Origin of the sequence: Chryseobacterium sp. Leaf201 (assembly GCF_001421435.1) — a bacterium.
Lineage (GTDB): Bacteria > Bacteroidota > Bacteroidia > Flavobacteriales > Weeksellaceae > Chryseobacterium.
In genome coordinates this window covers 1-55439 of record NZ_LMKA01000055.1, presented here as the reverse complement: position 1 = coordinate 55439, position 55439 = coordinate 1, and the positions used below count along the sequence as shown (strand labels likewise).

At 40.5% G+C, this 55439-nt stretch carries 47 protein-coding genes; 28 read left to right on the top strand and 19 right to left on the bottom strand.

Going from position 1 to position 55439, the window contains the following annotated elements:
* Positions 1–273 precede the first annotated feature (273 nt).
* Positions 274–1107: a glycosyltransferase family 2 protein gene (locus ASE55_RS05485; RefSeq protein ID WP_056216421.1), complete on the top strand. Its 834-nt coding sequence runs from the start codon at positions 274–276 to the stop codon at positions 1105–1107.
* A 95-nt stretch (positions 1108–1202) separates the two neighbouring features.
* Here ASE55_RS05485 and ASE55_RS20045 read toward each other — a convergent pair whose 3' ends face one another.
* Together ASE55_RS20045 and ASE55_RS05475 are read right to left on the bottom strand one after the other, a co-directional pair.
* Positions 1203–1616 (bottom strand): hypothetical protein, encoded by a 414-nt coding sequence (locus ASE55_RS20045; RefSeq protein ID WP_056216419.1) that lies wholly within the window; start codon positions 1614–1616, stop codon positions 1203–1205.
* 202 nt (positions 1617–1818) lie between these two features.
* Complete coding sequence (locus ASE55_RS05475) at positions 1819–2262, bottom strand: hypothetical protein (protein WP_056216418.1); 444 nt, start codon at positions 2260–2262, stop codon at positions 1819–1821.
* A 277-nt stretch (positions 2263–2539) separates the two neighbouring features.
* Here ASE55_RS05475 and ASE55_RS05470 point away from each other — a divergent pair, with 277 nt between their 5' ends.
* The 8 genes from ASE55_RS05470 to ASE55_RS05435 all read left to right on the top strand — a co-directional run bounded on the left by ASE55_RS05470 (position 2540) and on the right by ASE55_RS05435 (position 11890).
* Positions 2540–3082, top strand: coding sequence for a YMGG-like glycine zipper-containing protein (locus ASE55_RS05470; RefSeq protein WP_056216416.1), 543 nt, complete (start codon positions 2540–2542; stop codon positions 3080–3082).
* 57 nt (positions 3083–3139) lie between these two features.
* The gene (locus ASE55_RS05465; protein ID WP_056216413.1) at positions 3140–4774 is read left to right on the top strand and encodes an LIC_10190 family membrane protein; all 1635 of its coding nucleotides are present in this window, start codon (positions 3140–3142) and stop codon (positions 4772–4774) included.
* A 50-nt stretch (positions 4775–4824) separates the two neighbouring features.
* Positions 4825–5895, top strand: coding sequence for a chorismate synthase (gene aroC, locus ASE55_RS05460; RefSeq protein ID WP_056216412.1), 1071 nt, complete (start codon positions 4825–4827; stop codon positions 5893–5895).
* 17 nt (positions 5896–5912) lie between these two features.
* A complete protein-coding gene (locus ASE55_RS05455; protein WP_056216410.1) occupies positions 5913–6476 on the top strand; it encodes a thioredoxin family protein in 564 nt (187 codons plus the stop codon).
* A 17-nt stretch (positions 6477–6493) separates the two neighbouring features.
* On the top strand, positions 6494–7033 hold the full coding sequence (locus ASE55_RS05450; RefSeq protein ID WP_056216407.1) for a TlpA family protein disulfide reductase: 540 nt from the start codon (positions 6494–6496) through the stop codon (positions 7031–7033).
* Positions 7034–7117: 84 nt separating this feature from the next.
* Positions 7118–7465 (top strand): YkvA family protein, encoded by a 348-nt coding sequence (locus ASE55_RS05445; RefSeq protein ID WP_056216406.1) that lies wholly within the window; start codon positions 7118–7120, stop codon positions 7463–7465.
* 174 nt (positions 7466–7639) lie between these two features.
* Positions 7640–9019, top strand: a complete 1380-nt coding sequence (pyrF, locus tag ASE55_RS05440; protein WP_056216403.1) for an orotidine-5'-phosphate decarboxylase — start codon at positions 7640–7642, stop codon at positions 9017–9019.
* Positions 9020–9100: 81 nt separating this feature from the next.
* Positions 9101–11890: an aminopeptidase gene (locus ASE55_RS05435; protein ID WP_128414503.1), complete on the top strand. Its 2790-nt coding sequence runs from the start codon at positions 9101–9103 to the stop codon at positions 11888–11890.
* Between the two features lie 8 nt (positions 11891–11898).
* On the opposite strand, the gene ASE55_RS05430 is transcribed toward ASE55_RS05435, so the two are convergent.
* Positions 11899–12780 carry a lamin tail domain-containing protein gene (locus ASE55_RS05430; protein WP_056216401.1) on the bottom strand — a complete coding sequence of 294 codons (882 nt, stop codon included), beginning with the start codon at positions 12778–12780 and terminating at the stop codon, positions 11899–11901.
* Between the two features lie 154 nt (positions 12781–12934).
* Positions 12935–13873, bottom strand: coding sequence for a T9SS type A sorting domain-containing protein (locus ASE55_RS05425; RefSeq protein WP_056216399.1), 939 nt, complete (start codon positions 13871–13873; stop codon positions 12935–12937).
* A gap of 187 nt (positions 13874–14060) precedes the next feature.
* Here ASE55_RS05425 and ASE55_RS05420 point away from each other — a divergent pair, with 187 nt between their 5' ends.
* A complete protein-coding gene (locus ASE55_RS05420; protein WP_056216427.1) occupies positions 14061–17273 on the top strand; it encodes a hypothetical protein in 3213 nt (1070 codons plus the stop codon).
* A 97-nt stretch (positions 17274–17370) separates the two neighbouring features.
* Entirely contained in the window at positions 17371–18372 is a 1002-nt protein-coding gene (gene dusB, locus ASE55_RS05415; protein ID WP_056216397.1) for a tRNA dihydrouridine synthase DusB, read from the top strand.
* Between the two features lie 42 nt (positions 18373–18414).
* On the opposite strand, the gene deoC is transcribed toward dusB, so the two are convergent.
* From deoC to ASE55_RS05390, 5 genes are all read right to left on the bottom strand, one after another.
* Entirely contained in the window at positions 18415–19158 is a 744-nt protein-coding gene (gene deoC, locus ASE55_RS05410) for a deoxyribose-phosphate aldolase (protein WP_056216396.1), read from the bottom strand.
* 8 nt (positions 19159–19166) lie between these two features.
* Positions 19167–19637 carry an Lrp/AsnC ligand binding domain-containing protein gene (locus ASE55_RS05405; RefSeq protein WP_027387909.1) on the bottom strand — a complete coding sequence of 157 codons (471 nt, stop codon included), beginning with the start codon at positions 19635–19637 and terminating at the stop codon, positions 19167–19169.
* Positions 19638–19664: 27 nt separating this feature from the next.
* Positions 19665–20600: an endonuclease gene (locus tag ASE55_RS05400; RefSeq protein WP_056216394.1), complete on the bottom strand. Its 936-nt coding sequence runs from the start codon at positions 20598–20600 to the stop codon at positions 19665–19667.
* 379 nt (positions 20601–20979) lie between these two features.
* The gene (gene trmD, locus ASE55_RS05395) at positions 20980–21651 is read right to left on the bottom strand and encodes a tRNA (guanosine(37)-N1)-methyltransferase TrmD (protein WP_056216392.1); all 672 of its coding nucleotides are present in this window, start codon (positions 21649–21651) and stop codon (positions 20980–20982) included.
* Complete coding sequence (locus tag ASE55_RS05390; protein WP_056216390.1) at positions 21648–22910, bottom strand: NAD(P)/FAD-dependent oxidoreductase; 1263 nt, start codon at positions 22908–22910, stop codon at positions 21648–21650. The genes trmD and ASE55_RS05390 overlap by 4 nt, the downstream gene beginning before the upstream one ends.
* Positions 22911–22975: 65 nt before the next feature.
* Between ASE55_RS05390 and ASE55_RS05385 the strand changes: the two genes are divergently transcribed.
* On the top strand, positions 22976–23839 hold the full coding sequence (locus ASE55_RS05385) for a glycoside hydrolase family 25 protein (protein WP_056216388.1): 864 nt from the start codon (positions 22976–22978) through the stop codon (positions 23837–23839).
* 34 nt (positions 23840–23873) lie between these two features.
* Here the strand turns inward: ASE55_RS05385 and ASE55_RS05380 are convergent, their stop codons facing one another.
* Positions 23874–24944: a peptidogalycan biosysnthesis protein gene (locus ASE55_RS05380; RefSeq protein WP_185116278.1), complete on the bottom strand. Its 1071-nt coding sequence runs from the start codon at positions 24942–24944 to the stop codon at positions 23874–23876.
* A 208-nt stretch (positions 24945–25152) separates the two neighbouring features.
* On the opposite strand from ASE55_RS05380, the gene ASE55_RS05375 reads away from it, so the two are divergent.
* Positions 25153–27048 (top strand): ABC-F family ATP-binding cassette domain-containing protein, encoded by a 1896-nt coding sequence (locus tag ASE55_RS05375; protein WP_056216384.1) that lies wholly within the window; start codon positions 25153–25155, stop codon positions 27046–27048.
* Positions 27049–27129: 81 nt separating this feature from the next.
* Here the strand turns inward: ASE55_RS05375 and ASE55_RS05370 are convergent, their stop codons facing one another.
* On the bottom strand, positions 27130–28194 hold the full coding sequence (locus ASE55_RS05370) for a Gfo/Idh/MocA family oxidoreductase (RefSeq protein ID WP_056216382.1): 1065 nt from the start codon (positions 28192–28194) through the stop codon (positions 27130–27132).
* Between the two features lie 170 nt (positions 28195–28364).
* Between ASE55_RS05370 and ASE55_RS05365 the strand changes: the two genes are divergently transcribed.
* The 3 genes from ASE55_RS05365 to ASE55_RS05355 all read left to right on the top strand — a co-directional run bounded on the left by ASE55_RS05365 (position 28365) and on the right by ASE55_RS05355 (position 32012).
* Complete coding sequence (locus ASE55_RS05365) at positions 28365–30656, top strand: TonB-dependent siderophore receptor (RefSeq protein ID WP_056216380.1); 2292 nt, start codon at positions 28365–28367, stop codon at positions 30654–30656.
* Positions 30657–30749: 93 nt separating this feature from the next.
* Positions 30750–31265: a PepSY domain-containing protein gene (locus tag ASE55_RS05360; protein WP_056216379.1), complete on the top strand. Its 516-nt coding sequence runs from the start codon at positions 30750–30752 to the stop codon at positions 31263–31265.
* Positions 31266–31418: 153 nt separating this feature from the next.
* A complete protein-coding gene (locus ASE55_RS05355) occupies positions 31419–32012 on the top strand; it encodes a hypothetical protein (protein WP_056216377.1) in 594 nt (197 codons plus the stop codon).
* A 102-nt stretch (positions 32013–32114) separates the two neighbouring features.
* Here ASE55_RS05355 and ASE55_RS05350 read toward each other — a convergent pair whose 3' ends face one another.
* The gene (locus ASE55_RS05350) at positions 32115–32750 is read right to left on the bottom strand and encodes a peroxiredoxin (RefSeq protein ID WP_056216375.1); all 636 of its coding nucleotides are present in this window, start codon (positions 32748–32750) and stop codon (positions 32115–32117) included.
* A gap of 97 nt (positions 32751–32847) precedes the next feature.
* On the opposite strand from ASE55_RS05350, the gene ASE55_RS05345 reads away from it, so the two are divergent.
* Positions 32848–33735, top strand: a complete 888-nt coding sequence (locus ASE55_RS05345; RefSeq protein ID WP_056216373.1) for a mechanosensitive ion channel family protein — start codon at positions 32848–32850, stop codon at positions 33733–33735.
* A gap of 54 nt (positions 33736–33789) precedes the next feature.
* On the opposite strand, the gene ASE55_RS05340 is transcribed toward ASE55_RS05345, so the two are convergent.
* The 4 genes from ASE55_RS05340 to sucC all read right to left on the bottom strand — a co-directional run bounded on the left by ASE55_RS05340 (position 33790) and on the right by sucC (position 38427).
* Complete coding sequence (locus ASE55_RS05340; protein ID WP_082474352.1) at positions 33790–35994, bottom strand: reprolysin-like metallopeptidase; 2205 nt, start codon at positions 35992–35994, stop codon at positions 33790–33792.
* A gap of 17 nt (positions 35995–36011) precedes the next feature.
* On the bottom strand, positions 36012–36389 hold the full coding sequence (locus tag ASE55_RS05335) for a hypothetical protein (protein ID WP_128414502.1): 378 nt from the start codon (positions 36387–36389) through the stop codon (positions 36012–36014).
* Between the two features lie 162 nt (positions 36390–36551).
* Complete coding sequence (locus ASE55_RS05330) at positions 36552–37010, bottom strand: hypothetical protein (RefSeq protein WP_056216368.1); 459 nt, start codon at positions 37008–37010, stop codon at positions 36552–36554.
* Positions 37011–37236: 226 nt separating this feature from the next.
* Positions 37237–38427: an ADP-forming succinate--CoA ligase subunit beta gene (sucC, locus tag ASE55_RS05325; protein ID WP_056216366.1), complete on the bottom strand. Its 1191-nt coding sequence runs from the start codon at positions 38425–38427 to the stop codon at positions 37237–37239.
* Between the two features lie 378 nt (positions 38428–38805).
* Between sucC and ASE55_RS05320 the strand changes: the two genes are divergently transcribed.
* Genes ASE55_RS05320 through ASE55_RS05310 form a run of 3 tightly spaced genes read left to right on the top strand, consistent with a single transcriptional unit; the run spans position 38806 to position 43198 of the window.
* Positions 38806–40479, top strand: coding sequence for a peptidase domain-containing ABC transporter (locus ASE55_RS05320; protein ID WP_056216364.1), 1674 nt, complete (start codon positions 38806–38808; stop codon positions 40477–40479).
* 12 nt (positions 40480–40491) lie between these two features.
* A complete protein-coding gene (locus ASE55_RS05315) occupies positions 40492–41811 on the top strand; it encodes an HlyD family secretion protein (RefSeq protein ID WP_238584998.1) in 1320 nt (439 codons plus the stop codon).
* Complete coding sequence (locus tag ASE55_RS05310) at positions 41777–43198, top strand: TolC family protein (protein WP_056216362.1); 1422 nt, start codon at positions 41777–41779, stop codon at positions 43196–43198. Before ASE55_RS05315 ends, ASE55_RS05310 begins: the two co-directional genes overlap by 35 nt.
* Before the next feature lie 150 nt (positions 43199–43348).
* On the opposite strand, the gene ASE55_RS05305 is transcribed toward ASE55_RS05310, so the two are convergent.
* The 3 genes from ASE55_RS05305 to ASE55_RS05295 all read right to left on the bottom strand — a co-directional run bounded on the left by ASE55_RS05305 (position 43349) and on the right by ASE55_RS05295 (position 46613).
* Positions 43349–44626 (bottom strand): chloride channel protein, encoded by a 1278-nt coding sequence (locus tag ASE55_RS05305; protein WP_056216361.1) that lies wholly within the window; start codon positions 44624–44626, stop codon positions 43349–43351.
* A gap of 79 nt (positions 44627–44705) precedes the next feature.
* On the bottom strand, positions 44706–45092 hold the full coding sequence (locus ASE55_RS05300) for a DUF423 domain-containing protein (protein WP_056216359.1): 387 nt from the start codon (positions 45090–45092) through the stop codon (positions 44706–44708).
* A 192-nt stretch (positions 45093–45284) separates the two neighbouring features.
* Positions 45285–46613: a hydroxymethylglutaryl-CoA reductase, degradative gene (locus tag ASE55_RS05295; RefSeq protein WP_056216358.1), complete on the bottom strand. Its 1329-nt coding sequence runs from the start codon at positions 46611–46613 to the stop codon at positions 45285–45287.
* Positions 46614–46760: 147 nt separating this feature from the next.
* On the opposite strand from ASE55_RS05295, the gene ASE55_RS05290 reads away from it, so the two are divergent.
* The 8 genes from ASE55_RS05290 (at position 46761) to recA (ending at position 55203) form a co-directional block, all read left to right on the top strand.
* On the top strand, positions 46761–48020 hold the full coding sequence (locus ASE55_RS05290) for a putative DNA modification/repair radical SAM protein (RefSeq protein ID WP_056216356.1): 1260 nt from the start codon (positions 46761–46763) through the stop codon (positions 48018–48020).
* A gap of 128 nt (positions 48021–48148) precedes the next feature.
* Entirely contained in the window at positions 48149–48907 is a 759-nt protein-coding gene (locus tag ASE55_RS05285) for a TIGR03915 family putative DNA repair protein (protein ID WP_056216354.1), read from the top strand.
* Between the two features lie 151 nt (positions 48908–49058).
* A complete protein-coding gene (locus ASE55_RS05275) occupies positions 49059–49937 on the top strand; it encodes a DUF4846 domain-containing protein (protein WP_056216350.1) in 879 nt (292 codons plus the stop codon).
* 83 nt (positions 49938–50020) lie between these two features.
* Positions 50021–51007 (top strand): 6-phosphofructokinase, encoded by a 987-nt coding sequence (gene pfkA, locus ASE55_RS05270; protein ID WP_056216348.1) that lies wholly within the window; start codon positions 50021–50023, stop codon positions 51005–51007.
* Between the two features lie 31 nt (positions 51008–51038).
* Positions 51039–52052: a type I glyceraldehyde-3-phosphate dehydrogenase gene (gene gap / locus ASE55_RS05265; protein WP_056216346.1), complete on the top strand. Its 1014-nt coding sequence runs from the start codon at positions 51039–51041 to the stop codon at positions 52050–52052.
* An 84-nt stretch (positions 52053–52136) separates the two neighbouring features.
* The gene (locus ASE55_RS05260) at positions 52137–52601 is read left to right on the top strand and encodes a hypothetical protein (protein WP_128414501.1); all 465 of its coding nucleotides are present in this window, start codon (positions 52137–52139) and stop codon (positions 52599–52601) included.
* 129 nt (positions 52602–52730) lie between these two features.
* On the top strand, positions 52731–53927 hold the full coding sequence (locus ASE55_RS05255; protein WP_238584997.1) for an oxygenase MpaB family protein: 1197 nt from the start codon (positions 52731–52733) through the stop codon (positions 53925–53927).
* 268 nt (positions 53928–54195) lie between these two features.
* Complete coding sequence (gene recA / locus ASE55_RS05250) at positions 54196–55203, top strand: recombinase RecA (RefSeq protein WP_056216342.1); 1008 nt, start codon at positions 54196–54198, stop codon at positions 55201–55203.
* The last annotated feature ends 236 nt before the right edge of the window (positions 55204–55439 follow it).

Here is a 55439-nt window from a genome sequence, read left to right as displayed (position 1 = left end):
AAAAAGAAACAGCGTTACATGGCATATGAGCGGATGAACACTTCTGTAGCAATTAATAAAGTATTTATTGCTAAATTATTACTTTATTTTTAACATGAGCTTAAAACTCTTGTTATTAGTCATTTAATTGAATAAATCTTCTCCCAACGGTTATTTTATAACATCGAAATAGTTCGATAATATACGGAATTAATTCTTAAAACAAAATGATCTGAATCATAAATTTTATTCATTAGTTTGCATAACTTTGTTAACTAATTAAATCAATAAAAGGTGAGTAAAATATCTATTCTGATTGCAAATTATAACAACGGAAAGTATTTTAGCGAGTGTTATGATTCAATTATATCACAGAGCTATGAAGATTGGGAGGTAATTATTGTAGATGACTGCTCAACAGACGATTCCACAGAAATTATTACCGGGCTCATAAAAGATGATTCCCGTTTCAGATTCTATCAGAACAACACAAACAAAGGCTGCGGATATACCAAAGGAAAATGTATAGATCTTGCTACAGGAGATCTCTGCGCATTCCTGGATCCGGATGATGCCTTATATCCTTATGCACTTGAGCGCTCAGCAGACGAATTTAAAAAATCCAGGAATAACATTATTGCTGTTTATTCACAACTGATATTCTGTGATGAAAAACTTAACCCGAGAGAAGTTTTCACAAAGATAAAACAGGTACACAACCATAAACTTTTCTTTAACGCCCCTATCCAGATGTCAGCATTTTTTATGTTTAAAAGAGAGGCCTATCTTAAGACATCCGGTATTAACCCCGCTCTTAAAAATGCGGTAGACCAGGATCTTTACCTTAAGCTTTTGGAAACCGGCGACGCCAGATTTATCAATGAGGTTCTGTACAAATACAGACTCCACAGCAACGGGATTTCCCAGCAGACATCCAAACAAAGTGCTAAAGAATCCTTTGCAAGGGTCATCCATGAAGCAATGAAAAGGAGAAAGATCACGGTGATCCAGAATTTACCGGTTCCGGAAACCTTTACAACATCAGAAGAAATTTACAGCCTGCTGAACTATCAGACAAAAATACCGTACCGGCTGATGAATAAAATAAGGACCAGCCTTCATATTTAATCTAATTTATATTACATATTTTACAAAAGCAAAACTCCTCATTTCTGAGGAGTTTTTTAAAAAGGGTATAGGGGTCTAAAAAAGTGTTCTTGTTTTTATCTGGTGGTATTGTTTCCTGTACCTGTTGTACCTGTACCGGTCGTATTATTACCCGTACCTGTAGTCCCTGTACCTGAATTACCTCCAGTAGTACCAGTTGTTCCCGTTCCCGTAGTTCCGGTTCCTGAAGAATTCTGTGTACCTCCTCCGGTAGTGGATCCGCTGGTGTTCGGACTTGTCTGATTAGTCGTTCCGGTTCCCGTTCCTGTAGTACCGGTTCCCTGATTCATTGCACTGTCACGAACACTTGCTGTAGTGTCCATTTCCGTTCCTGTACCAGACATATCACCAGACATAGTGCCTGTGGAAGCAGAATCACTCATTGTGTCATTTGCATTTTGCGTTTCCTGTTTTTTACAGCTTACAGCAAAAAGGCTTAATCCTAGCATTAATAGCATTACTTTTTTCATATAAAAATTTTTGATGGTCTTATTATTTCCAAAATTAGAGAGTTAGAATAAAAAATTATATGAGCCGGATCATAAAAGGCAAAAATAATTTTTTAAAATAAAAAGCCTCTGAAAAAGAGGCTGTAAAATGTGAATCCGGAAGATCCGGCTAAACTTTCGTAAAATAAATTAACCTGTTTTTGTTATCCTTAAACCGGATAAATTATTCTTCCCACGCAATAGGAACATAAACAGTCACATAGCCGTCCTGATCTATCTGCGCATCAGAAACTACTCCGGTTACAGAACCGTATCCTACCCAGCCGCCCTGGCCCTGCATAGCGGTAAATGTATAAGTACCGGCAGGAATCCCTTCACTGTATTGTGGCAGCGATTGCAATCCGCTTCCTGCATAGGTCTCAAAAGTTTCTCCGGTAACCGTATTTGTCGCCACAAAACTGCCGATGTCATAACTGCCGGAAAGTGCTTTTGTCCCGTTTTGGGATAGAAGCCCATAACGAATGGTATACGTTTTTGATTTTGAAGCTTCTTTTGCTGCGGCCTGGTTTGGAGTATCAGTGTTCAGCATATCTTCATTGGATGAACATCCGGTAAGAATACCCGTCAGTCCTGCAACAAGCAGGACCGTAAAAATTGAATTTTTCATAATGATGTAATTTGGTATTCCGAAGTTAAATAATTTATGTTAACCTAACAAAAAGAATAGATTAAGTAAAAGTTACGTCTTGCCATACATAATCTGTATTATTTATGATAACAGTAGTTATAACAATGAATTGAAGCTTATTAAAAACCCATTTTTAATATCAATTACACAAGTATTTTTGACATTTAACATTACTTAACTGAATTTGGCTTCATTATTGGAAGAATATGGTATCAAAGTTATGCTTTTAGCATCTTATTAAATTAAAATTTGAATTATGAAAAGTATAGTGGTGACAGGTCTATTGTCAGTTTTTTTACTGACTGCCTGTAAAAAAGATGATCAGATTGCCGAAAAGTCCCTGGAACAGCAGAAAGTGGAATTCCAGATGAGGCAGCTTGAAATTGAGAAGCAGAAATTAGCTATAGAAAAAGAGAAAATGGCCTATGAAGCTCAGAAAAAATCAGACAGCATTACTCAGGTTCAGCAGGCAAGAACAGCAGCAGCCAATGCAAAACCGCAGGTAATCCGGGAAACGCGTACCGTATACAGAGACAGACCGAGCTCAAGCAGCAATAACGGGACGTATGCAAATAACGGAACCAGTTCTTCCCAGGGTACAACAACTCAGAAAAAAGGAATGAGTAAAGCGGCAAAAGGTACCATCATCGGTACAGTAGGTGGTGCAGCGGCCGGAGCTATTATTTCTAAGAAAAACAGAGGTCTTGGAGCAGTAATCGGTGGTGTTGTAGGAGGTGCTACAGGATATACCATCGGTAGAGCGGGTGACAGAAAAGACGGCAGGGTACAGCCGAGATAAAAAATATAAATTTAACGTTAACATAGAAAGATTGCTTATTTTTAGGCAATCTTTTTTATGGTTTTAATTCTGCTTTCTTCCGTATTGATTCTCCCGGTCCTGATGGGCTGGGGTGATCTGTTTCAGAAACTTACAGGCGTATTCATCAAGGGAGCTTCCGGAAATATTTTTTTGGGAATCATGGGAATCAGCATGGTCTGGACAATTCTTGCTTTTTTTATGCCTCTGAATAGCTATGCAGAAATCCCTGTTGTGTTGGCAGGACTGTTCTTTTTTTTCAGGAACAAAGTATTTCAGGAGCTGCATGGATTTAAGGGCAAAGACTGGCAGTTGCTGGTATTCCTTGTGTTAGTTATTTCATTTTGCGGTTCATTCTATCCCTATATATTAGACCATTTCGGGTATTATGTACCGACGATAAAATGGCTGACGGAATTCGGACTTGTCAAAGGAATTTCAAATATAGACCTTACTTTGGGGCAGATGTCGATATGGCATATTTTCCAGTCCGGGTTTTCTAATTTTTCAGATCCGCTTCTGAGGATAAATTCAGTATTGCTTATTGCTTATGCCTTATACATCACAGAAAATAAAACGTGGATTCACCTGTGTTTCATTCCGGTCCTGCTGTTATTCTCCCAGTCGCCGAGCCCGGATTTGCCGGTAATTATCTTTTCACTGATCATTTTGAATGAAATTTTAATCCAGAATAAAAAAACGGCCGTTCTCTTTGCTTTTTCGGTTTTCGTTTTTACCATAAAGCCTACCATGATATGGCTTCCCATCCTGAGCCTGCTATACTCTATTTTTCTTATCAGATCAGGTTTAAAAACATTAATTCCGGGAGTTTTAATCGGATTACTGTTTTTTATTAAAAACGTCTATACTTTCGGGTATCCTGTTTTTCCGGTGGCTATCGGAGATTTGGGAATAAGCTGGCAACCCGCGGACGAAGTCCTGAAAACATCTTCCCAATATGCGATTCAGAAGACTTATGATATGCAGTATTCCTATCGGGAAATTCAGTCTTTTTCTTTTTGGGACTATATCAGAAACTGGCTGTTTTTAGATGGGATCAAATCTAAAATCAACATTTTTTTCATCATAAGCCTCGGAGCATTTACCGTTTATTCACTTAAAAAAAAGAAAAAGATTTATACTTTTATTTTGGTTTCCATCCTCATTAAAAGTGCTTTTGTCCTGCTGTTTTCTGCCCAGTACCGGTTTTTTATTGATGTATTTTTCGTGATCTTTTTTATCTTTTTCATTGATTATTTTAACCGGAAAAAATCAATTGCCGTATTTTCTGTTCTAAGTTTGGTTTTTATTGCATGCCTCATTGCCCCCACGATCCTTCAGACCTATGTGCCCAGTTTTAAGCTCGGTAACTTTATGGGTAAATTTGAAAAAGAACAGCTGTACAGGCCTTCCACCTATCAATACAATTCATTTCAGTCATACAAAATAGGAAACTTCAAATTCAATGTTTCCAGAAAATATCCTTACAGTTTTGACACACGGCTGCCGGCCGTTTCAGAAAGCTATCTGTTCGAACATATTAAAGCCGGGATTTTTCCGCAGATGATCAACAAGGAAGATCTCAGCAAAGGATTTATCTGGAAAAAACTGAATGCACAGGAAAAAAGAGAAGCGGAACAGGTAATCCGTTCTGTTAAAAATTCATACCGATAGAACAGATCAGGCATACTTTACATCTGAAGAAAAAGCCGTAAATTTACCTCATGTTAAATACCTTAGGCAATTTATTAAGCCTTACAACATTCGGAGAAAGCCACGGCCTGGCATATGGCGGAATTATCAATAATTTCCCGGCAGGCCTTACCGTTGATCTCGAAGCTGTCCAGAATGAACTGGACCGCCGCAAACCCGGGCAGTCTGCTATTGTAACTCAGAGAAAAGAAAGCGATACGGTAAAATTTCTTTCAGGCATTTTTGAAGGAAAAACAACCGGGACGCCCATTGGTTTTATAATAGAAAATGAAAACCAGAAATCCGGGGATTACGACCATATTGCAGAATCATACCGCCCGAGCCATGCCGATTTTACCTATGACCGGAAATTCGGGATAAGGGATTACCGGGGCGGCGGCAAATCTTCAGCCAGGGAAACCATCAACTGGGTGGTAGCAGGAGCTTTGGCAAAACAGCTGTTATCAGCTATAGAAATCAATGCTTATGTATCTTCCGTAGGAGAAATTTTCTGCGAAAAACCTTATCAGGCACTTGATTTCTCAAAAACCGAAAGCAATGAAGTGCGTTGCCCGGATGCGGAAACTGCTGAAAAAATGATCGCCAGAATCAAAGAGATCAAAAAAGAAGGAAATACCATCGGCGGAACCATTACCTGTGTGATTAAAAATGTACCTGCAGGAATCGGTGAGCCTGTTTTCTCAAAACTTCAGGCAGAACTGGGCAAAGCGATGCTAAACATCAACGCAGCAAAAGGCTTTGAATACGGAAGCGGTTTCTGCGGAGCAAAAATGACCGGAAAGGAACATAATGATCTCTTCAATGAAGATTTTACTACGAAATCCAATCTTTCAGGAGGAATCCAGGGCGGCATTTCAAACGGAATGGATATTTATTTCCGGGTAGCTTTTAAGCCTGTGGCAACAGTTCTGAGGCCTCAGGAAAGCGTAGACAAATATGGAAATCCTGTTATTGTGGAAGGAAAAGGACGCCATGATCCCTGTGTACTTCCGAGAGCAGTGCCGGTTGTAGAAAGCCTCGCCGCTTTTGTGCTGGCAGATTTATTCCTGATCAACAAAACTAGAAATATCAATAATTTTTAAATATAAATATTTTAGAAATGAAAAACTACTGGGAAAAAAGCATCTCTTTCGAGGCGTATGTGGAAACCGGAAAACAGAGACTGGCCTATCCTGCAACACAGCAGGAAACCGATTATAAACAGTATTATGAACTGGGACTCCAGAGAATTGACAGGACCTTAAAGAAATATATTCCGGATGCAGATCAGCTGAAAGAACTTGAAGCCAAAGGTTTTGACGGGAAAATCCTGATTGTTTCCGAGGTATGGTGCGGCGATGCGAGTGCAACCGTTCCGGCCCTGGTTAAGTTTTTTGAAGGTAAGAACGAAGTCAGGATCTTTCTCAGGGACAGTGACAAAAGCTTGATCAGTCAGTTTTTAACCAACGGAACAGAATCCATCCCGAAAGTGATTATCCTGGATAACGATTTTAATGTGAAAAATTCCTGGGGGCCGCGTCCTCAGTATGGAAAGGAACTGCTGATGAAACACAAGGCAGACCCTGAAAATTATCCTAAAGATCTTTTTTATAATGATCTGCAGATGTATTATGCCAAAAACAGAGGTAAAGATGCTGTTCAGGAAATCCTGGAACTGCTGTAATTTTTATTAAAAGTAAAATGAAAAAAAACATTATTTATCTTGTACTGATTGCCATTATCGGAGTGATTGCTTTTGTTCCGGGAGTGAAAGAAAAATTACAGGATGCCTTCTTTCCAATTGCCACCATTGAAAATGCCGTTCATGTAGGCGATGAAGATTACGATATTGAACTTCAGGGAATCAACACACCCAGTACCAATCTTAAAAATTTTAAGAACCGGGCTGTCTTCCTGAATTTCTGGGGAACCTGGTGTCCACCGTGCAGAAAAGAGTGGCCGTCTATCCAGAAATTATATGAGACAAGGAAAGACCATGTGGATTTTGTTTTAATCGCGATGAATGATGAAGAGGCAGCCGTGAGAAAATTCCTTAAGGAAAACAACTATGATGTCCCGGTGTATATCGCCCAAAGCCCGATCTCCGAAAAAATTCTGCCAAAGGTTTTTCCTACCACTTATCTGCTGGATAAGAACGGCAGGATCATTATTAAAGAAGATGCTTCAAGAGACTGGAATACAGAATCCGTACATCAGTTTATCGATAATATTATTAAATAATCTTTTAACTAACATTATAATAAGTTGGTACAGAATTTGAGAAATATACAGTTCTAAAGAAAATTATTTAATCAAACACCAAAAATGAAGTATTCAAAACTGAATCTGGCGAAAGAAGCGATCAGCCACAGGGGGTTTGTCAAAAAGATCCCTGACATTTTCAGGATGGTAAGGATGTGGAGAAAAGGGGAATACCCGATGAGATCCATTGATATCATTCTGCCTCTGTTAGGAATGCTGTATGTCATCTCCCCTATTGATATCCTTCCGGATTTTGCCTTACCGGTTTTAGGAATTATGGATGACCTTGCCGTATTGTCTCTGGCCATCCCGAAGCTGGTAAAAGAAGTGGATAAGTTCCTGATGTGGGAAACCGAGAGAAAGTACAGTTCAGCCGGTGCCAAAGTAATCGACGCTGAAATCGTAAAATAGTGAAACCATCCTCCGGGATGGTTTTTTTGTGGATAGAGAGTACATAAACTGACTTTTTTAATGAAATATCTGTTTTATTTCACTATTTACCTGTAAAGTAAATCCACAATTGACCCCTGAATCTTTCAGTCTTCATATCAAATCCTTAAATTTGCAACATCTAATAAAAAATTAATGGAAAGTAAAAAAGAATTTTTCCTGGAATGCTATAAGCTGGGCATTATTAAATTCGGAAGATTTACCCTGAAAAGCGGCATTGAAAGTCCGTTTTACGTAGACCTAAGGCCTTTGGCATCAGACCCTAAAATCCTGAAAAACCTGGCTAATTATTTACTGGAAATGCTTCCTCTGGATAATTTTGACCTGATCTGCGGGGTTCCTTATGCGGCCCTTCCGATGGCTACAGCCATGTCTCTGGAAAGCTATATTCCGTTAATTATTAAAAGAAAAGAAGCTAAAAACTACGGCACTAAAAAACTGATTGAAGGCATCTACCAGAAGGGGCAGAACTGCTTATTGGTGGAAGATGTGATCACGTCAGGGAAATCCCTGATTGAAACCATTGCCGAAGTGGAACAGGAAGATCTTAAAGTAGCCGATATCGTAGTGGTTTTAGACAGGGAACAGGGCGGCAAACAGCTTCTTGAAAGCAAAGGATACCGCGTTCATACCCTTTTCAACATTTCGGAAGTCTGCGGAATCCTTAAGGAAACCGGCGAACTGTCTGATGATGAAGTAAAGAGAATCCAGGATTTTTTACAGGGGAACCATATCAATTTTGAAGAAAAGACAAGATGTTCCTATGAACAGAAACTGAACACTGCACAGCATTCCGTTTCTAAAAAACTGCTGGAAATTGCTTTAGCTAAACAATCCAACCTGATTGCTTCCGCAGATGTAACCACTACCCAGGAACTGCTGGATTTAGCTGAAAAAGTAGGACCTCATGTTATTGCCCTGAAAACCCATATTGATATCATCTCTGATTTTGATTACGAAAAAACCATTACGCCGTTAAAAGCCCTGTCTGCAAAACACAATTTCCTTCTGATGGAAGACCGCAAGTTCGCAGACATCGGAAATACCCAGGAACTTCAGTTTACAAGCGGAATTTTCAACATTACGGACTGGGCAGATTTCGTGACTTCCCAGGTGATCGGAGGTTTTGAATCTTTGGACTGCTTCAGGAATGTAGGCGTGGTAGCCATTATCGGGATGTCTTCAAAAGGAGCATTAACCACTTCCAGCTACCGTGAAGAAGCATTGAAAGTGGCTTCATCCCATCCTAATGTAATCGGAGGCGTTTCCCAGAACCCGCTTCCTGAAGAAATGCTTTTGTTTACTCCCGGAGTGAATTTAGCAGATTCAGGTGACGGAAAAGGGCAGCAATACAATACCCCTGAACATGTTTTTAAGATGCTCCATACAGATTTTATCATCGTGGGAAGAGGAATCTATAAATCTGAAAACCCGGCTGAAGCTGCAGTTACGTACAAAAATGAAGGCTGGAAAGCATATCTGAATTCTTTAGAAAAAAAATCAATTCAAAACTAAATGCCGGATTAAATCTCTCAAAAATAAGTTATATTTGATGCTTTATCAGGAATATTGAAAAAGATTAGCATTTGTCTTATTTTGTTTGTAGGTGTTGCAGAAGTTTCTGCACAGAAAGACAGCATTTATATTGAAGCCAGACTGTCTTCAGATAAAAAAATGCTGGATGTAAGTGAAGAACTGGTCTATCACAACCATTCCGGAAAGGATTTACAGACGGTAAAACTGCTGAACTGGGTATCTGCCTACAACAGAAGAGGGACTTCGCTGGTCTACAGGAAACTGGAAGACCGGAATACGAATCTCCATTTTGCAGAACCGCATGAGCTTGGAAAGTTAATAAGCTTACAGGTAAAAAATGCTGATCAGGAAATACCTGTTCATGAGATTTCTGATGAAAACCTCCTGCTCCCTTTAAAAGAAGCGCTGGCACCCGGAGAAAAAATAAAACTTCAGCTGCACTATCAGATCCAGCTTCCGGACCGGAAATTTACCGGCTACGGAACCTCTGATACCCAAGTGGCCTTAAAATACTTCTTTATTGTTCCGGATCACTTTGATCCGGACAATATTTCCCCGAGAAAATATGTGGATATTGAGGAATCGGTAAACTTCAATACGTTCTGGACGGTAAATTTTGACCTTCCGGTTAATTATTTTATTGAAAGCAACCTGCAGCAGACCCAGATGAATTCCTTTAAGGGCTATCTTGATTCAGATCCGGAATTCCTGATTTCCCAGAATGAATACCCTTCCATAAAGGTCAGTACCGACGGTATGAATACCGAAATAAAATTCGGGTACAACCTGAAACCGGAGGAAAAACAGAACCTTGAATTTTACCTGCCTTTACAGTTAAAATTTATTAAAGAAAAAACCGGTCTCGTTCCGGAAATGCTTTTTATTACTGAAAAGTTCAGGTCTAAAGAAGATTTTTTCGGGAATAATGATATTTCTTTCTGGAAGTTCAGGTTTAAACTCTTTACGGATGCAGAGAAAGCAGATCTGGATTATTTCGGGATTATCACCAAGAAAATTCTGGATGAAAGCATCATTACAGACAAACAGGACAACCACTGGTTTAAAAACGGCTTAAAGTCTTACCTTGAAATCCAGTATTTAAAAAAATTCTATCCGGATACCAAACTGCTGGGTGCCCTGCCTGAAAGCCAGATTTTCGGGATAAAGCCCCTAAAGCTTTTTCATGCCTCGAATGTAAAACTTACCGAGCGTTACGGACTGGCTTACCAGTATATCATGTCTCAGAACTTAGATCAGAAAATCGATGAGAAATATGCTGTCCTGAGCAACTTCAATGATATGGCAATCAGTCATTTTGAAACCGGGACTTTATTCAGCTATGCTGCCGATAAAATGGGCTACGAAAATTTCGATTACCTGGTGCAGGATTTTATTTCTAAAAATACAGATAAACAGATTGATCCGAGGGACTTTTTAAAAGAGCTGGCTGAAAAAGATAAACGGAATACCTATCTCCAGGATTTTATACAACATAAAAACAGGGTCAATTTCAAGCTTAAAAGATTTAAAAAAGAAGGAGATTCCCTAAACATTAAAATCAGTAAAAATACACCGGATGAAATTCCTGTGAAATTGCAGACAGAAACAAGAGACGGCGTAAAAAAAGAATACTGGATTGATACTGCCGGTGAGGATAAAACAAAAACCGTTTCCATTCCTGCCCTGGATGTTTATAAGATCACCCTGAATGATGATTATATCTTTCCGGAAGCCAATTACAGGGATAATTTCCTGTACGCAAAAGGTTTGTTTTCGAACATGAGGAAGATCAAGCTCAAACTCATCAAAGACATCCCGAATCCTGAATTCAATGAAATCTATGTAAACCCCAGAATACGTTTCAGTAATACCTATGACAAATTCCTGATCGGGTTCAACTTTAAGAACCAGTCGCTTTTTGATCAGAAATTCCTGTACTCCGTTACGCCTACTTACAGTACCGGAACAGGGAAACTGGTAGGTTCAGGAGCGGTAGCCTATTCTTTTCTGCCCGCAGAGAGCATGATCAGAAGCTTGACCTTCGGCATTTCAGGCTCCCAGTTCCATTATGATTATGACCTGGCCTATAAGAAAGCCTCCATCTATTCCAATATCAGTTTCAGGAAAAACCCGAGGAGTACCGTAAGCCGCGGCGTCAGTATTTCCTACAATTATTTTGAGCGTGACCTGAATGCCGAAATGATCCTCAGAAACGATTATGACCGGTACAATCTGTGGAGTTTAGGATATGGATATTCTGATAACCAGAGTATCCATGAAAAAAGCTTAAGTGTAAATACCCAGCTCATGAAAGATTTCAACAAAGTAACAGCTGAAGGTTTCTACCGTTGGGAATTTGCCCCGAGACAGAAATTGAGCGTACGGCTTTTTGCAGGGTATTTCATCAAAAACAATACACGGAATAATACCTTCAACTATGGAATTTCCAGGGTTTCAGATTATTCTTTCTCCTATAATCTTTTAGGGCAGAGTGCTACAGGCGGTATCTTGTCTCAGCAGTATGTTCTGGCGGACGGAGGCTTTAAATCATTGATCCCCGGAACTGTAAATAAGTGGATCACTTCCGTTAACGTAGACACAAGTGTCTGGAAAATTTTTCACATTTATGCAGATGCAGGCGTGTATCAGAACAGCAACCGGCCTACCCAATTTATCTGGGACAGTGGCGTAAAAGTAAGGGTAATCTCGGACTTCCTTGAAATCTATTTTCCGGTACAGTCTTCTCTCGGTTTCGAGCCCGGCTTTAAAGATTATGCAAGACGCATCAGGTATACCCTTATTCTTAATCTGAGTTCGATTATTAACGCAGCCAGAAGAGGCTGGTATTAAAAATCAACTCAGTCCCTGACAATCCTTTGTGAAACCGGTGAATTATTGATCATTCCGGTTACGGTATATTTCCCTTTCGGCAATTCGGTAAGATTAAGTCCGTATGAAGTTTTCGTTGGCGACTGCATGACCACCTGCCCGAACTCATCATATATTTTTACGTTCTGTACTTCACCGCCAAAAACGATTTCATTGTTATCTTTCACAAAAGGATTAACGACAAAATTAAATTTTGAATAGTTGAAATCCACATCAGCAAGTGCCTGGGTTCCGGCTGTGGAATTAACGGGATTTACAGGGGCTATGATAAAATCACCAACATTGGTATTGGTTCCGGCTGTATTATCAAGTACCCTTTTGAATGCCGTAGCTGCTGTGGGAGAAAGGCCGGCTGTTGTTCCTGCAAACTGAACAGATGTTCCGTAGGTGACAAAATCTATTACGTTAGCATCATCAGCATTATTAACCTGCAGTGTATTTCCGGCCAGTACCACTTTTCCTGAAGCCATATTAAGATTCAGTCCTGCAGAAGTTGTCTGATTTTGTAAACCGTTAAAATATAAAATGTTACCTGCTATAAAATCAGGAGCCGGAAGGTTAGTTGTTCCTCCTCCACCCGATCCTTCCTGAATGAGATAACTTTGCCCTGAAGACAACGTAATATCCGGCAGCATATGATATGGGTTGAAATTTCCATATGCATCAGCATACTGCAAAGTCGCACCGCGTAAAGAAACCGTTTCAGAACCGGTGTTTTTCAGAATGACATAATCATTTATTAAGGTAGATCCGGCATCACCGCCACCACCGTAGATTTCACTGATGACAATCTGTGCATGAGCCACTGCTGCTATTGAAAGGATACCTATAAGAGTAAATATTTTTTTCATAATGGTTTGTATTTGTATTCATTAAAAATTACAAAAACGATACCACGTTGGCAAAATACCTAAAGCGTATAATTTAAAACCACCTAACTTTCAGGCAAATAAAAACAGCCACTTCAAAGAAATGGCTGTTATGTATGATATTTGAAAACTTAAATTAGTCTTTCAAAATTTTCTGAGAAACAGGTTTGTTGTTTACTACACCGGTTACGATGTAGTTCCCTTTTTGTAATTCAGCAACGTTAAGTGATTCGTTTTCTCTTACGGAAGCTGTTTTTACAATCTGTCCTGTCATGTTATACACTTTTACATCTTTAGCCTCTGCTCCGAAAGTAATTTCGTTGGTTTTAACGAAAGTGTTTTTAACAAAAGTTCCTTTTGCTTTTGATAAATCGGTAACTGCTAAAGATCCTGTAGAATATGTTCTTACCACTACATTATCAACACTGATATTTCCTGTACCTGAAGAAGCACTTCCAGCTTGTCTTATAGCTACAGAAGATAATGCAGTAGGAGCTGCTCCCGTACCTGTAGAGTTAGATAATAATTGCTGAGAATTAATTTGTAATGTTGCAACATTAGTGGAAGCAGCATTATCAATTGTATAAGTAACAGTGATGTTGGCAGCAGTACCATAAGGAATTTCTGCTCCATAAGTTGGAGTAACAGGATTTCCACTATTATTCAACACACCCAATGTATAACCTGTACTGGTTCCTTTAATATATAACCTTGCATAGAAAAAGGTTACAGACGAGCCTGCCGTTGAAGAAAGCATCATAAAATACTCTCCTGCAGTACTAAGACCTGTAGCACTTGCTACGTTAATAGTTGCTGAATAATCAACTTTATTAATTGCTCCGGCAGTAATAGTATAAGGTAAAGAGAAAGCTAAATTAGCATCTTCTGAATTACCTGCCACTAGATTAGCCACAGAACCGTTAGCAGTAAGCTGTCCTGCAGTTCCGCTATGAGATGACCATCCGTTTGAGGTTAATGCTCCATTATAGTTAAAACCTTCAGATACAACAGTAGTCTGAGCCATAAAACTTGCTACTACACCAACGGTAGCAATAAAAGAATAAATCTTCTTCATAATGTAAAAATTTTAATTATTAATAATTTGTAGGGCAAAATTAAGTCATTTTTTCAATACAAGACAATAAAGAGATTAATTTTTTGTTAATAATACTAAAACCCTTTCCGTTAAGTATTTTTAGTTATTTTTACGGATTATTTTAAGAGGCTTGCGAAATTGTATCCTGATATTCGTTTTGTTTTTTATAGGCATCTTTTCAGGTAATGCCCAGGTATTTACGTGGAAAAATCCCAACCTTCCGCAGGACAGCCTTAAGCAGGATACGATTCATCAGGACAGTATTCTCGCCGCCAGGTTTGAGCAGGATATTTTCGCAAAAGACACCCTCGACTTTGTAAAAAACAGCAATAAAATTATTGTTGATGAAGCGGTTCTTGCCAGAAATGATAAAAAAAGATTTTTAGGGGAGCTCAATTCCAAAGGATCAATCATCCGGGGAATTACTTTCGGTAACAACCAGGGGCAGTCGGTACAGAGTTCAATGGATCTGCAGATTTCCGGAAGGCTTTCAAAAGACGTTACCATCCTGGCCAGTATTTCAGACCACAACCTGCCGATCCAGGCAGACGGCTACACCCAGACGCTGGAAGAATTCGACAAAATCTACATGCAGCTTAATATTAAGGATAAATCAATCCTCAGGGCAGGGCATCTGGATCTGATTGAAGCCAAAAACTATTTTGCCAAATACCAGAGGCGGAGCATGGGACTTGAATTCCAGACAGAATTCGGGAAAGAAAACAAGACTTTTGTAGATGTTTCAATGGGTGTGGCGCGAAGTGAATTCCACAGGATCCGTTTCCAGGGCGTGGAAGGCAACCAGGGGCCTTACCGTTTAACGGGTAAAAACGGCGAACAGTTTATCACGCTGATTTCCGGTTCCGAGCAGGTTTTTATTGACGGAATCTTAATGAAACGCGGGGAAAACCAGGATTACATTATTAATTACAATACGGGTGAAGTGACTTTTACCAGTTTCCGCCCGATTTTCCAGCAGAATTTCATTACCATTTCCTATAATTATACCAACAGGAATTACTCCAGATACCTGTTTACCGGAAAACTTGAGCACAAACGGGAAAAACTGAAGCTCGGGCTGAACTGGTTCATGGAAAATGACAATAAAAATGCACCGCTTGCTTTAAACCTCTCGGCGGAAGACCAGCAGATCCTGGCCGAAGCAGGAAACAATCCTAACCTGATGTATGCGCCTTCAGGCGTTATAACGGAATATGATGTTAATAAAATCCTCTACAGGCTCGTGCAGAGTCCGGCCGGGAATTATTACGAATTCTCAACGGATGCTACCCAAACATTATATACCGTTTCCTATACTTATTTCGGAGCGAATCTCGGGGAATACAAAATTACCCAGACTACCAATAACGGACGTGTTTTCGAGTACGTAGGCCCGAATATGGGCGATTACCGGGCGGTAAGAAAACTGCCTTCACCGGAAAAATCCCAGGTTTACTCAATGAATTCCGAGTATCTCCTGAAAGACGGAAAAATCGGGGCTGATATTTCTTTGAGCAATTACGATGTAAACCAGTTTTCATCAAAAGATTCGGACCAGAATATCGGTTATGCCTGGAGGGTTTTCGGAAATAAAACATTTACCAAAAACAACTGGAAAGGAACCCCGAACTTTGAATACCAGTACATTGACAGGCAGTTTCATATCCTGGACAGGATTAATGATGTAGAGTTCTCCAGGGATTTCAACCTGGCCCAGGAATTCAGCGGCAGGACCCAGAACCGTCTTATTTTCAGTTTCCTTAATAAATGGAACAATAAATCAACATTAAACTACAGGATCAATTACCTTGATGAAGAGGATACCTATAAAGGGATTAAAAATGACCTTGATTTCGGATGGATCACTGGTAAGCTGTTCACAAAAGGAAGTTTATCCTACCTGAATACCAATGCCGTCCTTCAGGATACCAAATTCATCAGAGGGGGTGTTTCCACCGAATATACCGGCAAAAAAGGAAGCTGGGCCGTAGGGGGAAGCATGGAGCACAATGAAAAGAAATATAATGACACACAGCTGATGGACGTTACCAGCTTCAGCTGGAAGGAAGTTTTCGTCCAGAAGAAAATCGGCGACAGTACAAGAACCAAACTGCTGGCGAAAGTCTATATGCGGGACAACGACTCCGTCCGCGACAACAGGCTTCAGAGCATGAACAATATCTTAGGTTTTATGGCAGAAAGCCAGCTGATCAAAACTGAAAAAACAACTTTAAACGCACTGCTGCATTACCGGAAATTCTTTTATCAGAATCAGGATGCCGATATGTCCAGGAACAACGACTTTGTGGTCGGAAATATTCTTTACAACCAGCAGCTGTTCAGGAACGGGATGCGTCTGCAGGCTTTTTATGAACTTGGAAACGGGCAGGAAGCACAGCGGGAATTCCAGTATATTAAAGTGACGGACGGACAGGGTATTTACAAATGGACGGATTATAACGGTGACGGCGTTCAGCAGCTTGATGAATTTGAAATTGCGGAATATTCGGATCTGGCACAATACATCAGGGTCTACACCAATTCCGTGAGGTATATCCCTTCCAACAAAAACAAAATCCAGCTCGCATTATTTGTAAACCCTTCCATTGTATTCAATTCTGAAAATAAATTTTTAAAACGCTGGAACTTTAACATCTCGCTCAACTCCCAGAATTCCTTTTATAAAAAAGATAAGGTACTGGTGCTGAACCCTTTTGAAAAAAGTGATGACCAGATTCTTAAAAATCAGAATATCCTGGCATCGGTTCAGTTCAGCCCCACCGATAAATCCGGCTGGAACGGAAACTACCGTTTTATCTCGAATGACAACCTCATCAATGCCAATTTCAGCAATGAAGAGCGCGAGCAGGTATCGCATTTTTTAAATGTCGGCTATTGGTTCAACAAAGAATTCAGGATCGACTGGGAAAATTCAGTACACGATATCCAGAACTCATCCCAATTGTTTGCGACGAGAGATTACCGCCTCAGTAATTTTGAGACCAAGCCAAAAGCCACTTATAAATTCACGGATGCTATCCAGGCTGAACTTTCATCGGCCTTCAGACAGAAAGACCGTGTGGACGGCGAAGAGCTTTTAAAGGCGTTTGATGTTACCGGTACCATCCAGTGGGAACGCAGGAAAACATCAATCAGAGGGAATTTTTCATTCATCAATAATAATTTCAACGGCAATAATTTCAGTATTGTAGGAAACCAGATGCTGGACGGACTGAAGCCTGGGAAAAATCAGGTATGGAGTGTTTTTATGCAGCAGGCCATTAATTCTTTCCTGCAGCTGAACTTAAATTACGAGGGAAGAAATTCCGGAGAACGCACCATCCATATCGGGAGCATGCAGGTGAAAGCAAGCTTCTAGTAATAATTCAGACTATAAATTTTCACCTTCAGACTCATCCATCACATTAATAGATATTATCATATCCTCAAAGTTTAGAATTTTGTAAATTTGCACCATGATAAAAATTGGCAATATAGAACTGCCGGAATTTCCGCTTTTACTGGCACCGATGGAAGATGTAAGTGATCCGCCGTTCAGGAGATTGTGCAAAATGCATGGCGCAGATATGATGTATTCGGAGTTTATCTCTTCGGAAGGCCTGATTCGTGATGCCATGAAAAGCAGGAAAAAACTTGATATTTTTGATTATGAAAGACCTGTAGGGATCCAGATTTTCGGAGGTGACGAAGAAGCCATGGCCATGTCCGCAAGAATTGTGGAAACCGTGAATCCTGATCTTGTTGATATCAACTTCGGATGCCCTGTAAAAAAAGTAGTCTGCAAAGGCGCCGGCGCCGGAGTCCTGAAAGATATTGATTTGATGGTCCGTTTAACAAAAGCTGTGGTAAGCTCGACAAGCCTGCCGGTAACCGTAAAGACCCGTTTAGGCTGGGACAGCACTTCAATAAATATCGATGAGGTGGCGGAACGGCTCCAGGAAACAGGAATCAAAGCACTGACGATTCATGCAAGAACCCGTGCACAGATGTACAAAGGGGAAGCCGACTGGGAACATATTTCAAGAATTAAACAGAACCCGAATATTGAAATTCCTATTTTCGGAAACGGTGATATTGATTCTCCTGAGAAAGCACTGGAATACAAACAGAAATACGCCTGCGACGGTATCATGATCGGGCGTGCTGCCATCGGTTATCCATGGATTTTTAACGAGATCAAACATTTCTTTAAAACAGGCGAACACTTGCCTGCGCCAAAAATTGAAGACCGCTTGCTGGCTGTACGGCAACATGCAGAATGGAGCGCGGAATGGAAAGGTGAAAAATTAGGCTTGATTGAAATGAGGCAGCATTACAGCAATTATTTCCGCGGGGTACCGCACTTTAAAGATTTCAGGAAAAAGTTCCTGGAGGTTTTTACTTTAGAGGAAATGGATGCTCTGATCAATGAAACCCAGGCATTTTATTCAGATTATTTAGCGCAGCAACAGGCATAAAAAACAAAACCATCAAGTAACTGATGGTTTTATTTTTTTATTTTAATATCCTTCTGATGCTGACTCGTCTTTTATGAGCGCCAGCGCTGAGGAAGTCCCTATCCTTTTTACGCCCATACTGATCATTTTTTCTGCATCTTCGGGCGTCCTTACGCCGCCTGCCGCTTTTACGGAAAGTTTTCCGGCATGATCAAGCATGATTTTCACACCCTCAAATGTTGCTCCGTTAGGTTTTCCTCCTTCCGTCTGATAAAATCCTGTAGACGACTTGACAAATATTTTAGGCAGATCAGCTTCGGAGAAATTTTCTTCTGCCCAATCTGAAATATTTTGGGTGAGGTCGGCAATCTGTTCATCCGTAAGCGCTGCGATCTCAATGATCCATTTGGCCACTTTATGATGCTGTACACACAGCTGGGTACATTTTATAAATTCTTCTTTTACCGTATGCAGGTCTCCGTTAAGATAAGCCGGATAGTTGATCACAAAGTCCAGTTCATCTGCTCCGTCGGCAATGGCTTTGGAAGCTTCTGCTGATTTTTCCTCTGAGGAATAGGTGCCTTCATGAAAGCCGATTACCGTTCCTACGATAACATCAGCTCGTTTTTCACGGATATATTCTTTGATTTCAGCCACATAATCCGGACGGATCATCACAGCAAGAATTCCGTGATCAATAGTTTCCTGCGCTAATTCTTTATCCTTCTGTAGTGTTTCCTGATCTGAAAGCCCTGACTGCTGAGGTGTTTTCAAATAGGTTGAATCTAAATACTGAGCAATGTTCATACGGTTTGTTATACTTTCAGTTGTCTGTAAATTCCCTGTTCCAAAGATATGAAAGTTTCTGTTCTTGTCACGCCTTTCAGCTTCTGAAGTTTACTCAGGATCTGCATCAGGTGGTCATTGTCTTTACAGAGTACTTTTAAGAAAATAGTATAATTTCCTGTGGTATAGTGGGCTTCCACCACTTCATTGATATCTTTTAGAGATTTTACCATATCCGGGTAATGACTTGGCTTATCAAGGAATACACCTATGTAAGAAATAACTTTATACCCGATTTTTTTAGGGTTCAGAAATGAAATTGAGTTTTCAATGACGCCTGCCTGTTCAAGCTTCTTAATCCTCTGATGCACTGCAGTGGTTGATATGCCGATATTTTTAGATATATGGGCTAATGATGTTTTGGCATTATCCATCAGCATGTAAATAATCTCTTTGTCAATAGAGTCTAACTGATAGCTTGTGTCATCTGAATTTTTCATACTTTATTTATGTTTTTTTTGCATTTATTATAAGTTTCTGAGTCTCACAAAAACCGGAAAATGATCACTGTATCCTCCCAGGTACCGTGTGCCTGAATACGTACGGAAGGGCCGGCCTTCAAATTTCCTGTCTCTGCTGCTGATTTTTCCGGAACTGAATACTTCAGCATCCTGAAAAGAAAGTGTACTGCCTTTATTGAAAAATGATTCTGACAATATAATCTGGTCAAAAAGCAGTCCGGACCTGTAATGAAAAGCAGAATATCTTTTTTCCGAGAACAGCTGCTGAAAGGGATTTTCCAACACCTTGTTATTCAGGTCATCATAGAGTATTCTCTTTAAATTCTCATCATCCGGGTTCTCATTAAAATCACCACACAGAATTACGTTTTTTTCATCATTGTTCATGATATTCAGAATCTTTTTCCGCAGTTCAGTAAGTATAAAAGCTCTTTTCGGGCCATTAATATCTTTTTCACGCTGAGAAGGAAGATGCGCAATAAAAATATCAATTTCCTCTTGTTTATATTTTACCCTTGAGTAAAGTACATCTCTGGTGGTTTCATAGTTTTGTATGCCTTTGCCTTCAGCTTCAAATAGAAAGGTAATGGCTTCTGAATGGATGATCTCAATTTTATTCCTGTCATACAGCAATGCTACGTCCACCTTTCTTTCATCTTTGGAATTGTAATGTACAATTCCGTATTCAGCATTGAAGGGTTCTTTCTGTACAAGGTCTTCCAATACCTTCCTTCCGGAAACTTCGGACAGTCCTATCATAAATGGCAGCATCCCATTATCCTCCTTTATCAACTGAAAAACGTGTGCTATTCTGAAGAGTTTATTCTGATATTTTCTCTCATCCCAGTTTCTCAGGCCCGAATTGGTCGGGTCTGATTTATGTTTCGGTTTGTGATCTGGTAAAAATAAATTTTCAACGTTGTAAAAACTGAGCAGCTCCATCAACACGCTTTGCTAAAATTCATTAAAAACTATCATTTAATTCAGGATGTAAATTTATTATTTTATTTTGTACCCGATTCATATTTTCATAAAATTTTCAGGTTAATTTTACATTTAAAACAATCGATTTAACAGAATATTTTGAATCAGATCAATTATAAACGATTAACTTTTTTCATTTTCGTAAAATAACAGAATTTGAAATAAAAATAATCAGCAATACATACATCCGTTTTACAGAAATAACATATTTAAATCTAATCTTTTTATAGGATATTTTTAAGGATAATTTAAACCTGAAAAATTATTATTCCGTTTTTGGCTTATCACTGCAGATAAGTCCTTAAACAGGCAAAATAAAATTATAACCTGTCATTTTTCACAGAAGATCAGGACGCTTTTCCTGGGTAATCCTCACCGCTTCGTCATGGCGCCATTCTTCTATCTTAGGGAAATTTCCGCTTAACAGAATTTTAGGGACTTCCAACCCTTTGTATACTTCAGGCCTGGTAAAAATCGGTGGTGAAAGAAGGTCATCCTGGAAACTGTCTGTTAAAGCACTCTGTTCATCATTCAGTACGCCGGGAAGCAGCCGGATGACAGAATCTGCCAGAACGCATGCCGCCAGTTCGCCTCCGGTAAGAACATAATCCCCGATAGAAATTTCCCTGGTAATATGCAGGTCCCTCACACGCTGGTCAATACCTTTATAATGTCCGCACAGAAAGATCAGGTTATTTTTGATCGAAAGGGTGTTGGCTATTTTTTGATTTAAGGTTACACCGTCCGGTGTCAGATAAATAATCTCGTCATATTCCCTCTGGGACTTCAGTTCGGTAATGCATTTATCTATAGGCTCCACCATCATCACCATTCCGGCTCCGCCGCCGTAAGGCTCATCATCAATCTGCCTGTGTTTGTTGACGGCCCAATCCCTCAGCTGGTGAAAATGCACTTCTGCCAGTCCTTTATCCATGGCTCTTTTTAAAATGGAGGTCCTGAACGGGCTCTCCATCAGTTCGGGAAGTACACTTATAATATCAATTCTCATTGTAATGTTTCGTTTTTCTTATTAGGCAAAATAATTAATCGCAGCGAGGAATCCTTGTTGAAATAGCTCCACATCCAGTTAAAGAACACCGCCAGCTTATTTCTTACACTCAGGATCAGCATTAAGTGCAGGAACATCCAGAAATACCAGGCAAAAAGCCCCTGGAATTTAATAAACGGTAAATCTACCACGGCCCTGTGCTTACCGATGGTTGCCAGGGAACCCCGGTCTTCATATTCATATTCTTCCCAGCTGTCGCTGCTTTTCTTTAAAATATTCTTACCTAAATTTTTCGCCTGGTTGATGGCTACGTTGGCTACCTGCGGATGCCCCTGCGGATATTTAGGCGTTTCCATATAGGCAATATCCCCGATGGCAAAAACATTGTCATAGCCTTTTATTTTATTATAACGGTCTGTTATATATCGGTTCCTGATCAGTTTTTCCTGAGGAAATCCCTCAACCACATTGCCTGTTACTCCGGCTGCCCAGATTACATTATTGGAAGGGATGGTTTTTCCGCTCTTCATAAACACTTTATCCCCGTCATAATCCGTTACGTATTCCTGACTGAGGAAAGTAACACCTAGATCTTTCAGGTACTGTTCAGATTTTTCCTGAGATTCCTTACTCATCACAGCCAACGGCTTTTCCGTAGAGCTTATGAGAATAATCTGAAGATGGTCAAAATTCATGTAAGGATAATCCCTGGGAAGGATTTCTTTTTTCATTTCAGAAAAAGCCCCGGCCAGCTCCACGCCTGTCGGCCCGCTTCCTACGATGACGATATTCCAGTTGCCGTCGTCACTTCTGCTTTTCTCAATAATGAGCTTTTCAAAGGTCATGAGGACATGGTTCCTTATACTGATGGCTTCCTGTGTATTTTTCATCCCGAACGCACGGCCTTCCATATCTTTGTTACCAAAGAAATTGGTTTTGCAACCCGTGGCAATTATCAGCTTGTCATAACTAAAGTCCGCCTCGTCCGTAATTACTTTATTATTGGCCGTATCAATGGACCTCACTTCCGTAAGGCGGAACTGGGTATTCCTGGAACGCTGAAAAATTTTCCTGAACGGGAAAGAAATATTGGAAGGCTCAATCCTTCCGCACGCTACCTGATAGAAAAGAGGCTGAAACATGTGATGGTTTACCCGGTCTAAAACAAGTACCTTTTTGTTTTTATTATTCAGTGATTTCGCAAGCTGCAGCCCCGCAAAACCTCCTCCTATAATGATGATCTTTTCGCGTGTTTCCATAGTACACAAATTTACTGATTTATTTTAGCATTTAGCAGTGAAAAAAGTTAGTTTTGCAAAACTTTATGCCGCAGAAAAAGTACAGCAGAAAAACCGCCAGAAAGATTCATCAGAACCGCCGGAAAACTTACTTTTTCCGACGCAGGGTGGTACTGGCCGTTCTGATTATTGCGCTAATCGGTACCGGTTTATACCTGAAGCAGTCCGTAAGCTACTATTACGCACTGTACTTTAATACATTCACCCACAAAAAACTCCACAACAGCGAGAATGAAGCCCTGAGGATTCAGAAAATCCTTTCGGATAACCTCGATAAAACATATGGCTTTGATATTTCCCACTATCAGAATACGGAAGACATCAGCTGGGACAGCCTGAGCATCGGGAACAGAACCATTCCCCTGGAATTTGTAATGATGCGTGCCACAATGGGAAACCGGAATGCCGACAAAAATTTCAGCGAATTCTGGGAACAGGCGAAAAAGCATGAGCTGATCCGCGGAGCCTATCATTTCTACCGGGCTGACGAAGACCCTGTTATCCAGGCGAACAACTTTCTGGAAAATGTAAAGCTGGAAAGCGGAGACCTGCCTCCGATTCTGGATATTGAAAAGATCCCGAAACGGAAAACCAATCAGAAATTAATTGAAGACCTGAAAATCTGGTGCCGGATTATAGAAGAAACGTACGGCAAAAAGCCGATTATTTACACCTACTATCATTATTACAAAGATTTCCTGAAAGGCGAATTTGATGATTACCCGCTCTGGCTGGCCAATTACAATGATGTACCGGCCCCTTCCCCTGAGGGCAGCTGGAACTTCTGGCAGTTTACAGAAAACGGAATTATCCACGGAATCAACACCAAAGTAGATCTGGATGTCTATAACGGAAGCGCATGGTCTTTACACAGGCTCACGCTGGATTAACAGTCATTCAGAAAAAATTGTACCGTAAGTTAATTTATTTAAAAGGCTTTCTCTGTATCCACTCTGTTTTAGGAGAAATAGAAGAAAATATATTCTTCATAAAATAATTGATCAGGGGATTGCGGTGTTTGATCAGGCCGAAAATTTCAGTAGGCTCTGCCCCGATGGTCGATTTGATTTCCAAAGCGGTCCTTCCGAAAATTATTCTTGAAAACCGGTTGCTGATGCCGAATTCCACCATATCCAGAAGCATATTCAGATACAGCTGCTTTTCTTTCTGGCTGTTTTTATCATAACCTAAAAAATAGGTGTCGATATCGTTATTATTTAAAATCAGTGTATAAAAACCAATAAGTTTCTCACCTGAAAAATATCCGAAGAACCTGAATTTATCCTTCATGTGTTCTTTCATGCTTTCAAAATGGCCTTTTCCCAGAAAAAACGTGTTGAAGGAAGCATTCTCAGCAACATTCTGATACAGGAGGTGTATTTCTTTCCGGTGAGCGTGTATCTGGTTAAGCGTTAATTCCTTTTTTTCAATACCGGACAGTTTTTTCCTCGCAGATTTGGCTCTGGTTCTGTACTTTGCAGAAAAACTGTTTATATAATCTTCAAAACTTTCCCAGTTCTCTTTAAGTTTAAGCATCATATTCGGCTGCACCGAAAACCTGAGGTATTTTTTATAATCCCTGCCCTGGAAATACGTTACAAAATTCGGCTGATAATCTTTATAGGTAATAATGGAAGTCTTCCGGATTTCCTTCTGCATTTTCAGTACGGCCTCATGCAGGAGCGGCATAATTTCTTCTACGGTCATTACGGAAGTATCGAAATAAAACCCGTTCTGCCCTGTCAGCATGTTATTCCCCAAAATCATTAAATCTTTGCTGAGCCGGCCGGCAAAAAAATTCCTGATGTTGTATAAAGCTTCATTTTTCTGAAAAGTCTGATGCCTGATAAAATCCAGGTATTGAAATAAAGCTCCGCCCACAAGCTGCCCGTCCCGGAAAAAACCCATGAAATAACATTCCATATTTTCAGGGCTGGAAGCGTTCAGAACTTTAAAGTATTCTCCGGAAAGCATAATGTTATGGTTTCCTATCACAGAATTCCAGTTTTCCGGCAGCCCAGAAGATGCGCGGTATATTTGTAAATGATATGACATAAAAGGTATGCAAAAATAGCTTTATCTCCCGGATCTTTAAAATTATTTAACATACCGCATGATACAATGGAAATCTTAAGATTTTTTCTTGCTACATTTTCGTACTTTTGCAGCTCAGTTTAAGTTTTAAATCAATCATTCAATTTCAATGAATTACGTTTCCGCAGAAAATCTTACCAAATCTTACGGCATTAAAGTTTTGTTTAAAAATATTTCCTTCCATGTGAATGAAGGAGACAAAATTGCCATCGTTGCCAAAAACGGGAGCGGAAAATCCACGCTCCTGAAAATTTTAATGGGGAAGGAAATTGCAGACAGCGGAACCGTAACCATCAATAAAGATATTCAGGTGGTTTTATTCGATCAGGAAATTGATTTTGAATCTGACCTGACCATTGAAGAATTTATGATGACTTTAGATTCCGCACCGATCAGGGCACTGAAGAATTATCATAAATCCCTGTTGTCAGACGATCATGATTTTATGGAACAGGCTCTGGCTGAAATGGAACTTCATAAAGCATGGGATCTTGAAAACGAGATGACCCAGATCCTCTCTCAACTGAAAATTACAGATCTTGATGCAAAAATGGGAATGCTTTCCGGCGGACAGATCAAGCGTGTTGCCCTGGCAAAACTTCTAACCGAAACAAGAGCGGAACACCGCCATACCCTTCTCATCATGGATGAGCCTACCAACCACTTGGATGTGGAAATGGTAGAATGGCTTGAAAATTATCTGAATAAGGCTAAAATCACACTTCTTCTTGTAACGCACGACCGTTATTTCCTGGATGCAGTCTGTGGAATTATCTGGGAGATGGAAGATCAGAACCTGTATTTTCATAACGGATCTTATGCAACGTATCTTGAAAACAAGATGATTCGTGAAGACAATATGAATTCGACCATCGATAAAGCCAACAATCTGTATAGAAAGGAACTGGAATGGATGCGGAGACAACCCAAAGCGAGAACCACAAAATCAAAATCCAGGCAAGAGGACTTTTATGAAACTGAAAAAATAGCCAAAACCGATACCCGTAAAGAATCTCTTGAGCTTGATTTTGAAATGAAGAGACTGGGCAACAAAATTCTTGAGCTGAAAGACATTTCTAAAAGTTACGGAGATAAATTGTTGCTGAAAGATTTCAGTTATTCATTTCAGCGGGGCGAGAAAGTAGGCATTGTAGGAAAAAACGGAGCAGGAAAATCTACGTTGCTGAATATCATTCAGGGATTTGAACCGAAAGATTCCGGGGAAATTGAAACGGGAGAAACCATCAAATTCGGATATTTTTCTCAGAAAGGGCTTAAATATAAGGAAGACGAAAGGGTAATTGATTTCATCAGAGAGATTTCTGAAAACTTCCCTCTGGCCAACGGCAGAACCATTTCTGCATCACAGTTTTTAAGGTTATTCTTATTTGACGACCAAACGCAGTACTCCCCGATCTCCAAACTTTCGGGTGGTGAAAAAAGAAGGCTGCACCTGATGTACATCTTATATCAGAATCCAAACTTCTTGATTTTTGATGAGCCTACAAATGATCTGGATCTTCCGACATTGACGGTTCTGGAAAATTTCTTGCTGAACTTTCAGGGGAGTCTGATCATCGTATCCCACGACAGGTATTTTATGGACCGGATTGTTGATCATATTCTGGCATTTGAGGGTGAAGGGAAAATTAAAGATTTTGTGGGGAATTTTTCGGAATACCGGGAAAACTTAAAGCTGGAAGAAAAGAACCCAAAACCTGCAGCCGTGCAAAAAACCGAAACGCCTGCTGCTGTTACTGCTGCGCCCACCGTAAAGCTACAGGATCCAAAGAAAAAGCTTTCTTTCAAAGAACAGCGTGAACTGGAAACGATTGAAAAAGAGATTCCTAAATTTGAAGAAAAAAGAGCAGCCCTATTAGAGCAGCTGAACAATGAAACTGAGTACGATAAAATTTCAAAACTTTCTGCAGAACTTGAAGCGCTTTCCGGAACATTGGAAAACCATGAACTGAGATGGCTGGAGCTGCAGGAACTTATGGGATAAAAAGTTATAAATTATGAGTTATATGTTATGGGTCACTGAACGTATAACTCATAACATATAACTCTAAACTCACAACTCATATCATAGTTCAGGAAACTCAATAATCCTGCCCTGTCTGGAACTTTCCACGGCTGCATCGATAATCCTCATATTTTTGATGATTTCTTCTGCGGGAGAAGGCAGCGCATAACCGAAGACCATAAATTCGTACACCTGTTGGTAATAGTTCATATAATTTCCGGGCTCGCTGGAAGTAAGTATCCGTTCTGTCTCTTTCTGATTGTTTAAAAAGTTAAGAACCCCATCCGTCTCTTTCAAAGGCAGCGTCCAGTCCTGCCCATATACCGGCACTGTTCCGGAAGCCAGTTCATTCTCCTGATTATCCGTCCTTTCCTGCAGGAAACTTCCTTTTTTCCCGTGAAAAGCATACGCGTAATGTGCCTCTTTGGTGAAAACAGACGACTTTAACCGTACCCTGAGACTGTTGGGATAGTATAAAATAATTTCAAAATAATCATTGGCAAATTCCTGCCCTTTCATGGAAAACACATCGGCAAAAATTTTTTCCGGAAACCCGAAGTACTGTACTGCCTGGTCCACCAGATGTGAACCCAGGTCATGCAAAGACCCTGATCCTGCAGCCTCAGGATTTTCTTTATGCTCTTTTCCACTGGGCTCCGTCCGGAACCTGTCAAAACGGATTTCCGCCTCCTTAAGATTCCCCAGATTGCCTTCGCTTATGATTTTCTGTACCTGCAGATAATCACGGTCAAATCTCCTGTTCTGGTAAACGCTGAGAAACAGCCCTTTTTCTTCGGCAAGCCTTACCAGTTCTTCCGCTTCGGATACATCAACGGTAAAAGGTTTTTCAACAATCACATTCTTCCCGGATTCAAGTGCCATTTTGGTATACTGGAAATGGGTCTGAACCGGAGTATTAACGACGACCAGATCCAGATCTGCATTTTCCAGCATTTCTTCTACCGAACGGTAAATGACAGCATCGGGATATTTTTCTTCAGACTCTTCCCTGCTTCTTTCTACAATGGATGATAAAAAAAATCCCGGATGTTCTTTTAAGAAAGGCGCATGAAAAATCTTTCCGCTCATGCCAAAGGCGCAAAGCCCTGTTTTGATCAGTTGCATACAATTATTTTTAACAAAGTTATTGATAAAAGCCTGCAATTCACTGACCAAAGACAACGTAAAATTTCACAACAGATGATAAATATCACTTATTAATTTTTATTAGTTCTAAATAATAATATACTTTTGCACTTTATTTAAAACCACTCTAAATAACATAACATACACGAATGAAAAAAAAGCTAGTAGCCTTAGGGGTATTATTCACAGCAGTATCCGTAGGTGCACAGATGAAAAATAATGATTCTGATACCATTAAGATCCAGACGATTGAAGACGTCAACCTTCACAAAACCGGAAACCCGAACAAGGCAAAGCCGCTATCAACAAAATCCAACCTTACGGTTATGGAAACTCCGCAGCCTATTGCGATTGTTACCCATGAAATTATCGAGCAGCAGCAGGCCAAGCAGCTGAGTGATGTTCTGCAGAATGTGAATGGTATCTATGTTACTTCCTCAAGGGGGAATTCCCAGGACAGCTTTGGAGGGCGTGGTTTTATTTTAGGAAATGATAATATTTTTAAAAACGGATCGAGAGTTAACAGCGGTGTTTTTCCGGAAATAAGCGGACTAGAGAGAGTGGAAGTCCTGAAAGGCGCCAATGCCATGCTTTACGGAAATACTGCGGCAGGAGGCGTGATTAATATGATTACCAAAAAGCCCCGTTTTAACTTCGGAGGAAGCGTGGGAATGAATGCAGGCAGCTGGAATTCATACAAACCGACAGTGGATTTTTACGGTCCGTTATCTAAAAATGTAGCATTCAGGGTAAACGGTACTTATGAATATGCGGAGAGCTTCAGAGATGTGGTACAGTCTGAAAAATATTACTTCAACCCATCGTTTGTATTTAATTTAGGTCCGAAATCTCAATTGATCGTAGAGGCAGACTACCTTAAAAACAATTTTACCCCGGACTTCGGAATCGGAGCCATTACAAAACAGGACGGCCTGACTTACGAACTGAACAACCTTCTTCCGAGAAATGCATATTTAGGCACAGACTGGCAGTTCCAGGATGTGGAACAGGTAACTACAAATGTTACGTTTAATCATCAGATTAATGATAAATGGACCCTGAATGCCACCGCATCTTATCAGAACTACACAAAGGATTATTTTTCTACAGAGCGTGTACAGTGGGGATATGACAAAAAGTTCCCTACCCGTCTTTCCTGGAACAGGCCATTAAACAGAACCTATAACGAGCAGAACTATACTTCGGCACAGGTGAACCTTAACGGAGAGTTCAATACAGGAAAAATCAACCATAAAGTATTAATCGGTACCGATGCTGATTACGGTGTGGCCGACGGTTATACCTATTATAACCCTGCTGACAATAAAGCCTACGGTAACTCCTATTTCTACGGAACGAACGGAGGTGCGGGACTGTTATATCTGGATGACCCTTCTACATGGATTGGCGGAGCGATGCCTGATGCGGAAAGACTGGAAAAAAACCGTATCAATACAAGAAGAATCGGAGTGTATGCCCAGGATTTCATAAGCCTTACCAAAGAATTCAAAGTAATTGCCGGCCTGCGTTGGTCATATATCGAAAATATGCCGACCATCAGGACTACTTTTAAAAGTTCTGCAGGAGGAAAAGTTAATCCTAATTCTGCAGTCGATAAAAGACTGGTAGATAATTCTTCTTCATCAGATCAGGCCATCTCACCAAAAGTAGGACTGATGTATATGCCTAATGATAACTTCTCTGCCTTTGCAACCTATACCAACTCCTTTGTTGCGAATGTAGGAAGATTAAGAGGCAGCGATGAAGCCCTGACCCCTACAAATATTGACCAGTATGAGGTGGGCGTAAAGAAAAACCTTTGGAATAATGCTTTGGCCATCAACGTAACAGCGTATCAGATCCTTTACAGGAATTACTACCAGAATGCTTTGGATGACAAAGGAAACACTATAGATGCTACCGGCCTGACCAAAGATTTTGCCGGAAAAATGAGGAGCCGCGGAGTAGAGCTTGATATTACAGGAAACCCGACGGAAAATTTATCGATTATCGGAGGTTTCTCCTATAATAATTCTGTCTATCTGGATACTCCTGAAACCTTCGGGTATGTAGAGGAACAGAGACTGGTAAGAACACCTGCCACCACGGCGAATGCATCGGTATTCTACAAATTTACCAAATATGTTCCCGGATTAAAGATCGGAGCCGGAGCTTATTACATCGGGAACAGATTAGCCGGATGGAATGATACCAAAACGGGAGCCAACAGCTTACAGGCCAGAAAAGGGGTAAGCAGGATTTTTGAACTGGAAGACTACACTACTGTTACACTATCAGTAGGTTACGAATGGAAAAAATTCATGATCCAGGGAAGAATCGGAAATTTATTTGATACTGAAAACTACAATGTTCATGAAAATTATTCCGTAAACCCGATTACACCGAGAAACTATTATGTTACGCTGACTTACAAGCTGTAAAAAAATTAATATCAAAAATTTCTTTAATCAAAGTGGGAATTGCATTTTTGCAGTTTCCACTTTTGAAATTTAAACAAACAATAACAATACGATATGGATAAGATCAAAGACACGAGAAGCTTTATGAGAATTACACACCGGTACCTGGGCTATTTCCTGGCAGGGATTATGGCCGTTTACGCGGTAAGCGGTGTTTTGCTGGTGTACCGCGATACGGATTTTCTGAAGAAAGAAAAAAAATATGAAAAGACCATCGGGAAAAACCTGTCTGAGAAAGAACTGGGAAAAGAACTGAAGATAAAAAACTTTGAAGTTGATAAAACCGACGGGTCTGTTCTGAAATTCAAACAGGGAACGTACGATGCCGCTACAGGCGAGGCGAAATATGCTAAAAAAGAGCTTCCGTTTGTACTGGATAAAATGACGAAGCTTCATAAATCCCAGTCAAAAGATACGCTTTCCCCTTTAAATACTTTTTTTGGGGTTGCCCTGTTCTTTTTTGTGATTTCCAGCTTCTGGATGTTTAATCCGAAGACCAAAGCTTTTAAGCGCGGAATGGTATTTACCGTGGCCGGACTGGTAGCAGCACTGATCCTGCTTTTTATATAAAATCAGCTGTCATATCATACCACGAAATTACGGATAATAAGCATTGTTATTAGGTTCTTTCCGTCAAAATTCACAGTGCATGGAACACTCTGGCACATTTATTGTTTTTCTGATAGCACAAATAATTAAGCATTAAATATTAAATTATAAATTATGAAAAAATTAATTTTATCAGGAATATTGGCCGTTGCAGGCTTAGCGACAACTGCTAATGCTCAGATCCAAAGAGGCAACTGGATGGTAGGAAGCAGCATTTTATCCAGTAACTTCGGATTAAATACAGGTGGTGGTTACAACATCGCAATCCAGCCTAAAGCAGCTTATTTTATTGAAGATAACGTAGCTGTCGGAGGTTATGTAAATTTAGGAGTTAGCAAAGTAACAAACGGCAGCCCGACAAGATTTGATTATGCAGTAGGAGGTTTGGGCCGTTATTATCTTTCACCGGGTGAAAATGGTGTGGATAACTTATTAAACCACGGTCGTTGGTTCTTCGAAGGAAATTTAGGAGTTGGAGGATCTTCTGTTGAAAACGGAAACTCTACCAGCGGTCTTGATTTCGGTGTTGGTCCTGGATATTCTTACTTCATCACGCCTAACATCGGTGTAGAAGGTTTGGTTAAATATCAGGGACAGACAGGATTCGGAAACGAGGGTCTGAACTCTAACATTACATTCAACGTTGGTTTCAGCATCTTTATTCCTACTTCTAAAGGAAGAGACGTTGTTAACGATGTAAAGCAATAAATCACTTCACACAACATATCACGTATTACACTTACATTAAAATCGCCGCAGAACTTTCTGCGGCGATTTTCAAATTAAAACTAAACTATAAAAATCAAATAATCATGTATTCGGTTGAGGCGTATATCTCAGGTACGGCTTTATTTCTGTGACCCCCTTTGGAAATATTTCTCTGGCATCTTCTGTAGAAATGGCAGGCGGTACAATCACATCATCACCGTTTTCCCAGTTGGCAGGGGTCGCGATCTTATAGGAGTCGGCTAACTGAAGTGCATCCAGCACCCTTAAGATTTCATTAAAATTTCTTCCGGTAGAAGCAGGATAGGTAATAATCAGCCTTACTTTTTTATCAGGGTCAATAATCAGGAGAGAACGGACGGTTGCTGTAGCAGAAGCATTAGGATGAATAAAATCATACAGTTCAGAAACTTTCCTGTCTTTATCTGCAATAATGGGAAACTGCACTTCGGTATTCTGGGTCTCGTTAATATCACGGATCCAGTTCTGGTGGTCTTCTACCCCGTCTACACTTAAAGCCAGGACTTTCGTCCCTCTTTTTTCAAATTCTGCGCTAAGCTTTGAAGTATACCCAAGCTCAGTAGTACACACCGGCGTGTAATCTGCAGGGTGTGAAAACAGGATCCCCCAGGAATCTCCGAGGTATTCATAAAAATTGAGGTCTCCAAAAGACGTTTCCGCATTGAAGTCCGGTGCTGTATCTCCTAGTTTAATTGACATAATATTTTGTTCTTGTTAGTCTACAAATTTAGTAGAGTTTTTGAAACTGGCAAAATTTTTGTTGAAAAATTGTACCTTTCATTTAAAATTTATCTTCATGGAGAAAAAAGGCTTAAGCTATATTGATGTTGTGTACAATGTTCTGGAGAACTGGTATTTGAAATTTGCACAGATTACCCCGAAACTGATTGTTGGCATTGCCGTCTTTTCTTTGTTCCTGTTTACCAGCAAGTACTTAAGCATGTTTGCCGTTAAGCTCTTCCATAAATTTTTTCCAAAAAGCAAAAAAGAAAGCTCTTTGGTCACCCTGATCAGTATTTTCAGGTTCCTGATTATGATCATGGGGAGTTTTATTGCCCTTGAGATTATGGGATTCAGCGGTTTCCTGTGGAAGTTCATCGGAAGTCTGGGTGTGGCTGGTGTTATTGCCGGAGTTGCCCTGAAAGATCTGGTTTCAAGTATATTCTCAGGGATGCTGATCGGGATTGACAAGGCTTTTAAGGTCGGGGATTATATTTCAATCGGAAATAATTCCGGGACGGTGATGGAAATCGGGTTCTTAACAACAAAAATAATTACGGATGACGGTAAAAAAGTGTATATCCCGAACCAGGTAATTTTTAATGCTCCGTTTTCGAACATTACCGCTTCACCGCAGCGGAAGATTTTTTTAAATTTTGATATCCCTGCTGATGAAGACATCATTAAGGCCCGAGAAAGTGTCAGAGACGTACTTAAAGATCTGGATCATATAGATCAGCCGGATACTGCCGAAGTCATCTTTACCGATTTAAAGCAGGGCGTATTCAATCTTCAGGTAAAATTCCTGATGGAGACAGGAGCAAATATGGGATTCCTGAAAAATGATGCCTTCCTCAAAATAAAAGAACGCCTGGACAAGGAAGGAATTCAGCTGGTTACTCCGACAAGCATAAGTATTGCCGGCGGAAATGCCGATGCGCTGTTAAATAACAGTCAGAATTAAAATAAAAAACCAGCCCCGTTAACGAGGCTGATTTCATTTAAGGTATAAAAGATTTTATTTTTTGATCATCAGTTTTTCAGAGAAACGTTCTCCGTTATCAAGAACTACTGAAATGATATAATTTCCATTCAGCAGGCCGTTAACTTTTATTTTGGTTTCACCCTTAAAGTTCCCGCTTGTGATCAATCTTCCCGAAACATCAAATAAAGTATAGTCTGCCTTTTGCGAAGCATTCTTTAATACGACATTCACCACATCATGAGACGGGTTCGGATAGATTGAAAAACTTTTCACACTTGTTTCTGCAGTTGCGAGTACTACCTGTGTAATGGCAAAACCAGAAGTGTTAAGGGCATAATAAATATTGTCCGCAGCCTTTACCATAATCCTTGCAGAAGCTACATTCTCATTCGGAAGTGTTACGGTAGCCGACCCGGTATTCGGAACACCTGCTGCCAGAACTGTAGGGAACGTAAGCCCGCCGTCTTTAGAAAGCAGAATCGTTACATTCTGTGTATTGACCGGCGGAACATTGGTTCCGGCAACATTCCAGGTTACCGGTATCGCTGAACCTCCGTTCAGTGCAGCTCCGCCTGTTGCCTGTGATGTTACTGTGAAAGGCCCGTCATCGGTTACATTCACGATCATGGCATCTCTTGCAGCCTGGTTTCCGGTTGCTCTGTTATCATTTACAACGAGAGAAAAATTCAGTGTTCTTGCCACAGCCGGAGTTACTTCCCATTTCGGAACTAAGTTATTCGCTACTACGGAACTTAACACTGGAAAATACCTTGATGAAGAAGCGGTCGGAGTCAATGAACGGTAAACAGGGCCGGCTGTTGCTGTGGAAAGCGGAGGCTGTGTACTGTTTGTATTATCATACTGTTCCCATAAATATGTAAGCGGATCTCCGTCCGGATCGGTACCGGTACCCGTTAAGACAAAAGCGGTGCCTTTCGGGATGCTGTAGTCTGACCCTGCATCAGCTGTAGGCACTGAATTACCGTTAGCACTTTTAACGGAGCAGTCATTTGCTCTTTTCAGGACATTGTACATTTCTATCACGCTGGCTGCATGGAAATAAGCATCACTGGTATTTTTTACATTGTTGTTGGAGCCGCAGATTCCGGCGTAGGCCATAATCGTGCTTCCGCTTCCCGGTTCAAAAGCCGTATTGTTATTGGCATTTCCCTGGCAGGAAGACGTATCTGCCCTGAAGGTATGGTTGGCTCCGAACTGGTGCCCGATTTCATGTGCTACATAATCAATATCAAAAGGATCCCCGACAGGTGCACCGGAACCGGTTACTCCCCTGGCTTTGCTGCTTGAAATACAGACCACACCTAATCCCGCCAGTCCGCCGCTGTTGGTTCCGAAAACGTGACCGATATCGTAATTGGCAGAACCGATAAGAGAAGTAACACTGGTCTGGTTCTGGTTGATCATACTTCCCGGATTTCCATTAGAGAAAGGATCCGTAGCGGCATTCACATGAACAAGAAGGTTATTGTTAGCTACCATAACCATGGTTGTCGAGATCGTTTTTTCATAAATCCCGTTAACCCTTGCCATGGTAGTAGCCATGGCTGCCATTGCAGCAGCTACGGTTCCGCCGTGAAATGCGGTATATTCTCCGGTTGCAGACAATGCCAGCCTGTAGGTCCTGAACAATCCGTCTGAGACCAAGGGTGCCTTGTTTGCTTCGCCGTTATTTTTCATATGATCCAGTGCATCTTCTATATGGCACTCAAAAAGCCTGTTGTTTCCCGGCAGGTCTTTTCTTTTGTAGATCATGAAGGATGAATTGTCTTTCGCATAACGGTCAAGATAGCTTACCTCCCACTGATCAAAATACATTACACTGATTCCGGTTTCCGGAGTAATACTGAAGCGGATGGTATTTTCCGGGTGCCCTTTCTGCCAGCCTGTATAAGAACGGATTTCAGGAAATTTTGCCTGAAGTTCCGGCTCCATGACAGAGGCTTCCTGAACAATATAGTTTCTTATATTCCCGTCTGCATCAGGAAATTTAATGATCCGGCTTTCGTCTTTGGAAAAACGCTGCGGAGCATTTTTAAGATCTGCTTTAATTTTTTCCATATCCAGCTGGTACAGGGAAAAAGTATTCGGAACCGTCCATCTTGGCTGGAGGTTTTCTTTTACCGTCCTGTCGTCTTTCAGTTTAGACCAGTAATTTTGCTGGCCGAAGCCGTGGGCTGCCATCAGCAGGCACGAGAGAATAAAAGTTTTAGTTTTCATGAAAATTAATTTATCATTTAATATGTTGTTATGATCTTTTTAAAATTGACATTACCTGTTAATTTAAGGAGAATATCAGGTGAAACCCGACTTGCCTTTTTAAAATCCGGATTGTCAAATTCCGATATCTTTATGTAAAGGATATCACTATCCAAGCTTATGGAATCAATGGAAACGTCATTGGAATTTTTCAGTTTTGGCTTTATGATGATATAGGTTTCATTTTCGCTGACTGCAGGAATCGGAGAAAACCTGTTCCCGACATTTCTCTGATGAATAAGATCAAAAACCTCATCCATTGTCTCCTGGGAACTGATGATCAGGAAGTCTTTCGGGGTTAAGGTAAAAGGATAATGGTATTTATCTTCAAATGGAATTTCTTTACCTACAGGCATGGTTTTGCTGCCGGCAACCTGAGACTGGCAATTAAGGAGTATCAACAGAAAAAAATACAGCAAGCCTCTCATTTAAAATCCCTTTTTGTAAAAATAGGAAATTTTGAAGTGCATCAATTTTTTTTAACATAAAACATACCCGGTTTTGAAACAGCGGCTCTTTTAAGGCCGATATTTTACAGCACTGCTGTCCGGCTTATGTATTTTAGCTGTGGAATCATTTTCAGGGATTATAAACTCACCCATTACAAAGTTTTGGTTTTCAATCTGATCTGTCTCTGTTTCCGTTGCCGTAACACTTCCGGTTGTGGTACAGGTTTCTTTCTGCTTTGAACATCCTGTTAAAAACAGGAGTAATGAAAAAACAGCCGCCGCAATTCTGTTACTCTGAAAATACTTAGGAATAAAGGCAAGAAACCGCGCTTTTAACTGTTCAGATTTATCGGGAGTGTGCAATTGATGATGATAGAATCTTCCGCAGATGGTTTCAGTTTCTTTTTCAGTAAAAATCTGATGAATTTCTTCCGGCTTTTTGTCGGTAAAGTCTATGACACATTTGCTGCAGGCGGACAAAACCTTCCTTTTTCCTGAGGAGACATCATTTTCCAGTTTTCTGAGCATGGATCCGGTATCTGAATATTTTTCATCGGCTGTTATGTGTAGTTCCGGTTAAACCTTACGGTGTTTGCAAGCTCATTACCTATTATTTAAAGATAGGTAAACGATAATGAACAGTATTCGGTTTTTATCTGAATTTATAAAATATTTAATCTTAAATTATGTCTGGTAAAAACAAAAAAACCGTTTCATTTCTGAAACGGTTTAAATATAGATTATATTTTTAGTCTTAAGCTAAAACTTCTTTTACTTTGTTGGCTGCTTCTTCTAAAGTAATTGCAGAATGTACAGGAAGACCTGACTCATCAATTAATCTTTTAGCTTCAACAGCGTTAGTTCCCTGTAATCTTACGATCAACGGAACAGGAAGGCTTCCCATTGCTTTGTAAGCATCTACAACACCCTGAGCAACTCTGTCACATCTTACGATACCTCCGAAGATGTTGATCAAAATAGCTTTTACGTTCGGGTCTCTCAGGATAATTCCGAAAGCAGTCTGTACTCTTGCAGCATCAGCAGTACCCCCAACGTCCAGGAAGTTTGCCGGGTTACCGCCGGATAATTTGATGATATCCATGGTTGCCATAGCAAGACCGGCACCGTTTACCATACAGGCAACGTTACCGTCCAATTTTACGAAGTTAAGACCTGCTTCACCTGCTTCAACGTCCATTGGATCTTCTTCTCTTGTATCTCTTAATTCAGCAAGGTCTTTGTGACGGAACAATGAATTGTCATCCAAAGTTACTTTTGCATCAACAGCAATAATTTTATTGTCTGAAGTCTTCAATACCGGGTTGATCTCAAAAAGAGAAGCATCAATTCCTGTATAAGCATTATATAAAGAAGCAATGAACTTTGTAAATTCTTTAAAAGCATTCCCTTCAAGACCTAAATTAAAAGCAATTTTTCTTGCCTGGAACCCCTGAAGGCCTAAAGCAGGATCAATAATTTCCTTGTGGATCAAATGAGGTGTTACTTCAGCAACATGCTCAATATCCATACCTCCTTCTGTAGAATATACGATGGTATTTTTACCTTCAGCTCTGTCTAAAAGAATAGAAACGTAAAATTCTTTAGTTTCAGTTTCTCCCGGATAATATACATCCTCTGCAACCAATACGGAATTTACCAGTTTACCTTCAGCAGAAGTCTGTGGAGTGATCAGCTGCATCCCGATAATATTCTGAGCGTTTTCTTTAAGCTTATCCATATTCGGAGAGAACTTTACACCGCCACCTTTACCACGGCCACCTGCGTGGATCTGTGCTTTCACCACCCATCCCTGAGCTCCTGTTTCAGCAGTCAGTCTTTCAGCAGCCGCTACAGCTTCGTCTACGTTGTTTGCTACGAAACCGCGTTGGATAGCCACTCCGTACTTTGATAAAATCTCTTTTGATTGATACTCGTGAAGATTCATATTATTTTTATTATTTTATTTTAATAGTTAAAGGTTGACAAATTTACTAAAAATGAATAAGGTTAAAAAGAAATTGTCAAACTTTTAACGGATTCAGCCGGTTTAATTTCAATCTTCCTTCCGTACAGGCCGGTGAATGCAGACCTGCCATCTGTATCTTATCAACAATCCGATAGTAAACCGCTTTATTTCTAATCAGATTTTAATGGTATTCTAATCTGCCTGATTTTTATTAGTATACTGCATCTGTTATCTTTGCGTTACAAAACGGCAAAAATAATTCACTAAATATAAGCAAAATAAAGCTTATGGAATAGTCATTGCTAAGCAGAGGTGAAACCCATGGGTTCGCTTATAATAAAAACACAGTCTTAAAAAATGAAGGAAAAGGAAATAACGGCCAATGAACAGGGTAAAAGGCTCATCCGCTACATTACGAAGGAAAAAAAAGATGTCACCAATATTTATTTTTATGCTATCCTCAACGGTCTTGTGCAGCTGAGTGTACCATTAGGGATACAGTCTATCGTAAGCTTCGTTATGGGAGCCACGATGGCAACATCCATCTACATCCTCATCTTCTTTGTGGTGATCGGTACCTGGCTGGTGGGATATTTCAGGCTGAAGGTGATACAGATCATCGAAAAGATACAGCAGAAAATCTATGTTGAGTTCTCCATTGCCATTGCAGAAAAAATCCCTAAAATAGACCTTTCCCATGCAAGGAAATACTACCTTCCGGAACTGGTCAACCGTTTCTTCGATATTCAGAATCTTCAGAAAGGAATATCAAAAATCCTACTGGAAATCCCTGCGGCGCTTATCCAGATTGTTTTCGGGATTCTCCTGCTTTCCTTTTACCATCCGTGGTTCCTGGCTTTCGGAGCACTGGTGATCATCTGTGTGGTACTCATTTTTGCCTATACCATGGAGAGCGGCATAAAATCCAGTATCGAAGAAAGTGACAGAAAATACAATACCGCTGCCTGGCTTGAGGATGTTGCCGGTTCAGTAAAAACTTTTAAGATGCATGCCGGAAGCGAAGGCCATCTGAAAGGAACCGATGACAGGGTGGTTGAGTATCTGGACCACCGGACTTCCCATTTCAGGGTCCTGGTTTTCCAATATAAGACCATTATTGCATTTAAAGTCATCATCACGCTCGCCATGCTTGTGATAGGAACTTACCTCTTGATCAACCAGCAGCTTAATATCGGGGCATTTATTGCAACGGAAATTGTCGTGTTAAGCATTATGGCAGCCGTTGAAAAGCTTATCGTTAGTCTGGAAAGCTATTATGACATTATTGCTTCCTTTGCCAAGCTGTCTAAAATCACAGATCTCGAGGAAGAAAATACCGGTGACATTGTATTCTCCCAGAAAGACAAAGGTGCTGAAATTGAGTTTAAAGAAGTAAACTTTGCCTTTAACGACAGCATTCCTATCCTTTCTGACCTTAACTTTAAAATACAGCACAACAGCATCAATATTATCACCGGAAAACTGGGAGCCGGCAAATCACTGCTCCTCAATATGATTGCCGGATTTTACGAACCCACTTCCGGAACCATCCTGTTTGATAAAATCCCGCTGAAAAACATTGACAAGATGCAGATGAGAAATACCATCGGGCTTTACCTTGAAAATATGAGGATCATCCAGGGGACCGTACAGGACAATATCCTGCTGGGAAATACTACCAATAATACAGAAGACATCCTGGAACTTTCCGAAAGTATAGGACTGGAAAACCTACCAAGCCTTTTCAGCAGCGGTTTCTTCACCGAAATCAGTGAGACCGACCCTGAGATCAGCTTCAGCTCCAAAAAGAAAATAATTCTTCTTCGTGCGCTGTTAGGAGATAAAAGGCTGATCATCCTTGAAGACCCTTTCTCCGGCATGAATGCAGAATTTCAGATTAAGATGATGCGATACCTGCAGCAGATCAGGGAAAAATCAACGGTTATTATCGTCTCCCATGACCAGGACATCCTACAGGCCGCAGACCAGCAAATCCATATGGAAGGAGGCACATCCAGAATTGTATTATAAAAACCCAACACAATGACAATGAAACTGAAATCATTTGATAAAATATATCATATCCATAAAAAATCCAGTGTAAAGAGATGGTTCCTGATCTTTCTGGCAGGAGGCATCATCACGCTGTTTCTCCCGTGGACACAGAACATCAAGGTGAGAGGAAACGTTACATCGCTGTATCAGGAACAGCGCCCGCAGCAGCTGAACTCCCCTATTCCCGGACGCATCATCAAATGGAATGTGAAAACAGGAGATTATGTAAAGAAAGGAGACACACTCCTGCAGCTTTCGGAAATTAAAGATGATTATTTAGATCCGCTTTTGGTACAGAGGACCCAGGAACAGGTGGAAGCCAAAAGAGGCGTTCGGGATTATTATGAAGCGAAGGTGGGAACCACAAGGAGCCAGCTGCAGGCACTCAATGCATCAAGAGACCTTAAGCTGAACCAGCTGAAAATTAAAATCAGCCAGCTCAACAATAAGCTCGCCGGTGAAGAAGCCGAACTGGCAGCTGCAAAAAATGAGCTCAGCCTCTCTGAAGACCAGTTTGCAAGACAGAAAAAAATGTATGACGAAGGGCTGGTTTCGCTTACCCAGTTCCAGCAGCGAAGCATTTCTTACCAGAATGCCGTGGCCAAAAAAACCGCTTACGAAAATAAAGTGGCCCAGACCCGTCAGGAAATCATGAATACCGGTATCGAACAAAGCTCCGTTATCCAGGATTACACCGAAAAACTGAGCAAAACCGAGGGAGAAAGATTCCAGAGCATGGGACAGATCGAAGGAAGCGAGGGAGATATTGCCAAGCTGGAAAACCAGATGGCAAACTACAAAGCAAGACAGGGCCTGTATTTTATCCTGGCTTCACAGGACGGACAGATTGTTCAGCTCAACAAGGCAGGAATCGGGGAAGTCCTGAAAGACGGTGAAAACATAGGGACCATTGTTCCGACTACGGTAGATTATGCAGTAGAAATGTACATTAAGCCGGTGGATCTACCGCTGATAAAGGAAGGGCAGCGCGTGATGTGTATTTTCGACGGGTTCCCGGCGATTGTATTCTCCGGATGGCCCAATTCCAGCTACGGGACATTTGCCGGCAAAGTGGTAGCCGTGGAAAGCAACATCAGCATGAACGGGCTGTTCAAGGCCCTCATCATAGAAGATAAAAATGAAAAAAAATGGCCGCCTAAAATTAAAATGGGAACCAGTGTACAGGGAATCGCCATTCTGAACGATGTCCCGATCTGGTATGAACTGTGGAGGAACATCAACGGATTCCCGCCGGATTACTATGAGGTAAAAAATGAAAAAGCAGGCAAAGATGAAAAAGCAAAATAAAATTATTTTTATTCTCGTCTTCTTCTTTTTTCAATACGGCTTTTCGCAGGACTCGCTTAGGATTTCGGCTCAGGAATTCATTTCGGTTGTCAGGAATTTCCATCCTTTGGCCTTAAAATACAGGCTTCAGAATAAAATTGCCGAATCTGAAATTACCCGGGCAAGAGGAAACTTTGATCCTGTACTGGCAGGAAAATTGGGCGAAAAAAATATAGACGGGACAAAATATTATGAGCAGAAAAATATTGAACTGGGAATTCCCACCTGGTACGGGATTGACCTTACTACGAGCTACAATTATCTTGATGGTGAAAAACTGAATCCGAGTGATACCAGAGGCGGGCTTTATCAGTTCGGGATTACCGTTCCCCTTGCCAAAAACCTTTTATACGACAGGCGAAGGGCCATATTGGATCAGGCAAAGTTCGCCCTGAAAATGACGGAAGCGGAACAGGCTGTGCTGACCAATGATCTTCTTCTGGAGGCGGAAAATACCTATTGGGAATGGGTACAGAGCTTTGAAATTTATGAGTTGCAGACAAAAGCAGTGGAAATCAACAGAAACCGGCTGAACTTTACCCGGAAAACCCTTGAATACGGCGAAAGGCCGGCCATTGATACGGTGGAAGCCTTATCCCAGCTGCAGAGTTTTGAGCTTCAGCAGCAGGAAGCATACCTGAATTTCGTAAAGAATACCCAGCAGCTGCAGATGTATTTATGGAATGATAACCAGGAATTTTACGAAATTTCCCAGCTCATTTTCCCCTCCGACCGGCTGACCGATCATCCGGCGTATTCCGAATTTGAATTTCTGATCCAGGATATTGAAAACAAAAGGACCGACAGCCATTTCTCCATCCTGTATTACAACCAGAAAAATAACGTCCTGGAAAGCGAACGCCGCCTGAAATGGCAGAGCTTCCTGCCGAAACTGGATTTTACCTATAATTTTTTCAACAAGGAAAATTACCGGGCAGATTACCTCCCGCTGTTCGATAATAATTTCCAGTATGGTTTAAAGCTTGAAATTCCGCTGTTCCAGAGAGAAGCCCGGGCCGGTTATGAAATTGCCAAAATCAAGATCAGCCAGAATAGGCTGGATACCCGGCTGAAAATCCGCGAGATCGATACCAAAATAGAAACCTATAAAAGTGAAGTTTTAAATTATCATACCCAGATTAATTTTTCAGAAAGCAACCTGCTGAATTACCGGAAACTCCTTACGGCAGAAGAAACACGGTACAGCAACGGCGAAAGTTCCCTTTTCCTGATCAACACGCGGGAAAATAAGGTAATTGACGCACAGGAAAAACTGATTTCCACCCGGACGAAATTCCTTAAAAGCTTCAATAAGCTGAAATGGATGAAAAAAAATTTCTCTTTTTAGAAGCGGCTCAGGGTGCTGTGATACTCTGAATTTCAGAACATGTCAATTTAAATCTACATGCATTTAAATCTGCTGTATGTTCAAATAATTTTTAAATACAATCTTAATAAAAAAGTTCAGGACATCTCCTGAACTTTTGTTTTATCTACCCTACTCCCCGGCCAGCCGCTCTGACTGTGAACCGATGAAAGGAATCTTCGGAGCCAGGAAATATCCGGTCAGGCTTGCAAAAAGAATCGGCACAAAATAGGTAAATCCGGTTAAGGTGCCCAGAATAATGGTGGTGCTCATCGGCGTCCTGGTGACACAGGCATTGATGGCCGCCATACAGCTTACAATAGCCAGCGTGGTGTCAACCGCAGGGAAAAGATGATGAATAATCAATCCTAAAGTGGTCCCTACAAAAAACAAAGGAATAATAAAACCGCCTCTCCAACCTGAAGTTACGGTAATGGCTATGGCCAGGATCTTGAAAATCAAGATCACGATTAAAAAATTCAGCGTATAATCTCCATTGATCAGCTGATTGATTTCATGATGTCCAAAATACCGGGTCAGCGGAAAATAGAACGCGATAATCCCTAATAGAATTCCACCCGTTAATGTTTTAATGTAAATTGGAATCTTCCGGTATTCAAAAATCCTTTTGAAGAATTTAACGACAAAAATAAAAATCCACCCGAATAAAGTCCCGACCATCCCGAACGCCGTTGCGTACGCAAAATCATAGACTCCGGTATAATGATAGGCTTTCAAGTCCCAGGTTGCCCCGATTCCCAGATGGATGATCAGCGCAAACATCAGGTAGCTGAAACAGCTTGCCACCAGTGCCGGAATTATGGCTTTGTAATATTCAACTGCATGCTTATGATGCAGGATTTCCAATGAAAAAAGACTCCCGCCGAGCGGTGCCCCGAACAGTGCCGTAAAACCGGATGCCATTCCGGCAATACTTAAAGAACGTAATTCTTCTCCTTTCAATCTGAAAATTTTTCCTAAATAAGTCCCTGTTGAACCTGTTACCTGAACCAAAGGTGCTTCCGGTCCTAAACTTCCGCCTGATGCCACACAGAACAGCGATGACAAAATCATGGAAGGGTTATTTTTCGGTTCCAGTTTCCCTTTGTTGAACCTGATATTATTAACAATCAGATGAATCTCTCCCGGATCACCGATAAAATGGATTACCAAACCGGCCATAAGCCCGGAAACGGCCATCACAGGAATCACCATCCAGCCCTGAAATTCAGCTAAAAACTCAGTGAAATGTTCGAGGACAATCCAGTACAGTCCGGCAATAATTCCTCCAACCAAACCCGTAATCGCCCACATGAAAAATGTACGGCTGAATACAAAAGGGTTAAATCTGATCGGCTGGTCCAAAAGATTAAATGTCCGGATAATCCTCCTTCTTCTTTTGATTTTCATTTTGTTTATTTGAAATTAAGATCCGCCTAATGGCCAACCCTCCCGGAATTTAAATTCGGCAGAATGACTAATTGGGGAACTAAATCCTGTTCTTAGCAAAATAGAAAATCAGCATTCCCCAGCTCAGGATCATAAATAGACCTCCGAGCGGAGTAACCGGGCCTAAAAATTTCAGGTTAGCCCCTAAATAATCCTGCAGGCTCAGGAAATAAATACTGAAAGAGAACAGTACCGTTCCTGCAATCATTAAAATAGAAATCCATTTTTGTGATGAAGTATCAAATTTTAAAATGTAGCCAACAATCAATAAAAAGAAAGCCGCATACATTTGATATCTCACTCCTGTTTCAAAGCTTTCCAGCCTTTCCACAGACAAAATTTTCTTTAAAGCGTGCGCGCCGAAAGCACCCAGAATTACGGACAGCATTCCGTATACAGCTCCAAAAACTAAAGTTATTGTTTTCATTGTATTTAATTTATCCAACAGATTTTAAACAACCTGTCTATTTATAGTTTAAAATTTTGAATATTAATGATACGATCCCGATTCCTATAAAGATCCATGCAAACTTTTTATTTTGGGCAAAACCGGGATTCTTAGTCAATTTCAGGAAAATTCCGAAGGCCAACATACATGCGGCTACAATAATTCCTAACATTACTCGCTTCTTAAGCGGTTAAACTCACTGATTACCTCATGATGGGTCACCGTTTTGTCCTTAAAATAGGTTACAAAATGTTGCTTTTCTTCTTCTGTTGCTCCCATTTGGTTTAAAATATTCAGCAAATGCATTTTCATATGCCCTTTCTGGATTCCGGTAGTCACCAGGGAACGCAGGGCACCGAAATTCTGAGCCAGGCCGGAAACCGCCAGAATACTCATCAATCCCTGTGCGGAAGGCTTCCCAAGCAGTGCCAGAGAGAATTTCACCAAGGGATGAAGGTTTGTTAATCCTCCGACAACGCCCACGGAAATCGGAAGGTCGATCCAGAATCTGAAAATCCCATTGTCTGTTGTACAATGTGTTAAAGAACTGTATTTGCCGTCTTTGGCAGCATAAGCATGGGCACAGGCCTCAGTCGCACGGAAATCATTTCCTGTAGCGATCACCACAGCATCTACCCCGTTCATGATCCCTTTATTATGGGTTGTAGCACGGAAAGGTTCAATCTCTGCGATATTAACCGCCTGTTTAAATTTTCTTGCAAACTCTTCATTGGAAATCCCGCTGTCGTCTTTCAGGTCTTCAATCTTGCAGGAAACCTCAGCCCTTACGATACAATCCGGGGTAAAATTAGAAAGGATATTCATCACAATCTGTAAAGAACTCTTTTCCTCCTGGGTAAAGTCTTCGGTAACGGCCACTTCCTGTTTCAGGGTTTTCCCGAACTGCTCCAGGCATGAGTTGATAAAGTTTGCGCCCATGGAATCCACCGTATCAAAACTGGCTTTAAGCTGGTAGTAATTCGGCATTTCAGAAGTTTTGTCGACCAGCTTGATGTCTAAAATCCCGCCGCCCCGGTTTCTCATGTTAGCCGTAATAGCCTCGGTAGCTTCCAGTAATTTTTTCTTCAGTTTAAAATTGAAAAAGTGAAGCAGCTTATGAGATTCAACATTAAAAATAAAATGGGTATGCCCCAGTTTTTCATTGTTGATGATGGTGGTCTTAAAGCCTCCTTTATCAATCCAGAATTTGGCAGCTTTTGAAGCGGCAGCTACCACTGAACTTTCTTCTACGGCCATCGGAAGGGCAAATAATTTTCCGTCAATCAGAAAATTAGGGGCAATCCCGTAAGGCATGTAAAAATTGGAAATTGTATTTTCGGAAAATTCATCATGGAGTTTCTGAAGTTCAGGGTTTCCGTTCCAGTATTGGTTTAAGATCTGCTGATATTCGGTATTTCCTTCAAGGTATTCGTTAACGAGCCAGTCGATTTTCCCCTGTTTGTCAAGTTTGGAAAAACCTTCAATCGGTTGGTGATTCATAGTATAACTTTAATGAATCGTAAATATAGTGATTTTATGACTTTCAGTTGTTGATAACTTCAATCAAAAAAGATTGATTTTTATCAATTTTGGGCTTACATTTGATTACTTTATCAGACTTAAAGTTAACATTTTCAATTCCATCATATGAATTTTGACCGCCTTAAAGAAAAACTCGAAATCCTTGCTGATGCAGCGAAATACGATGTTTCCTGCTCATCCAGCGGAGGCACGAGAAAAAGCAAAAAAGGCGCATTGGGAGACAGCTCTGCCAGCGGCATCTGCCATACCTATACGGAAGACGGGCGATGTGTTTCACTTCTCAAAATTCTGCTGACCAATCACTGCATTTATGATTGTGCCTACTGTGTTTCAAGAAGTTCAAATGATATAAAAAGAGCTGCATTTACGGTAGAAGAAGTGGTTGATGTAACCATTAATTTTTACCGGAGAAACTATATCGAAGGCCTGTTTTTAAGTTCAGGGATTTTTAAGAATGCCGACACCACGATGGAACGTCTGGTAAGGGTAGCAAAAAAACTGCGGCTGGAAGAAAATTTCAACGGATACATCCATTTAAAATCAATTCCCGGTGCCAGCGATGAACTGATGCAGGAAGCAGCGCTGTATGCCGACAGGTTATCGATCAATATTGAAATCCCGACTGAAAGCGGGCTGAAGCTGCTGGCGCCTGAGAAAAACCGTCAGGACATGCTCAATCCCATGAAATATATCCAGAATGGGATTGCCCAGTACAAAGATGAAAAGAAAATCTTCAGAAAAGTTCCGAAGTTTGCTCCGGCGGGGCAATCCACACAGATGATCGTTGGCGCCACCAATGAAAATGATTTGCAGATCATTAAAGTTGCCGATCATTTCTATAAAAATTTCAATTTAAAAAGAGTTTATTATTCCGGTTATGTTCCGGTCCTGGAGGATAAAAGACTGCCTTCATTAACCACTGAAGTTCCGATGCTCCGTGAAAACAGATTGTACCAGTCAGACTGGCTGATGAGGTTTTACGGGTTTAAAGCAGAAGAGATCCTTGATCCGAATATGCCATTCCTCGACCTGGAAGTGGATCCTAAAATGAGCTGGGCTTTAAGGCACCTGGATCAGTTTCCCATTAATCTTCAGACAGCAGATTACCAGATGATTCTGAGAATTCCGGGAATCGGCGTAAAGACCGCACAGAAAATTGTAGGGGCAAGACGGTTCCAGGTTCTTACCATGGATCATCTGAAAAAACTGGGCGCTGCCGTAAACCGGGCCAAATATTTTATTGACTTTAATGCCGGCAATGCCTACCTGAGATATCTGACAGATAAAAATTTCAGGAAACTGATCATCGGAGGAAGTTCTTCCAAGTTCCACAACCAGTTTTCTCAGCAGCTGACCTTATTTTAATCAAAAGAACGATGCTTTATTATCAAACGAAGGATCTATCGAAAATATCTTCGATTTTTTCGCAGCCCAAATAACGGAAAGTTAATAAATTGTTACATTATTAAATTGCTAAACTGTTACATCAGATAATGACCACCCTACTCTATGACGGAAGCTTCGACGGGCTTTTTACTGCGATATTCGAAGTTTTTGAATACCGTTATAAAGCAGTGGAAATTATCAGCAGGGAACGCTTCCATCAGGAAAATATTTTTGCAGAAATCCATGAGGTGATTACGCAGAATGATAAATCTGAACGGGTACTGAATAAACTGGAACAAAACATCGGCAAATCCGGGATTCATGAATTGCTGAAAGTGTACCTATCAGAAGATCAGGAATCAGAGCAGCTTATTTTATCGGCAGTACAGCAGTCAGTTAAACATCCGGACAAAAATATTTTACAGAATTATGCCGACAGCGGTATTCTAAAAATTTCCAAAATCTGCAAATCCGTAAGCAGGGAACGGCACCGGATGACTGCTTTTGTCAGGTTTGAAAAAATGCAGGATGAAGTTTTCTTTGCCAAAATCGATCCCGATTTCAATGTGCTCCCTTTGATCCGGAAACACTTTAAAGACCGGTACCAGGACCAGAAATGGATGATCTATGACCTGAAAAGGAATTATGGAATTCTTTATGACCTGGAAACCTGTGATTTCTTTTATCCGGACGAAAAATTAGACTTAAACAAATACCAGCAGAAGTTCCATGATGAAGAAACGCAATATCAGACGCTTTGGCAGCGTTATTTTACAAAAACCAATATTGTGGAAAGGAAAAATCTGAAACTGCACATCCAGCATGTTCCTAGGAGGTATTGGAAGTATTTAACGGAGAAACATTAATTCATTTTTCTTCTGTCTTAAAACGAAGAAGCAAAAAATCCAAAGCCCGGAAACCTGTGTTAAACTTAATTTTAAAATTTTTAATGCTCCATTTTTCCCGTATCCGTTTAGCCAGAAAACTTTTATATCTTTCAGATAAGATTAAAGCCACATGAAAAAGATTATTTCGGGAATTGTTATTTTAATAACTGTTTCAAGTTGTAAGAGTGACAAAACCTCATCGAAATTTAATACCGAAAATGAACATCCCAAAAGTTCTGCTTCAGAAAATACGGTTCAGATCAACAAAGCTGAAAATACCATCAGAAAAAGATTTTCTGCGCCTGAAGGTTACCAATGGGTTGAAGAAAAGTCCGGTTCTTTCGGATACTTTATTGAAAATTTCAAACTGAAACCGTACAGAAGCCAGATTTTGAAATACGATGAAACTCCGATTGCAACACAACATCTTCATGAAGCAGTCTTTGATATCGATACCGGAAACAAGGATCTGCAACAGTGTGCCGATGCCGTGATCCGCCTGAGGGCGGAATATTTGTGGACGACCGGACAATCTGATAAAATCATGTTTCACTTTACAAGCGGTGATGTGGTTTCATGGAATGATTATAAAAATGGGATCAGGGCTTTTGTAAACGGAAATTCTGTCAACTTCAGGAGAACAGCAGGATCTGATGATTCATATGAAAATTTCAGGAATTATCTGGATCTGATTTTTAATTACGCCGGCACCATTTCATTAAACAAAGAAACCCAACCGGTTATTAAAAATGCTGACCTCAAAACGGGAGACCTCCTGATTATACCGGGAAGTCCGGGACATGTGGTCTTTATTTCAGGCGTGTGCCGCAATCAAAAAGGGGAAAAACTGTATTTACTGAGTGAAGGCTTCACCCCTGCACAATCCGTACATGTACTTTCTAATCCTTTTAACCGGAGAATTTCTCCGTGGTACAATCTGGATATTGACGATCCGGAGACCAAAACGGCAAGATACATTTTCAAACCCACAAATTTCAGGCAGTTTTAATCATTTGTATTCAAAACTCTTGTTAAGTTACTGCCTATATCTGAACTTGTTTTTGTAAATTTGTGTTCGAAATTTTTTACCAGATGAAAGAAAGTGCTGTAAAAAAAATTGCCGTTCTTACCTCAGGAGGTGATTCTCCGGGTATGAATGCAGCATTAAGAGCGGTAGTAAGAACCGCCAATTATTATGAGATTGAATGCTACGGAGTAAGGGAAGGCTACAATGGCCTTATCAATGGTGACTTCCTGAAAATGGGGGCCCGTTCCGTAAAAAATATAATCAACCAGGGCGGAACCATTCTTAAGTCTGCCAGATCCATGGAGTTCAAAACTGCAGAAGGCAGGAAGAAAGCTTATGACCACTGTGTAGCGCTTGGCATTGACGGACTGGTATGCATCGGCGGAGACGGAACGTTTACCGGAGCCAAAATCTTTAACGAGGAATTCGGAATCCGGGTGATCGGTGTTCCGGGAACTATCGATAATGATATTTTCGGGACTGACAATACCATCGGCTATGATACGGCACTGAATACGGCCATGGAAGCCATTGACAAGATCCGTGATACGGCTACTTCGCATAACAGGGTTTTCTTTGTGGAAGTAATGGGCCGCGATGCAGGGTTTATCGCTTTAAACAGCGGACTTGCCTCCGGAGCCTTGGATATTCTGATCCCGGAAAGGAAAGACAGCATTGATGAGCTGTTCGCCAATTTCAGGAATGCGGAAAAAACCGGTAAAGCATCAAGCATTGTTGTGGTAGCCGAAGGTGAAAAATTAGCCAACATCTATGAGCTGGCAGAAAAAACAAAAAAGGAATTCCCGGATTACGACATCCGTGTGGCGATTCTGGGCCATATCCAGAGAGGCGGTTCTCCAAGCTGTGCAGACCGGGTACTGGCGAGCAGATTAGGCTACGGAGCCGTAACCGGATTAATGGAAGGGCAAACCAATGTAATGGCAGGCATGCGATCCAACGATCTGGTTTATACACCGATTGAGGAAGCCATTAAAAAACACAATGAAATCAATAAGGATCTTTTACTGATTTCGGAAATTTTAGCAATCTAATATTTTTTAATATAATTTAAAACAAACTATTATGTCAACAATCAAAGTAGGTATCAACGGGTTTGGTAGAATCGGACGTCTTGTATTCAGAGCAATGACTGAAAGAGATAATATCGAAGTAGTAGGAATCAATGACCTGATTAATGCAGAATATATGGCTTATATGCTTAAATATGATTCTGTACACGGTATCTTTCCGGGAGAAGTTTCTGTAGAAGGAAACGATCTTGTGGTAAACGGAAAAAAAATCAGGGTAACTGCTGAAAGAGACCCGAATAACCTGAAGTGGAATGAAGTCGGAGCTGATTATATCGTTGAATCTACAGGTTTATTCTTAGATAAAGAAAATGCTGCAAAGCACATTAACGCAGGTGCCAAAAAGGTAATCCTTTCTGCTCCGTCTAAAGATGATACGCCGATGTTCGTAATGGGAGTAAACCATAATGAGCTTACTGACGATATCAAAATTTTATCCAATGCTTCTTGTACCACCAACTGTTTAGCTCCATTGGCTAAAGTAATCCACGATAACTTCGGGATTGAAGAAGGCCTTATGACTACAGTACACGCTACAACGGCAACCCAGAAAACAGTTGACGGCCCATCCATGAAAGACTGGAGAGGCGGAAGAGCTGCACTTAACAACATCATCCCTTCTTCTACAGGTGCTGCCAAAGCAGTAGGAAAAGTAATCCCTGCACTGAACGGAAAATTAACGGGTATGTCTTTCAGAGTACCTACAGTTGATGTTTCTGTAGTAGATTTAACGGTAAGATTAGAAAAAGAGACTTCTTATGAAGAAATCTGTGCTGCAATCAAAGCCGCTTCTGAAGGGGAATTAAAAGGTATTTTGGGATATACTGAAGATGCAGTGGTTTCTCAGGATTTCATAGGGGATAAGAGAACGTCTATCTTCGATAAGGATGCTGGTATTATGCTTTCTCCTAAATTTGTGAAGCTTGTTTCATGGTATGACAATGAAATGGGATATTCCAACAAATTAGTGGATATGCTGATCCATGCTGCTTCTCTTTCCAATGATTAATATATAATTGGTAATAAGTAATATAAACCTTCCGGAGACGGAAGGTTTTTTTGTATCATTAAATTTATTATTTTTGATATGGTTATGGATTCAGGAATATTTCAGGAAAAATCAGGTTTTCCTAAGGCCTTTGTCATTCTTCTCATCTTTCAGGCTATCGTGGGGAGCCTTATTCTTGTGAAAGACAAGGAATCGCCTTTAATAGTCATCCTCATTACCATTCCGCTAACATTACTGTTCTTATTTTCTGTTTTAAAGTTAAACCTGAATCCACAATATTTTGAATATCATTTTTTCCCTTTTACACTTAATCCGAAAAAAATCAGATGGGATGAAATTAAAGAAATACAGCTCGTGCATACAGATCCTATTACAGATTTCGGAGGATGGGGTGTCAGGCTGTCAAGGAAATACGGGAAAGCGTTTATCACAGGCGGCCAGGAGATTATCTTCCTCAAGCTGAAAGACGGAAAAAAGCGTTCTTTTTCTGTAAAAAATAAGGAAAAGCTTGTGGCATTTTTAGAGAAAAACAACATCCCGTATCAATAAACGATTGAAAATCCATTTGATTTAAATAAGCTCATGATTAAGTTTATCATCCAGTTTAAAGTTGCTTTACAGTTCAACTGATAAATCTCACGACTGTATTTCGGCGTAAAACTTGTAATTTTATCCTTAATGGAGAACAAGATGATGCAACCCCGGTTTAAAAATTCACCTCATTTTAAAGATTTCTGGACGAAAGGCAATGGAAAACAATTGATTGAGTTTTCCGGTGCAGAGGTCGGGTTTACAGATTTTGAAAAGTTTGCCCCTTACTTTTACCATGTGGATGAAACCGGTGATCAGGTGGTGAAAGATATTTATCTCACCAAAAAGTTTCATGAAGCCTCCCGGGAAATTGAACAGTACATCCGCAACGGAGTCACCGAAAATGATCCTGTCCCGGACAGTATAAAAGAAATGTTCCTTCATACCCAGAAAATCCCTGCATGGCTGGATAATAACCTGCTTAAAAGCGGTGCAGAATTGTGTATGAGGAGCAACCTTGATGCGCTTATTTCACTTCGGGATTACTGCCTGATGGGCGGCTATGATTATGCTTACCTTAACAAACCACTGATTACCACAGAAGCCTTGAAAAAAGGTGCCGTTAAAAGACTTTCTGAAACCCTTGATTTCTGGGTAAATGTAACACGGTATGATGCTTTGGAAGTTCATAAAAAAGGATATGAATTTGCTATAAAAACCCGGCTGATCCATTCTTACGCGAGGCTTTCCATTAAAAAACACTACAAACAATGGGACACGGAAAACTGGGGCGAACCGATCAATTCCTGGGATATGATGGCCACCTATATCGGTTTCAGCCTGGTCTTTCTCCACAGCCTGCATAAATTGGGAAATACGTTTTCAGACGATGAGGAAAAGGGACTGTTCCACCTTTGGAAATACGTGGGCTACCTGTTGGGAATTCCTGAGAACCTTTTACCCGACAATAAAAAACAGGCTACTGAATATTTTTACCTCTGGACTGCCGTTCAGCCGCCGGCAGATAAAGATTCTGTTCTGCTTGCGCATTCTTTATTGAATGAATCTCTCGAAAATCCTATTCTGAAGTATCAGTTCCAAAGAAGGAACCTCCGTTATCTCCACATCTGCTGTACATGGTTCCTGCTTGATGACGAAGTATGCAGAAGGCTTCAGATTCCGGAAGTTTCTTACAGAAAAGCCTTCCCGGAAATCAAAAGGGCCGTTAATAAAATCTATGACCGGATGGTAAGCCGTAAAGCCCGGATTAAAAAAGGGAACAAAGACCAGATGAAAGTCCTGAACGATTATCTGAGGATTACACAGCACTCAAATTTTCACTAATATCGCTAGTTTAGCAGCTTTATTTAAAATCATGGCAGTTTTTAAAGAGCAAAAATACCAGACAATAAAATTTCTGAAATATCTGTTTTTTATCAAAACAGGATCAGTCACTGCAGCAGTTATTTAAGTGTTAATCATATGCTTTACCAGATTATGAATATATCAAAAATTTATACTTTTTTTAACTATCAAAACAGCTTTTAATGGTAGATAATATTAGTTTTTAAGTGTATTTTTTTGTAAATTTGATTATTAATTTAAAAGACAGATGAGTAATATTGACGATAAGAAAAAAGCACTTTCGCTGGTGCTTGACAAGTTAGATAAAACATACGGAAAAGGAACGGTAATGACATTAGGTGACAGTACGATTGATACGACCATTGAAGTTATTCCTTCCGGATCTTTGGGATTAGACATCGCTCTTGGAGTGGGTGGATATCCGAGAGGAAGAATTATTGAGATCTACGGGCCTGAATCTTCGGGGAAAACAACTTTAACGCTTCATGCCATTGCAGAGGCTCAGAAAGCAGGCGGAATTGCTGCCTTTATTGATGCAGAGCACGCTTTTGACAGAGGGTATGCAGGAAAATTAGGAATTGACCTGGAAAACCTGATCATTTCCCAGCCGGATAACGGTGAGCAGGCTCTGGAAATTGCTGATAACCTGATCCGTTCAGGAGCTATTGACATCGTAGTCATTGACTCCGTTGCCGCACTGACTCCGAAAGCAGAGATTGAAGGTGAAATGGGAGATTCTAAAATGGGTCTTCATGCAAGATTGATGTCTCAGGCTTTGAGAAAATTAACGGCTACCATTTCAAGAACAAAATGTACGGTAATTTTCATCAACCAGTTGAGAGAGAAAATCGGTGTTATGTTCGGGAACCCGGAAACGACAACAGGTGGTAATGCATTGAAATTCTATGCTTCGGTAAGAGTGGATATCAGAAAAGCAAGTGCACCGATTAAAAACGGTGATGAAGCGATAGGAAGCCGCGTTAAAGTGAAAATTGTGAAGAACAAAGTAGCTCCGCCTTTCAAAATGGCAGAATTTGACATCATGTACGGTGAAGGCGTTTCTAAAACCGGGGAAATCCTTGATCAGGCGGTAGAACAGGGCATTGTGAAGAAAAGCGGATCATGGTTCAGTTATGAAGAAACAAAACTCGGACAGGGACGTGATGCGGTGAAAGATGTTTTAAAAGACAATCCTGAGCTTGCTGAGGAACTGGAAAACAAGATCAAAGAAGAATTGAAAAATAAAGTAAAATAAGTTTTTCAGAAATTATAATGAAGGCAGCTTTAAGGCTGTCTTTTTTTATGGAAAAATGATCTGTGGATCGCAGCATATCCAATTAAAACAAATTATTTATCAAATCAAGACTGGTAACAACCGATCAGCTAAATTTAGAAACAATAAACCAATCAATAAACTTCTTCCTATAAGAACTATCTAACCTTAAAGTTGTTTAATAAAAACTATACTTTATACTTTATACTTTATACTTT

Excerpts from the sequence above, each read along its gene's own strand:
- ASE55_RS20045 (WP_056216419.1), bottom strand. The coding sequence starts at position 1,616 with ATGAAAAAAGTAATGCTATTAATGCTAGGATTAAGCCTTTTTGCTGTA.
- ASE55_RS05475 (WP_056216418.1), bottom strand. The coding sequence starts at position 2,262 with ATGAAAAATTCAATTTTTACGGTCCTGCTTGTTGCAGGACTGACGGGT.
- ASE55_RS05470 (WP_056216416.1), top strand. The coding sequence starts at position 2,540 with ATGAAAAGTATAGTGGTGACAGGTCTATTGTCAGTTTTTTTACTGACT.
- ASE55_RS05465 (WP_056216413.1), top strand. The coding sequence starts at position 3,140 with ATGGTTTTAATTCTGCTTTCTTCCGTATTGATTCTCCCGGTCCTGATG.
- aroC (WP_056216412.1), top strand. The coding sequence starts at position 4,825 with ATGTTAAATACCTTAGGCAATTTATTAAGCCTTACAACATTCGGAGAA.
- ASE55_RS05455 (WP_056216410.1), top strand. The coding sequence starts at position 5,913 with ATGAAAAACTACTGGGAAAAAAGCATCTCTTTCGAGGCGTATGTGGAA.
- ASE55_RS05450 (WP_056216407.1), top strand. The coding sequence starts at position 6,494 with ATGAAAAAAAACATTATTTATCTTGTACTGATTGCCATTATCGGAGTG.
- ASE55_RS05445 (WP_056216406.1), top strand. The coding sequence starts at position 7,118 with ATGAAGTATTCAAAACTGAATCTGGCGAAAGAAGCGATCAGCCACAGG.
- pyrF (WP_056216403.1), top strand. The coding sequence starts at position 7,640 with ATGGAAAGTAAAAAAGAATTTTTCCTGGAATGCTATAAGCTGGGCATT.
- ASE55_RS05430 (WP_056216401.1), bottom strand. The coding sequence starts at position 12,780 with ATGAAAAAAATATTTACTCTTATAGGTATCCTTTCAATAGCAGCAGTG.
- ASE55_RS05425 (WP_056216399.1), bottom strand. The coding sequence starts at position 13,873 with ATGAAGAAGATTTATTCTTTTATTGCTACCGTTGGTGTAGTAGCAAGT.
- dusB (WP_056216397.1), top strand. The coding sequence starts at position 17,371 with ATGATAAAAATTGGCAATATAGAACTGCCGGAATTTCCGCTTTTACTG.
- deoC (WP_056216396.1), bottom strand. The coding sequence starts at position 19,158 with ATGAACATTGCTCAGTATTTAGATTCAACCTATTTGAAAACACCTCAG.
- ASE55_RS05405 (WP_027387909.1), bottom strand. The coding sequence starts at position 19,637 with ATGAAAAATTCAGATGACACAAGCTATCAGTTAGACTCTATTGACAAA.
- ASE55_RS05400 (WP_056216394.1), bottom strand. The coding sequence starts at position 20,600 with ATGGAGCTGCTCAGTTTTTACAACGTTGAAAATTTATTTTTACCAGAT.
- trmD (WP_056216392.1), bottom strand. The coding sequence starts at position 21,651 with ATGAGAATTGATATTATAAGTGTACTTCCCGAACTGATGGAGAGCCCG.
- ASE55_RS05390 (WP_056216390.1), bottom strand. The coding sequence starts at position 22,910 with ATGGAAACACGCGAAAAGATCATCATTATAGGAGGAGGTTTTGCGGGG.
- ASE55_RS05385 (WP_056216388.1), top strand. The coding sequence starts at position 22,976 with ATGCCGCAGAAAAAGTACAGCAGAAAAACCGCCAGAAAGATTCATCAG.
- ASE55_RS05375 (WP_056216384.1), top strand. The coding sequence starts at position 25,153 with ATGAATTACGTTTCCGCAGAAAATCTTACCAAATCTTACGGCATTAAA.
- ASE55_RS05370 (WP_056216382.1), bottom strand. The coding sequence starts at position 28,194 with ATGCAACTGATCAAAACAGGGCTTTGCGCCTTTGGCATGAGCGGAAAG.
- ASE55_RS05365 (WP_056216380.1), top strand. The coding sequence starts at position 28,365 with ATGAAAAAAAAGCTAGTAGCCTTAGGGGTATTATTCACAGCAGTATCC.
- ASE55_RS05360 (WP_056216379.1), top strand. The coding sequence starts at position 30,750 with ATGGATAAGATCAAAGACACGAGAAGCTTTATGAGAATTACACACCGG.
- ASE55_RS05355 (WP_056216377.1), top strand. The coding sequence starts at position 31,419 with ATGAAAAAATTAATTTTATCAGGAATATTGGCCGTTGCAGGCTTAGCG.
- ASE55_RS05350 (WP_056216375.1), bottom strand. The coding sequence starts at position 32,750 with ATGTCAATTAAACTAGGAGATACAGCACCGGACTTCAATGCGGAAACG.
- ASE55_RS05345 (WP_056216373.1), top strand. The coding sequence starts at position 32,848 with ATGGAGAAAAAAGGCTTAAGCTATATTGATGTTGTGTACAATGTTCTG.
- ASE55_RS05340 (WP_082474352.1), bottom strand. The coding sequence starts at position 35,994 with ATGAAAACTAAAACTTTTATTCTCTCGTGCCTGCTGATGGCAGCCCAC.
- ASE55_RS05335 (WP_128414502.1), bottom strand. The coding sequence starts at position 36,389 with ATGCCTGTAGGTAAAGAAATTCCATTTGAAGATAAATACCATTATCCT.
- ASE55_RS05330 (WP_056216368.1), bottom strand. The coding sequence starts at position 37,010 with ATGCTCAGAAAACTGGAAAATGATGTCTCCTCAGGAAAAAGGAAGGTT.
- sucC (WP_056216366.1), bottom strand. The coding sequence starts at position 38,427 with ATGAATCTTCACGAGTATCAATCAAAAGAGATTTTATCAAAGTACGGA.
- ASE55_RS05320 (WP_056216364.1), top strand. The coding sequence starts at position 38,806 with ATGAAGGAAAAGGAAATAACGGCCAATGAACAGGGTAAAAGGCTCATC.
- ASE55_RS05315 (WP_238584998.1), top strand. The coding sequence starts at position 40,492 with ATGACAATGAAACTGAAATCATTTGATAAAATATATCATATCCATAAA.
- ASE55_RS05310 (WP_056216362.1), top strand. The coding sequence starts at position 41,777 with ATGAAAAAGCAGGCAAAGATGAAAAAGCAAAATAAAATTATTTTTATT.
- ASE55_RS05305 (WP_056216361.1), bottom strand. The coding sequence starts at position 44,626 with ATGAAAATCAAAAGAAGAAGGAGGATTATCCGGACATTTAATCTTTTG.
- ASE55_RS05300 (WP_056216359.1), bottom strand. The coding sequence starts at position 45,092 with ATGAAAACAATAACTTTAGTTTTTGGAGCTGTATACGGAATGCTGTCC.
- ASE55_RS05295 (WP_056216358.1), bottom strand. The coding sequence starts at position 46,613 with ATGAATCACCAACCGATTGAAGGTTTTTCCAAACTTGACAAACAGGGG.
- ASE55_RS05290 (WP_056216356.1), top strand. The coding sequence starts at position 46,761 with ATGAATTTTGACCGCCTTAAAGAAAAACTCGAAATCCTTGCTGATGCA.
- ASE55_RS05285 (WP_056216354.1), top strand. The coding sequence starts at position 48,149 with ATGACCACCCTACTCTATGACGGAAGCTTCGACGGGCTTTTTACTGCG.
- ASE55_RS05275 (WP_056216350.1), top strand. The coding sequence starts at position 49,059 with ATGAAAAAGATTATTTCGGGAATTGTTATTTTAATAACTGTTTCAAGT.
- pfkA (WP_056216348.1), top strand. The coding sequence starts at position 50,021 with ATGAAAGAAAGTGCTGTAAAAAAAATTGCCGTTCTTACCTCAGGAGGT.
- gap (WP_056216346.1), top strand. The coding sequence starts at position 51,039 with ATGTCAACAATCAAAGTAGGTATCAACGGGTTTGGTAGAATCGGACGT.
- ASE55_RS05260 (WP_128414501.1), top strand. The coding sequence starts at position 52,137 with ATGGATTCAGGAATATTTCAGGAAAAATCAGGTTTTCCTAAGGCCTTT.
- ASE55_RS05255 (WP_238584997.1), top strand. The coding sequence starts at position 52,731 with ATGGAGAACAAGATGATGCAACCCCGGTTTAAAAATTCACCTCATTTT.
- recA (WP_056216342.1), top strand. The coding sequence starts at position 54,196 with ATGAGTAATATTGACGATAAGAAAAAAGCACTTTCGCTGGTGCTTGAC.